The 55,383-nt window shown below is 69.9% G+C and carries 53 protein-coding genes and 2 tRNA genes (1 of these 55 only partly in view); 35 read left to right on the top strand and 20 right to left on the bottom strand.

Translation table 11 applies throughout. The features are described 5' to 3' along the window. Positions 1–241: 241 nt before the first annotated feature. On the top strand, positions 242–1,150 hold the full coding sequence (locus ACIPJY_RS17055) for a DsbA family protein (protein WP_400466741.1): 909 nt from the start codon (positions 242–244) through the stop codon (positions 1,148–1,150). A 16-nt stretch (positions 1,151–1,166) separates the two neighbouring features. Here the strand turns inward: ACIPJY_RS17055 and ACIPJY_RS17050 are convergent, their stop codons facing one another. Beyond that, positions 1,167–2,060, bottom strand: a complete 894-nt coding sequence (locus tag ACIPJY_RS17050; protein ID WP_400466744.1) for a neutral zinc metallopeptidase — start codon at positions 2,058–2,060, stop codon at positions 1,167–1,169. A gap of 101 nt (positions 2,061–2,161) precedes the next feature. Here ACIPJY_RS17050 and ACIPJY_RS17045 point away from each other — a divergent pair, with 101 nt between their 5' ends. Together ACIPJY_RS17045 and ACIPJY_RS17040 are read left to right on the top strand one after the other, a co-directional pair. Continuing rightward, positions 2,162–3,307 carry a glycerol dehydrogenase gene (locus ACIPJY_RS17045; RefSeq protein WP_400466747.1) on the top strand — a complete coding sequence of 382 codons (1,146 nt, stop codon included), beginning with the start codon at positions 2,162–2,164 and terminating at the stop codon, positions 3,305–3,307. Positions 3,308–3,331: 24 nt separating this feature from the next. Further along, positions 3,332–4,273: a 2-deoxy-5-keto-D-gluconate 6-phosphate aldolase domain-containing protein gene (locus ACIPJY_RS17040; RefSeq protein ID WP_400466750.1), complete on the top strand. Its 942-nt coding sequence runs from the start codon at positions 3,332–3,334 to the stop codon at positions 4,271–4,273. Between the two features lie 11 nt (positions 4,274–4,284). Here ACIPJY_RS17040 and ACIPJY_RS17035 read toward each other — a convergent pair whose 3' ends face one another. Beyond that, positions 4,285–4,983 (bottom strand): NAD(P)H-hydrate epimerase, encoded by a 699-nt coding sequence (locus tag ACIPJY_RS17035; protein ID WP_400466753.1) that lies wholly within the window; start codon positions 4,981–4,983, stop codon positions 4,285–4,287. A 34-nt stretch (positions 4,984–5,017) separates the two neighbouring features. Between ACIPJY_RS17035 and ACIPJY_RS17030 the strand changes: the two genes are divergently transcribed. Together ACIPJY_RS17030 and ACIPJY_RS17025 are read left to right on the top strand one after the other, a co-directional pair. After that, positions 5,018–5,797, top strand: coding sequence for an alpha/beta fold hydrolase (locus ACIPJY_RS17030; protein WP_400466755.1), 780 nt, complete (start codon positions 5,018–5,020; stop codon positions 5,795–5,797). An 88-nt stretch (positions 5,798–5,885) separates the two neighbouring features. After that, a complete protein-coding gene (locus tag ACIPJY_RS17025; protein WP_400466758.1) occupies positions 5,886–6,917 on the top strand; it encodes an aldo/keto reductase in 1,032 nt (343 codons plus the stop codon). A 277-nt stretch (positions 6,918–7,194) separates the two neighbouring features. On the opposite strand, the gene ACIPJY_RS17020 is transcribed toward ACIPJY_RS17025, so the two are convergent. From ACIPJY_RS17020 to msrB, 3 genes are all read right to left on the bottom strand, one after another. Continuing rightward, complete coding sequence (locus ACIPJY_RS17020; protein WP_400466761.1) at positions 7,195–8,709, bottom strand: ArnT family glycosyltransferase; 1,515 nt, start codon at positions 8,707–8,709, stop codon at positions 7,195–7,197. Between the two features lie 33 nt (positions 8,710–8,742). Continuing rightward, a tRNA-Thr gene (locus tag ACIPJY_RS17015) sits at positions 8,743–8,818 on the bottom strand. A gap of 36 nt (positions 8,819–8,854) precedes the next feature. After that, positions 8,855–9,259 carry a peptide-methionine (R)-S-oxide reductase MsrB gene (gene msrB / locus ACIPJY_RS17010; RefSeq protein WP_400466764.1) on the bottom strand — a complete coding sequence of 135 codons (405 nt, stop codon included), beginning with the start codon at positions 9,257–9,259 and terminating at the stop codon, positions 8,855–8,857. A gap of 55 nt (positions 9,260–9,314) precedes the next feature. Between msrB and ACIPJY_RS17005 the strand changes: the two genes are divergently transcribed. The 6 genes from ACIPJY_RS17005 (at position 9,315) to groL (ending at position 14,087) form a co-directional block, all read left to right on the top strand. Continuing rightward, positions 9,315–9,797 carry a GNAT family N-acetyltransferase gene (locus ACIPJY_RS17005; protein WP_400466767.1) on the top strand — a complete coding sequence of 161 codons (483 nt, stop codon included), beginning with the start codon at positions 9,315–9,317 and terminating at the stop codon, positions 9,795–9,797. After that, a complete protein-coding gene (locus ACIPJY_RS17000; protein ID WP_400466770.1) occupies positions 9,794–10,783 on the top strand; it encodes a DUF2332 family protein in 990 nt (329 codons plus the stop codon). The genes ACIPJY_RS17005 and ACIPJY_RS17000 overlap by 4 nt, the downstream gene beginning before the upstream one ends. A gap of 105 nt (positions 10,784–10,888) precedes the next feature. Further along, complete coding sequence (locus tag ACIPJY_RS16995) at positions 10,889–11,185, top strand: DUF3263 domain-containing protein (protein ID WP_400466773.1); 297 nt, start codon at positions 10,889–10,891, stop codon at positions 11,183–11,185. After that, entirely contained in the window at positions 11,182–11,766 is a 585-nt protein-coding gene (locus ACIPJY_RS16990; protein ID WP_400466776.1) for a LytR C-terminal domain-containing protein, read from the top strand. The genes ACIPJY_RS16995 and ACIPJY_RS16990 overlap by 4 nt, the downstream gene beginning before the upstream one ends. Before the next feature lie 271 nt (positions 11,767–12,037). After that, positions 12,038–12,241, top strand: coding sequence for a cold-shock protein (locus ACIPJY_RS16985; protein WP_056120541.1), 204 nt, complete (start codon positions 12,038–12,040; stop codon positions 12,239–12,241). Between the two features lie 223 nt (positions 12,242–12,464). Then, positions 12,465–14,087 carry a chaperonin GroEL gene (gene groL, locus ACIPJY_RS16980; RefSeq protein ID WP_400466780.1) on the top strand — a complete coding sequence of 541 codons (1,623 nt, stop codon included), beginning with the start codon at positions 12,465–12,467 and terminating at the stop codon, positions 14,085–14,087. Between the two features lie 133 nt (positions 14,088–14,220). Here the strand turns inward: groL and ACIPJY_RS16975 are convergent, their stop codons facing one another. The 6 genes from ACIPJY_RS16975 to ACIPJY_RS16950 all read right to left on the bottom strand — a co-directional run bounded on the left by ACIPJY_RS16975 (position 14,221) and on the right by ACIPJY_RS16950 (position 21,638). After that, positions 14,221–15,000: a hypothetical protein gene (locus ACIPJY_RS16975; RefSeq protein ID WP_400466783.1), complete on the bottom strand. Its 780-nt coding sequence runs from the start codon at positions 14,998–15,000 to the stop codon at positions 14,221–14,223. Between the two features lie 288 nt (positions 15,001–15,288). Further along, positions 15,289–16,983 (bottom strand): sensor histidine kinase, encoded by a 1,695-nt coding sequence (locus ACIPJY_RS16970; RefSeq protein ID WP_400466786.1) that lies wholly within the window; start codon positions 16,981–16,983, stop codon positions 15,289–15,291. Positions 16,984–17,051: 68 nt separating this feature from the next. Beyond that, positions 17,052–17,747 carry a response regulator transcription factor gene (locus ACIPJY_RS16965; RefSeq protein ID WP_110824090.1) on the bottom strand — a complete coding sequence of 232 codons (696 nt, stop codon included), beginning with the start codon at positions 17,745–17,747 and terminating at the stop codon, positions 17,052–17,054. A gap of 62 nt (positions 17,748–17,809) precedes the next feature. After that, a complete protein-coding gene (locus tag ACIPJY_RS16960) occupies positions 17,810–19,507 on the bottom strand; it encodes a DNA repair helicase XPB (protein ID WP_400466790.1) in 1,698 nt (565 codons plus the stop codon). A gap of 30 nt (positions 19,508–19,537) precedes the next feature. Further along, a complete protein-coding gene (locus ACIPJY_RS16955; RefSeq protein ID WP_400466793.1) occupies positions 19,538–21,307 on the bottom strand; it encodes a helicase-associated domain-containing protein in 1,770 nt (589 codons plus the stop codon). A gap of 28 nt (positions 21,308–21,335) precedes the next feature. Continuing rightward, positions 21,336–21,638, bottom strand: a complete 303-nt coding sequence (locus ACIPJY_RS16950; protein ID WP_400466796.1) for a hypothetical protein — start codon at positions 21,636–21,638, stop codon at positions 21,336–21,338. A 50-nt stretch (positions 21,639–21,688) separates the two neighbouring features. Between ACIPJY_RS16950 and ACIPJY_RS16945 the strand changes: the two genes are divergently transcribed. Both ACIPJY_RS16945 and ACIPJY_RS16940 read left to right on the top strand, forming a co-directional pair. Next, positions 21,689–22,066, top strand: coding sequence for a cold-shock protein (locus ACIPJY_RS16945; RefSeq protein WP_400466799.1), 378 nt, complete (start codon positions 21,689–21,691; stop codon positions 22,064–22,066). Beyond that, a complete protein-coding gene (locus tag ACIPJY_RS16940; protein WP_400466802.1) occupies positions 22,063–22,629 on the top strand; it encodes a DUF3027 domain-containing protein in 567 nt (188 codons plus the stop codon). Before ACIPJY_RS16945 ends, ACIPJY_RS16940 begins: the two co-directional genes overlap by 4 nt. Positions 22,630–22,735: 106 nt before the next feature. On the opposite strand, the gene serC is transcribed toward ACIPJY_RS16940, so the two are convergent. After that, a complete protein-coding gene (gene serC, locus ACIPJY_RS16935) occupies positions 22,736–23,854 on the bottom strand; it encodes a phosphoserine transaminase (RefSeq protein ID WP_400466805.1) in 1,119 nt (372 codons plus the stop codon). Positions 23,855–23,977: 123 nt separating this feature from the next. Here serC and ACIPJY_RS16930 point away from each other — a divergent pair, with 123 nt between their 5' ends. The 3 genes from ACIPJY_RS16930 (at position 23,978) to ACIPJY_RS16920 (ending at position 26,839) form a co-directional block, all read left to right on the top strand. Continuing rightward, complete coding sequence (locus tag ACIPJY_RS16930) at positions 23,978–24,673, top strand: metal-dependent transcriptional regulator (protein WP_400466808.1); 696 nt, start codon at positions 23,978–23,980, stop codon at positions 24,671–24,673. A 331-nt stretch (positions 24,674–25,004) separates the two neighbouring features. Beyond that, positions 25,005–26,006 carry a C40 family peptidase gene (locus ACIPJY_RS16925; protein ID WP_400466811.1) on the top strand — a complete coding sequence of 334 codons (1,002 nt, stop codon included), beginning with the start codon at positions 25,005–25,007 and terminating at the stop codon, positions 26,004–26,006. Between the two features lie 338 nt (positions 26,007–26,344). Next, positions 26,345–26,839: an HNH endonuclease gene (locus ACIPJY_RS16920; RefSeq protein WP_400466814.1), complete on the top strand. Its 495-nt coding sequence runs from the start codon at positions 26,345–26,347 to the stop codon at positions 26,837–26,839. A gap of 138 nt (positions 26,840–26,977) precedes the next feature. On the opposite strand, the gene ACIPJY_RS16915 is transcribed toward ACIPJY_RS16920, so the two are convergent. Continuing rightward, positions 26,978–27,391, bottom strand: coding sequence for a heat-shock protein HtpX (locus ACIPJY_RS16915; RefSeq protein ID WP_400467024.1), 414 nt, complete (start codon positions 27,389–27,391; stop codon positions 26,978–26,980). Between the two features lie 36 nt (positions 27,392–27,427). On the opposite strand from ACIPJY_RS16915, the gene ACIPJY_RS16910 reads away from it, so the two are divergent. The 3 genes from ACIPJY_RS16910 to ACIPJY_RS16900 all read left to right on the top strand — a co-directional run bounded on the left by ACIPJY_RS16910 (position 27,428) and on the right by ACIPJY_RS16900 (position 29,740). Then, a complete protein-coding gene (locus tag ACIPJY_RS16910) occupies positions 27,428–28,528 on the top strand; it encodes an epoxide hydrolase family protein (RefSeq protein WP_400466817.1) in 1,101 nt (366 codons plus the stop codon). A gap of 56 nt (positions 28,529–28,584) precedes the next feature. Next, positions 28,585–28,656, top strand: a tRNA-Arg gene (locus ACIPJY_RS16905). A gap of 655 nt (positions 28,657–29,311) precedes the next feature. Next, a complete protein-coding gene (locus ACIPJY_RS16900) occupies positions 29,312–29,740 on the top strand; it encodes a hypothetical protein (protein ID WP_400466820.1) in 429 nt (142 codons plus the stop codon). 163 nt (positions 29,741–29,903) lie between these two features. On the opposite strand, the gene ACIPJY_RS16895 is transcribed toward ACIPJY_RS16900, so the two are convergent. Continuing rightward, a complete protein-coding gene (locus tag ACIPJY_RS16895; RefSeq protein ID WP_400466823.1) occupies positions 29,904–30,974 on the bottom strand; it encodes a DUF3644 domain-containing protein in 1,071 nt (356 codons plus the stop codon). A gap of 63 nt (positions 30,975–31,037) precedes the next feature. Between ACIPJY_RS16895 and ACIPJY_RS16890 the strand changes: the two genes are divergently transcribed. The 5 genes from ACIPJY_RS16890 to ACIPJY_RS16870 all read left to right on the top strand — a co-directional run bounded on the left by ACIPJY_RS16890 (position 31,038) and on the right by ACIPJY_RS16870 (position 36,716). Then, a complete protein-coding gene (locus ACIPJY_RS16890; RefSeq protein WP_400466826.1) occupies positions 31,038–31,883 on the top strand; it encodes a hypothetical protein in 846 nt (281 codons plus the stop codon). A 30-nt stretch (positions 31,884–31,913) separates the two neighbouring features. After that, entirely contained in the window at positions 31,914–32,768 is an 855-nt protein-coding gene (locus ACIPJY_RS16885; protein WP_400466829.1) for a hypothetical protein, read from the top strand. Between the two features lie 433 nt (positions 32,769–33,201). Then, positions 33,202–33,678 (top strand): hypothetical protein, encoded by a 477-nt coding sequence (locus ACIPJY_RS16880; protein ID WP_400466832.1) that lies wholly within the window; start codon positions 33,202–33,204, stop codon positions 33,676–33,678. A gap of 95 nt (positions 33,679–33,773) precedes the next feature. Further along, positions 33,774–34,682, top strand: coding sequence for a polyphosphate kinase 2 (gene ppk2, locus ACIPJY_RS16875; protein WP_400466835.1), 909 nt, complete (start codon positions 33,774–33,776; stop codon positions 34,680–34,682). Positions 34,683–34,766: 84 nt separating this feature from the next. Next, positions 34,767–36,716 carry a potassium transporter Kup gene (locus tag ACIPJY_RS16870; RefSeq protein ID WP_400466837.1) on the top strand — a complete coding sequence of 650 codons (1,950 nt, stop codon included), beginning with the start codon at positions 34,767–34,769 and terminating at the stop codon, positions 36,714–36,716. Between the two features lie 24 nt (positions 36,717–36,740). Here ACIPJY_RS16870 and ACIPJY_RS16865 read toward each other — a convergent pair whose 3' ends face one another. Beyond that, on the bottom strand, positions 36,741–37,619 hold the full coding sequence (locus ACIPJY_RS16865; RefSeq protein WP_400466840.1) for a LysR family transcriptional regulator: 879 nt from the start codon (positions 37,617–37,619) through the stop codon (positions 36,741–36,743). Between the two features lie 93 nt (positions 37,620–37,712). On the opposite strand from ACIPJY_RS16865, the gene ACIPJY_RS16860 reads away from it, so the two are divergent. Next, complete coding sequence (locus ACIPJY_RS16860) at positions 37,713–38,435, top strand: SDR family oxidoreductase (RefSeq protein WP_400466843.1); 723 nt, start codon at positions 37,713–37,715, stop codon at positions 38,433–38,435. Positions 38,436–38,459: 24 nt separating this feature from the next. Here the strand turns inward: ACIPJY_RS16860 and ACIPJY_RS16855 are convergent, their stop codons facing one another. After that, positions 38,460–39,839 (bottom strand): serine hydrolase domain-containing protein, encoded by a 1,380-nt coding sequence (locus tag ACIPJY_RS16855; RefSeq protein WP_400466845.1) that lies wholly within the window; start codon positions 39,837–39,839, stop codon positions 38,460–38,462. 84 nt (positions 39,840–39,923) lie between these two features. Between ACIPJY_RS16855 and ACIPJY_RS16850 the strand changes: the two genes are divergently transcribed. Beyond that, positions 39,924–41,063 (top strand): AI-2E family transporter, encoded by a 1,140-nt coding sequence (locus tag ACIPJY_RS16850; RefSeq protein WP_400466848.1) that lies wholly within the window; start codon positions 39,924–39,926, stop codon positions 41,061–41,063. A 25-nt stretch (positions 41,064–41,088) separates the two neighbouring features. Further along, positions 41,089–41,910 carry an ammonia-dependent NAD(+) synthetase gene (gene nadE, locus ACIPJY_RS16845; protein ID WP_400466851.1) on the top strand — a complete coding sequence of 274 codons (822 nt, stop codon included), beginning with the start codon at positions 41,089–41,091 and terminating at the stop codon, positions 41,908–41,910. A gap of 87 nt (positions 41,911–41,997) precedes the next feature. On the opposite strand, the gene ACIPJY_RS16840 is transcribed toward nadE, so the two are convergent. After that, positions 41,998–42,696, bottom strand: a complete 699-nt coding sequence (locus ACIPJY_RS16840) for an SDR family oxidoreductase (RefSeq protein ID WP_400466854.1) — start codon at positions 42,694–42,696, stop codon at positions 41,998–42,000. A gap of 93 nt (positions 42,697–42,789) precedes the next feature. On the opposite strand from ACIPJY_RS16840, the gene ACIPJY_RS16835 reads away from it, so the two are divergent. Continuing rightward, the gene (locus tag ACIPJY_RS16835; protein ID WP_400466857.1) at positions 42,790–43,368 is read left to right on the top strand and encodes a TetR/AcrR family transcriptional regulator; all 579 of its coding nucleotides are present in this window, start codon (positions 42,790–42,792) and stop codon (positions 43,366–43,368) included. Between the two features lie 34 nt (positions 43,369–43,402). Here ACIPJY_RS16835 and ACIPJY_RS16830 read toward each other — a convergent pair whose 3' ends face one another. The 3 genes from ACIPJY_RS16830 to ACIPJY_RS16820 all read right to left on the bottom strand — a co-directional run bounded on the left by ACIPJY_RS16830 (position 43,403) and on the right by ACIPJY_RS16820 (position 46,291). Continuing rightward, positions 43,403–44,767: an NtaA/DmoA family FMN-dependent monooxygenase gene (locus ACIPJY_RS16830; RefSeq protein WP_400466859.1), complete on the bottom strand. Its 1,365-nt coding sequence runs from the start codon at positions 44,765–44,767 to the stop codon at positions 43,403–43,405. Positions 44,768–44,841: 74 nt separating this feature from the next. Continuing rightward, positions 44,842–45,282 carry a hypothetical protein gene (locus tag ACIPJY_RS16825; RefSeq protein ID WP_400466862.1) on the bottom strand — a complete coding sequence of 147 codons (441 nt, stop codon included), beginning with the start codon at positions 45,280–45,282 and terminating at the stop codon, positions 44,842–44,844. Between the two features lie 70 nt (positions 45,283–45,352). Then, positions 45,353–46,291: a hypothetical protein gene (locus tag ACIPJY_RS16820; protein ID WP_400466865.1), complete on the bottom strand. Its 939-nt coding sequence runs from the start codon at positions 46,289–46,291 to the stop codon at positions 45,353–45,355. Positions 46,292–46,465: 174 nt separating this feature from the next. On the opposite strand from ACIPJY_RS16820, the gene ACIPJY_RS16815 reads away from it, so the two are divergent. The 7 genes from ACIPJY_RS16815 to ACIPJY_RS16785 all read left to right on the top strand — a co-directional run. Further along, a complete protein-coding gene (locus tag ACIPJY_RS16815) occupies positions 46,466–48,628 on the top strand; it encodes an MDR family MFS transporter (protein WP_400466868.1) in 2,163 nt (720 codons plus the stop codon). Between the two features lie 58 nt (positions 48,629–48,686). After that, positions 48,687–49,283, top strand: a complete 597-nt coding sequence (locus ACIPJY_RS16810; protein WP_400466871.1) for a TetR/AcrR family transcriptional regulator — start codon at positions 48,687–48,689, stop codon at positions 49,281–49,283. Positions 49,284–49,492: 209 nt separating this feature from the next. After that, on the top strand, positions 49,493–50,833 hold the full coding sequence (locus ACIPJY_RS16805) for an enolase C-terminal domain-like protein (RefSeq protein ID WP_400466873.1): 1,341 nt from the start codon (positions 49,493–49,495) through the stop codon (positions 50,831–50,833). A gap of 109 nt (positions 50,834–50,942) precedes the next feature. Beyond that, entirely contained in the window at positions 50,943–52,178 is a 1,236-nt protein-coding gene (locus tag ACIPJY_RS16800; RefSeq protein ID WP_400466876.1) for an ABC transporter substrate-binding protein, read from the top strand. A 108-nt stretch (positions 52,179–52,286) separates the two neighbouring features. Further along, on the top strand, positions 52,287–53,261 hold the full coding sequence (locus tag ACIPJY_RS16795) for a carbohydrate ABC transporter permease (protein ID WP_400466879.1): 975 nt from the start codon (positions 52,287–52,289) through the stop codon (positions 53,259–53,261). After that, complete coding sequence (locus ACIPJY_RS16790) at positions 53,254–54,162, top strand: carbohydrate ABC transporter permease (protein ID WP_400466882.1); 909 nt, start codon at positions 53,254–53,256, stop codon at positions 54,160–54,162. The genes ACIPJY_RS16795 and ACIPJY_RS16790 overlap by 8 nt, the downstream gene beginning before the upstream one ends. Before the next feature lie 63 nt (positions 54,163–54,225). Next, on the top strand, positions 54,226–55,383 hold the 5' portion of the coding sequence (locus ACIPJY_RS16785) for an alpha-L-fucosidase (protein WP_400466885.1). It continues 168 nt past the right edge of the window; 1,158 of the gene's 1,326 nt are visible here — the first part of the coding sequence; the start codon lies at positions 54,226–54,228; the stop codon falls past the right edge of the window.

Here is a 55,383-nt window from a genome sequence, read left to right as displayed (position 1 = left end):
GACGATCCGAGTGAAGCGGTGTGCCCGTTGGGGCCCCGGATGGTCGCCGTCGACCATCGAGGTTCATACAACACGAGTTCGCCTGGGTGCGCCAGTGCCACTTTCCCGGGCGTCGGGAGCGGTCGGCGGACTCCCAGCGCTGATTGGGTGGTTCCCAGAGCCCCCCACTACGATCGTTCGGGTCCGTCCGCCGTGCGGGGGTGAGCGCGTGCGGACCCTGATCAGGAGGACCCGGAATCCCATGACGAACCGCCCCGAGGGTGAAGCCCGCGCCGAGCGGAACCAGCGCCGAGCAGCAGCACGAGAGCGCGCCCAGCGTGCCCGACTCCAGCACAAGCGCCGGCAACGCGGCCTCCGCCTGGGCCTGCAGGTCGGCCTCGGCGTCGTGCTGCTCGCGGCCGCGACCGTCGTGACGCTGGTGCTCGTCGACTCGACGAAGCCGGCCGGCCCCGGTCCCTCGTCGATGTCGCAGGGCGGCATCACGATCGGGCAGGACCTCAAGGCCGTGTCCGGTGCGTCGTCCTCGACACCGACGCCGTCGGCCACCGACGGCGCCGACCCGGTGCGGATCACCATGTACGTCGACTACCTCTGCCCGATCTGCGGCGACTTCGAGCAGACGAACAGCGACTACATCGAGGGGCTCGTCGAGTCCGGGGCCGCGACGGTGGACATCCACCCGATCGCGATCCTGTCGAACCGCTCGCAGGGCACGAAGTACTCGCTGCGTGCCGCGAACGCCGCGGCCTGCGTGGCGCAGTCGTCGCCCGACCAGTTCTGGGCCGTGAACAAGGCGCTCTTCGCGAAGCAGCCGGAGGAGGGCACGCCGGGTCTCACGGACGCGCAGCTCACGACGCTCGTCACGGGGGTGTCGGGCGTCCAGGCGAAGTCCACCATCGCGAAGTGCATCGACGAGCAGCACTACGGCAAGTGGGTCGACGAGCGCACGAGTGCGGTGACCGGTGGGGACATCCCCGGCTCGACGCTGACGGAGTTCCCCGGCACGCCGCTCGTGCTGGTGAACGGGCAGCGGTACGAGTACTCGCAGCCGTTCACCAACGACGAGTTCCGCACCTTCGTGATCACCGCAGCGGGCTCCGGCGCGGAGACCCCGACGCCCACGCCGTCCGCGTCCGCGTCCGCCAGCTGACCCGGCGACAGGCCGGCTAGAGCGACGAGCCGGGGACGCTGAAGGTGTCGCAGGACGTCGCGCCCTGCTCGTACCCGCGCTCGAACCACCGCTGCCGCTGCGCGCTCGACCCGTGGGTGAACGAGTCGGGGTCCACGTGGCCGCTCGAGCGCTGCTGGATGCTGTCGTCGCCGACGGCACTCGCAGCGGAGAGCGCGTCCGCGATCTGCGCGCGGGTGATCGGCTCGAAGAAGGTCGTGCCGTTCGCGGACTTGGTCGTCGCCGCGTCCCCGACCCAGGCGCCCGCGTAGCAGTCCGCCTGGAGCTCGACGCGGACGCTGCCCGAGGAGGCCCCGGTGCCGCTCCGGTCGGTGTCGGCGAAGGTGCCCTGGAGCTGCTGCACGTGGTGCCCCCACTCGTGCGCGACGACGTACATCTGCGCGAGCGGTCCGCCCGATGCGCCGTACTTCGACTGCAGGTCGTCGTAGAACGCGGTGTCGAGGTAGATCGCCCGGTCCGGCGGGCAGTAGAACGGGCCGGTCGCTGCCGACGCGGTCCCGCAGCCGGTGTTCGTCGAGCCGTCGAACAGGAAGAAGTCCGGCGACGAGTACCCGATCCCGAGCTGGCCGCTCTCGGTGGTCCAGTAGGCGTCGAGCGACTCCGCCGCGCCCTCCATCCGGCAGTCGATGCTGGCGTTGGCGTCCCGGCCGGTACGGCACTCGGCGACCGGCGAGGCCTCGGAGCCGGCCTCCTGGATCTGGGTCAGCCCGCCGCCGTCGCCGACGAGCCCGCTGAGGTCGACGCCAGTGAACTGCGCGATCAGGAAGACGACGACGGCCGCGACGCCGACACCGCCGCCGGCGATCGCCGTGGTGCGTCCGCGCCGCTTGACCTTGCCGCCCCGCAGCTGGGAGTCGTCGTTGAACGTCATGCACCGAACCTACGGACGGATGGCGCGTTGTGGTGCGGCGCGTAGCGTCACGCCTGACGGCACGAACCGACACCTGTCGCGCAACACGGAAGGAAGCAGCCATGCCCACCCCCATCAACACCGTGATGAGCCCCGCCCGCTACGTGCAGGGTCGTGATGCGATCACCCGGGTGGGTGAGTTCATCGCGCCGATCGGTGCGCGGCCGCTGATCGTCGCCGACGACGTCGTGTGGGGGATCGTGGAGGCGAAGGTCACCGAGAGCTTCACGGCCGCCGGACTGCCGGTCGAGCGCGTCGGCTTCGGTCGCTTCGCCACCCCCGGCGCCGTGGACGACCTCGTCGCGAAGATCCAGGAGACCGGCGCGGACGTCATCGTCGGCCTCGGTGGCGGTTCCGCGATCGACGCGGCGAAGGCCTCTGGCCACCTCGCCGGGATCCGCTGGGCCAGCGTCCCGACGGCGGCCTCGACGGACGCCCCGACCTCGGCCCTCGCGGTGATCTACTCCGAGGAGGGCGAGTTCATCGAGTACCGTCTGTTCCCGCACAACCCCGACCTGGTGCTCATCGACACCCAGCTCGTCGCCGACGCCCCCGTCCAGTTCCTGATCGCCGGCATCGGCGACGCGCTCGCCACCTGGGTGGAGGCCCGCGCCGCCAAGCGCGCGCACGCCGACACCATGGCCGGCGGGCTGCAGACCGAGACCGGCGTCGCACTCGCCGAGCTGTCCTGGACGCTGCTGCACGAGAACGCCCTGCAGGCGATCGAGGCCGTGAAGGCGAAGGTCGTCACGCCCGCGCTCGAGAAGGTCGTCGAGGCGAACACGCTGCTCTCCGGCCTCGGCTTCGAGTCCGGTGGGCTCGCCGCCGCGCACGCGATCCACAACGGCCTGACCGCGGCCCCGCAGGCGCACGGCCTGGCACACGGGCAGAAGGTCAACATCGGCACCGTCGCGCAGCTCGTCATGGAGGGTGCACCGGCCCAGGAGATCGAGGACTTCGTCGTCTTCACCACGAAGGTCGGGCTGCCGAACACCCTCACCGAGATCGGGCTGTCCGTCGACGACACCACCGAGCTCCGCGCCGTCGCCGAAGCGGCAACGGTCGAGAGCGAGACCATCCACAACATGCCGTTCCCGGTCACGCCGGACCTCGTCGTCGACGCGCTCGTCGCGATCGAGGGGCTGTCCCGGTCGATCCGCGCCGCGCACGGTCTGCCGGAGCCGGTCCGGTACGTGGCGAAGCACTGAGGCCGAGGGGAGTAGCAACGGATCATGCCCGTTCTCGATGCAGCCCACCCCCTGTTCCTGTTCGCGATGGACCAGCGTTCGTCGCTCCTCGAGCACACCTACGACGAGTCCGGCGGCGAGCCGATCGACGAGGCCGAGGCGCAGCGCGTCCGCGCCGGCAAGCAGCTCGTCTACCGCGGCGTCCTGACGGCGCTCGCCGCCGGTGCCGCCCGTGAGCACACCGGCGTCCTGGTCGACGAGCGCTACGGCGCGGACGTGGCGCGACTCGCGAAGGAGGCCGGTCTGCAGCTCGCGATGCCGATCGAGCGTTCCGGCCGGGAGTGGTTCGAGCTCGAGTACGGCGACGACTGGATGGCCCACGTCGACGCCTTCGACCCGGACTGGGTCAAGGTCCTGGTGCGCGACAACCCGGCGTTCGACGCCGATCGTCGCGCGCAGCAGGCCGCCGACCTCGCCGCCGTCGCGTCGGCGTTGCACGACGCGGGCCGTCCGTTCCTGGTCGAGCTGCTCGTGCCGGGGACCGACGAGCAGCGGTCGTCCGTCGACGACTACGACCGTGACCTCCGCCCCGACCTGGTCGTCCAGGTGCTCGAGTACCTGCAGGACCACGGCGTCGAGGCCGACGTGTGGAAGCTCGAGGGCCTCGACGAGCAGCGCGATGCCGAGCGCGTCGTCGCGACCGCGCGGCGGGACGGCCGGGACGCGGTGCAGTGCATCGTCCTCGGTCGGGACGCGCCCGAGGACCAGCTCGACCACTGGCTGCGCACCGCGGCACCGGTCGACGGGTTCGTCGGCTTCGCGATCGGTCGGAGCAACTGGGAGGAGCCGCTCGAGGACGTCGTGCGCGAGCACCTCGACACCGAGGCGGCCGAGGGACTCATCGCCGCGAACTACCGGCACTTCGTCGACACCTGGTTGGAGGCCCGCGGCGACGTCGAGCACGGGGTGGACGCCGGCGGGGTCTGACCCGCTGCCGGTCAGGTCCGGATCAGCGGTTCCACCGCCGCCAGGTCGGCGCCGATCCCGACGTCGACGAGTTCGATGCGTCCGGCGAGGGTGGCGCCCGGGCCCCGCAGGAGCCCGGCCTTCACCCCGCCGAACGTGACGGTGACGTCGGCGTGCAGGACGTGGTCGTCCGCGACCGCGCCGGTGTCGACGTCGATGCCGCTCGGCACGTCCACCGCGACGACGAACGGCGCGCGCTGGTCGCGTGCGAGCTCGCGGACGGCGTGCACGACCTCACGAGCGGGGGAGCGGAGCGCGGACGCTCCGGCGACGCCGATGCCGAGGACCGCGTCGAGCACCAGATCCGCGCGCAGCGCGGCTGCGGTCGCGATGGTCTCCGGCGGAGCCGGGTCGGACAGGAGGCCGGCACCGGCATCCAGCGCCGCTGCCAGGCCCGCCTCGTGGACACGCGAGCCGACGCGCAGGATCTCCACGTGCCTCCCGTCCGATGCGAGGTGGGCACCTGCGAACAGGGCGTCACCGCCGTTGTCGCCGCTGCCCACCAGCAGCAGGACCGATCCCGGGCCGTCGCCCGGCCGCTCGGCCGGGTCGTCGAGCAGGCGACCCACGATCGCGGCGAGTCCTGCTGCGGCACGCTGCATCAGGGGTTCCCCCGCGTCGAGGTGGGGCCGTTCCGCCGCCCGGATCTGATCGCCGCCGTAGCCGTCCATGCGGGCCACAGTGCCCCGATACCCTGGGGAGGACATGTCACTCGTCCCCGCAGCACCCCAGCCCCGCGCCGTGATGTCGCCAGACGGGCGGCGCATCGCCACGTACGACTTCGGCGACCCGGACGCGCCCGTCGTGGTGGCCGTGCACGGGTTCGCCTCCGCCGCGGTGCTGAACTGGCACGCCTCGGGCTGGACCCGTGACCTCGTCCGCGCCGGGTACCGCGTGGTCGCGCTCGACCAGCGCGGGCACGGTGCCTCGTCGAAGCCGCACGAGCCGAGCGCCTACTCGATGGACCTGCTCGTGGCGGACGTCACGACCGTCATCGACACCTACCTGCTCGACGACGTGGCGTTCCTCGGGTACTCGCTCGGTGCCCGCGTCGGCTGGCACACGGCCGAACGGATCCCGGACCGGATCACCCGCGCGGTCTTCGGCGGGATCCCGGACGCCGACCCGATGCGCCGCGTCGCGGTGGACCAGGCACGGGCGTACCTGGCGCACGGCACGCCGATCGAGGACCGCGTGACGAACGGCTACCTCACCATGGCCGGGAACGTCGAGGGGAACGACCTCGAGGCGCTCGTGGCGATGGTGGAGGGCATGCGGAACAGCATCGAGCCGACACCCGCGAACGCGCCGGCGCAGCCCATCCTGATGGCCGCCGGCAGCGAGGACGGCATCCGGGACAGCGCGGTGCGACTGGCGGCGGCGGCGCCGAACGCGTCGTTCTTCGAGATCCCGGGGCGGAACCACTTCAACGCGCCGACGTCGCGGGCGTTCCGCGAAGCGGCGATCGCGTTCCTGGGCGCGTGACGGCCTGACGGCCTGGGTGGCATGGTCGGCCTGACCGGTACCCGCAGGGCCTCTCACCTCGGACTCGGCGCGGCGTAGCGTCCGCCGCATGGAATACAGACTCCTCGGGAACAGCGGGACAGCGGTGTCCTCCCTGACCCTCGGCACCATGACGTTCGGCAGCGAAGCCGACGAACCCACCTCCCACGCCATCATCGACACGTTCGTCGAAGCCGGTGGCACCCTGGTCGACACGGCCGACGTGTACTCCGGCAACGAGTCCGAGCGCATCATCGGCCGGTGGCTCGCAGCGCACCCGACCGAGGCCCAGCAGGTCGTCCTCGCGACGAAGGGCCGCTTCCCGCAGGGCGACGGTCCGAACGACCTCGGGCTCTCCCGCCGGCACCTCCGCGTGGCGCTCGACGCGTCGCTCGAGCGGCTCGGCGTCGACCACATCGACCTCTACCAGATGCACGCGTGGGACGCCCTGACCCCGATCGAGGAGACCCTCCGCTTCCTCGACGACGCCGTCTCCGCCGGCAAGATCGGCTCGTACGGCTTCTCGAACTACCTCGGGTACCAGATCACCAAGGCCGTCTACGAGGCCCAGGCGCACCACTTCGCCCCGCCCGTGACCCTGCAGCCGCAGTACAACCTGCTCGTCCGGGACATCGAGCACGAGATCGTGCCGGCCTGCCTGGACGCCGGCATCGGACTGCTGCCGTGGTCCCCGCTCGCCGGTGGCTGGCTGTCCGGCAAGTACCAGCGCGACGAGGCCCCCACCGGTTCGACGCGCCTCGGCGAGAACCCGCAGCGCGGCATGGAGGCGTGGGAGGCCCGGAACGGCGACGAGCGCACCTGGGAGGTGCTCGACGTGCTCTCCGGCGTCGCCGAGGCGCACGACGCGTCCCGGTCGCAGGTCGCGCTGGCGTGGCTGCTCGCCCGCCCCGCCGTCACGAGCGTGATCCTCGGCGCGCGGACCGTCGAACAGCTGTCGGACAACCTCGGTGCGGCCGACCTGGTGCTCGACGACGCCGAACTGCAGGCGCTGACCGACGCGAGCGCGCCGCGGATCGACGACTACCCGTACGGGACCGCCGGCGTCGCACAGCGGGAACGCAAGATCCGCGGCGGTCGCTGAGGGTCCTTGCGGGTTCCCGCGATGTCGGCGCAGCCCCCTGGACGACCGGCTCGGTGAGGTGTCATCATCCCGGTACGGCCGGCTGGTTACCGCGCCGAGCGCCAGGAACGCCCCCTGATCCGTGTTCCACCTGCGCCGAGAGCCCCGAGCGACCACGTCGCCCGGGGCTCTCGCTCGTCCGCGACAGCCGCGACAGCCGCGACAGCCGCGACAGCCGCGACCGCGCGTCCACGACCGAGCGTCCGCGACCGCGCGTCCGCGACAGCCGCGACCGCGCTCAGCGCGGGACGACGGTCCAGCCGGCCGCGGTCTTCACGAAGCGGCCGTCCGGCACCAGCACCTCGACGTCGTCGAGGTGGAACACCCGGAACTCGTCCGGATGCGCCGCCGCGTACGCCGGGATCGCCGGGTCCAACGGGTAGCGGGCGTCCTGTCCGATCACCACCAGGTCGAACGGCCCGGCGTTCGGGTCGCGCGTCTGGTGCTCGAACACGAACGCGGCCACCGACGACGGCGACTGCCGCTGCGCCAGCACGAAGCCGTCCTGGCGGTGGGTCTCGGCGAGCACCTCCGGCAGTCGGCCGATCCCGGTCGGGTGCAGCGTCGCCGTCGCGACGGACAGCCGGACGCTCGAGAAGCCGGCGACCGCGACGATCGCCACGGCCGCCGCGAACGCGAGGGCGCGGAACCAGCCAGGTCCCCGCACGGTGGCGATCCGCCCGATGCCGATCGCGGCCAGGGCGACGAGCATCGGCATCCAGGCGATGTAGTACTCGCCGAGCGCGACGTCGCTGACACCGAGGAAGAACACGAAGTACGGCACGGCCGCGAGGGCGAGCCAGAGCACCAGCCGCGACGGCCGGATCAGGAACGCCGCGAGCACCCCGATCGCGAGGACCGCGCACTCCAGCGTGCCGGTGCCCTTCCACTGGTACCAGAGCTCCGACCACCACGGGGAGTGCCGCGTGATGATCCCGGCGACCTCGACCAGGTGCCCGTCGGCGGCGTGCTGGCGCTGGAACGCGATCATCTCGGAGATCGTCGAGACGACGCCGAACGGCAGGTACGGCACGACGACGGCGACCGCGAACCCGGCGGCGAACACGAGTCCGCCCCACAGCAGGCCCCACCAGCGTCGGTACAGCAGCGGCAGGACGAGGAACACCGGGACGACCAGCACCCCGATCTCCTTCGAGGTGACCGACAGCCCGGCCGCGAGTCCTGCGGCGAGGATCCACGGCCACGCCCCGCCACGGACCCACCGCCACCCGCACCACATCGCGATCACGCCGAACGCCACCATCGGACCGTCGAGGAGCGCCAGCCGGTCGATCCGGCTCGGGTCGTCGAGGATGCCGTGCGGCGGGAGCCACCACAGCCCGGCGGCGAGCAGGCCCGTCCACCACCCGACGTCGCGGCGCAGCCAGACGAACAGCACGAGGCCGGTGACCAGCCCGAGCACCGCGACGGCGATCCGCGCGGACGTGACGCCCTCGCCGAACGCGAGCTGTGCGAGCCCCATCAGGTACTTGGCGGTCGGCGGGTGCTGCCGGTTGTCGCTGAAGTCGCCGTGCAGGTAGTCGTAGCCGGGCTGCTGGTAGGCAGGCTCGTCGGTGGCGACGTTGCCGGAGCCGAGCCGCCAGAACTGCTGGTACACGGCCCAGAGCGCCACGACGGCGAACGCGGTCCACCGTGTCCACGGTGCGGTCGCGAGCGGGAACCAGCGTCCGGTGGACGGATCACGACGACGCCCACGCTGACGGGTGGGTGCGGGCGCGGTCTGCGTGGACATCCCGACAACCCTATTGCGGGTCCGGGGCGGAACTGGGGCCAGCAGCGGGACTTGAACCCGCAACCCCCGTATTACAAGTACGGTGCGCTACCAATTGCGCCATGCTGGCTGACCCGCTCATCCTACCGATGAGCGGGCCGGGGTCTCACTCGCTCTTCTCGGAGAAGTTCAGCGACAGCGAGTTCATGCAGTAGCGGTCTCCGGTGGGGGTGCCGAAGCCGTCCGGGAACACGTGACCGAGGTGCGAACCGCAGTTCGCGCAACGGACCTCGGTGCGGGCCATGCCGAGCGAGTTGTCCTCGATCAGCTTCACCGCGTCCGGGTTCACCGACTCGTAGAACGACGGCCAGCCGCAGCCGGAGTCGAACTTCGTGCCGCTCTTGAACAGCTCCGCGCCGCACGCCGCACACGTGTAGATGCCGGCGCGCTCCTCGTCCAGCAGCTCACCGGTCCAGGGGCGCTCGGTACCCGCCTGCCGGAGGACGGCGTACTGCTCCGGGGAGAGTTCCTCGCGCCACTCGGCGTCACTCTTCTCGACGTTGTATGCCATTGGTTCCTCCTGCTTCCGGTCGGGGTTCATCGACCACTTCAGTAAACTCGCCCGGATGTCCGAGCATTCCGTGCACCGCACTCGATGGGACCGTCTGACGACGGACGAACTGTACGGCATCGTCCGACTGCGCAACCGGGTCTTCGCACTCGAACAACACGTCTCGGACGAGGACTTCGACGGCCGGGACCGCGAGCCGGACACCGAGCACTGGTGGTTCGGAACCGACGCCGGCTCCGACGGGCCGGACGTGGTCGGGTACCTCCGGCTCATCCGTCCCGCTGCGGCAGAGGTGCACCCCGACGGCACCGCTCCGCCCTCCTGGGTGATCGGCCGCGTCGCCACCCACCCGGACCACCGCGGGCGGGGGATCGCGAGCCGTCTGGTGGGCGCCGTCCTCGAGACCCACGGGCACGAACCGATCGTCCTGCACGCCCAGGAGTACGTCGCCGCGCTGTACGAGCGCCACGGCTTCGCCCGGTTCGGCACGCCCTACGTCGAGGCCGGCATCACCCACGTCGGGATGCACCGGGCGTGACCACCCGGGCGCGGTACCTCGCCTACGCGGACCGGATCGAACCGGTCTCCCCGTCCTACGCCGCGTGGGCCCGCTCGCTCGACGACGACCTGGTCGCGCTGCTCGACGAGGTCCCGGAGTCGAAGCGGCAGCCGGAACTGCTCTTCGCGGTTGCGCGCCGGTTGGGTGCGGACCCGTCCGACCCGGCCGCGCTCCGCGCACTCGGACGGGAGGCCGGGCCCACCCTGGTGTCGGCCCTCGCGGCCGCCACGGTGCAGGCCAACGACCCGCGCCGGCTCGGCCCGCTCGTCCCGTTGTTCGCGGCGCTCGCCGCGTCCGCCCCGCGGCCGATCGGCCTCGTCGACGTCGGGGCCGCGGCCGGGCTGTGCTCGATCCCGGACCGGGTGACGCTCGACTACCGGACGCCCGACGGCACCGTCCGGATGCACACCGCCCCCACGGAGCCGTCGATCCGGCTGGTCGCGGCGGCCACGGGGACGGTCCCGGCGCCGGCCACGGCGCCGATCCGGATCGGCGCGCGCGTCGCCCTCGACCCGAACCCCGTCGACCTGACAGCGCCCCACGGGTTCGACCGCCTCGTGGAGGCGGTGCCGCCCGAGGCCCTGGACCGGACCGCCCTGATGCGGGCGGCCGCGCGCGCGACGCTCGCCGAGCCTCCCGTCAGCATCCCCGGCCGCGTGCCGGACGACCTGGACCGCGCGATCGACGCCCTGCCGGAGGGCCTGGAGCCCGTCGTCCTGACGGCCGGGACGCTCGTCTACGTGCCGGGCGCGGAGCGGCAGCGGTTCGTGGACCGGATCGCCGAGCGCGGCGTGCACTGGATCGCGCTCGAGCGCACCGGGATCCTGAGCGGGGTGGCGGCCACGCTGCCGGCGGACGTGGACGCTGCCGACCCGGCCTCGTTCGCGACCGTCTCGTTCGACGGGGTGGCCGTGGCGGTGTGCGACGCGTTCGGGACCGTGGTCCGCTGGTTCCGCGACCTGTGACGGCTCGTGGTCGAATCCGCGACAGTCCAGCGCCATGCCAGGGTCGGCATCGACCGCACCCCTACGATGTGCGAGACCCGTTACCCGAATGTGATCGGAACCGTCGTGACCACCATCCCCGCGGACGAGCTCAGTGAGCTCGCCAAGCACGTGCTCGCCTTCGAGCACGAGCGGGCACGGCACGACCGCACGAAAGAGGCGGAGATCCGCGTCGAGTTCGACATGTCGCCGGCGCGGTACTACCAGGTGCTGAACCGCGTGATCGACTCGCCCGCGGCGCTCGCGTACGACCCGCAGCTCGTGGGTCGGCTGCAGCGTCTGCGGCACTCGCGGACGAGCGCTCGTGCCGCGCGCAGCTTCGTCGCCCCCGCTCCCGCCACCGGAACCGAAGAGGAACGATGACGCGATTCCCCCATGACCGTTTCGACGACGTGACCGACGGGCCGCGTGTCGGAGCGCACCGCGGCATGCACCGTCGTGGCCGCGGCTGGATCGCGTTCGCGTGGGCCGCGCTCGCCACCGGGGTGCTCGTGGGGATCGGTGTGCTCGTCCTGGCGCTGCTGAACGGCAGCTACTCGTTCTCCGGGTCCGACGACGCCTCGGCTTCTGCTTCGGCAACGTCGTCCGCGTCCTCGTCGGCCTCGCCGTCGTCGACGCCGTCCTCGTCCGCGTCGTCCGCCGCCACCGCCGCGCAGCCCTCGGAGCAGGGGAGCACCACGCTCGTCGTCCTGAACGGGACCTCGACGGCGGGGCTCGCCGCGAAGGGCACGTCGGCGCTCACCACGGCCGGGTGGACGGTGACGTCGAGCGGCAACGCCGGCACCACCGGGACCACGTCGACGATCGTGTACTACCAGCAGGAGTCGCAGGCGGCCGTCGCCCGCGGTGTCGCCGCAGCGCTCGGAGTGACGGCGGTGCAGCAGTCCGCGGCGTTCCCGAACGCCGACGTGAGCGTCGTGCTCGGGGCCGACTACACGGGGTGATCGGGCGCTTCCCGGCGCTTCGTGTGCATTTCGCGCACCGCTTTGTAACGGCTGTGTTTCCGGCACGTTGAGTTCCGGCGGAATCAGCGTGAAATGTCCGTCACACCCCTTGCCGGATCGTCGTTCCTGATTAGAGTCACAAGTGGTCACCGGAGTGATCAGAATGTCGTCGGACCTCGGTGCGCGATGCGGAACACCCGGGCTCGGACCCGACGGCGTCACCCGACGGCCCCGTCGTTCGCAACAGCAGTACCGCAGGGAGCAACAGATCATGGCCAACGGAACCGTGAAGTGGTTCAACGCCGAGAAGGGTTTCGGCTTCATCACCGTCGATGGAGGGGGCCAGGACGTGTTCGTTCACTACTCGGCCATCGACATGAACGGCTACAAGGTCCTCGAGGAGGGCCAGGCAGTGACGTTCGACGTCGGCACGGGGTCGAAGGGCCCGCAGGCCGAGTCGGTGCGTCCGGCCTAGTCGCCGAACCACTCAGGACGCGCCGTCCCCTCCGGGGGCGGCGCGTTCGTCGTGTCCGGGCGGTGCGCTCGCGTGCGTCGATCCAGAGTGTCGGTGTGTTGCACTCTCAGGGGTCGAGTGCCAGAATCGGGCTTGGCACTCGGTCGTACTGAGTGCCAAGCGCACCGGCTCACGCTGTGTGCCAGAAGACCCCCACGACGTCCGGGAGGGACGAGAAACTCACATGGCTAAGATCATTGCTTTCGACGAGGAGGCCCGCCGTGGCCTCGAGCGCGGCCTGAACCAGCTGGCCGACGCCGTGAAGGTGACGCTCGGCCCGCGCGGCCGCAACGTCGTCCTCGAGAAGAAGTGGGGCGCCCCCACGATCACGAACGACGGTGTCTCCATCGCCAAGGAGATCGAGCTCGACGACCCGTACGAGAAGATCGGTGCCGAGCTCGTCAAGGAGGTCGCCAAGAAGACCGACGACGTCGCCGGTGACGGTACGACCACCGCGACCGTGCTCGCCCAGGCCCTCGTCCGCGAAGGCCTGCGCAACGTGGCCGCCGGTGCCGACCCCGTCTCGCTGAAGCGCGGCATCGAGAAGGCCGTCGCGGCCGTCTCCGACCAGCTGCTCGCGAACGCCAAGGAGATCGAGACCAAGGACCAGATCGCCGCCACCGCGTCGATCTCGGCCGCGGACCCGACCATCGGCGCGCTCATCGCCGAGGCCATCGACAAGGTCGGCAAGGAAGGCGTCGTCACCGTCGAGGAGTCGAACACCTTCGGCACCGAGCTCGAGCTCACCGAGGGCATGCGCTTCGACAAGGGCTACCTCTCGCAGTACTTCGTGACCGACCCCGAGCGCCAGGAAGCCGTCTTCGAGGACGCCTACATCCTGATCGTCAACTCGAAGATCTCGAACATCAAGGACCTCCTGCCGGTGGTCGACAAGGTGATCCAGGCCGGCAAGCAGCTCCTGATCATCGCCGAGGACGTCGACGGCGAGGCCCTGGCCACGCTCGTCGTGAACAAGATCCGCGGCATCTTCAAGTCCGTCGCCGTCAAGGCCCCGGGCTTCGGTGACCGTCGCAAGGCCATGCTGCAGGACATCGCGATCCTGACCGGCGGCCAGGTCATCTCCGAAGAGGTCGGCCTCAAGCTCGAGAACGCCACGCTCGACCTGCTCGGCAAGGCGCGCAAGGTCGTCATCACCAAGGACGAGACCACCATCGTCGAGGGTGCCGGCGACACCGAGCAGATCGCGGGCCGCGTCCGTCAGATCCGCTCCGAGATCGAGGCGACCGACTCCGACTACGACCGCGAGAAGCTCCAGGAGCGCCTCGCGAAGCTCGCCGGTGGCGTGGCCGTCATCAAGGCGGGTGCCGCGACCGAGGTCGAGCTCAAGGAGCGCAAGCACCGCATCGAGGACGCCGTCCGCAACGCCAAGGCCGCTGTGGAAGAGGGCATCGTCGCCGGCGGTGGCGTCGCCCTGATCCAGGCCGGCAAGGTCGCGCTCGACTCCCTCACGCTCGAGGGTGACGAGGCAACCGGCGCGAACATCGTCCGCGTCGCGATCGACGCCCCGCTCAAGCAGATCGCGCTCAACGCCGGTCTCGAGCCGGGTGTCGTGGCCGCCAAGGTCCGCGAGCTCGAAGCCGGATGGGGCCTCAACGCCGCGACCGGTGAGTACGTCGACCTGATCGCTGCCGGCATCATCGACCCCGCCAAGGTCACGCGTTCGGCGCTGCAGAACGCTGCGTCGATCGCCGGTCTGTTCCTCACGACCGAGGCCGTCGTCGCCGACAAGCCCGAGCGCGCCGCGGCCGCTCCGGCCGGCGACCCGACGGGTGGCATGGACTTCTAAGCAGTCCTTCCGCAAGGGCCCTCGCACGCTGCGCGTGCGGGGGCCCTTCCGCGTGCCCGGTGCGGGCGTGCGTGGCGGTGAGATCGCACTTCGTGTCGGTTCTGCCCCGCCACATTCGACACGAAGTGCGATCTCATCGGGGTCCGGAGCCGTGCTCGCGGAGTGCGAACGCCTGGCGAAGACGCTCCAGGAACGCGGATGGGTGGTGCGCGTCCTGCGCGGTGACGTGGATGGTCAGCCAGGAGGCCACGGTGAAGGCGTTGCCACGCGTTCGGTCGTGACTGAACGTCTCGCGGTCCGTCCGGTGGTGGTCGCCGTCGTACTCCACGGCGATCCGGAGGCCGACCCACGCCATGTCCACCCGGCCGATGAAACGCCCCGATCCGTCGAGGACGTCGACGTTCAGTTCGGGCTCCGGGAAGCCAGCTTCCATGACGATGAGTCGCACGATCGTCTCCATCGGTGACTCGGCTCCGATCCGGATCAGTTCGAGCGCGGCCCGTGCGGCGACGACGCCGCGATCCCCGGGGTGGACAGTTGCGGCCAGGCGCGCTGGCGACGTCAGCCGCCCGACCCCGACGAGGTGGTCGCCCAGGACCACCAGCGCGCGGAGCCCGAGCACCGTTCGGCATTCGTACCAGAACGCCGCTGGGGTGCTGACCCGAACGCCGAAGACCGTCGTCACGTCGGCGCGCACGGCGTCGACACGGTGGCCGACCACCCCCTGCCGGCGCTCGATGGGACCCGGTCCGATGGTCGACACGTGGAGTTCGCTCTCCTCGTCGGAGAACGCCCGCGGAAGTGGGGCGCTCCAGAGTCGCGCCGCGGTCGTGTGGCTGAAGTGCTGATCGGGCCGGAGGAGCAGTCCGAGGGCGAGCGCCCTGTCGATGAACCCGGATCGATCGGCAGGCATCCGTACACCGCGGGCCGGCGTGACCAGGTCGCTTCGGCGCAAGCGCTCCCGCCCCACGCCGTGCTCGAGCGCATCGGCGACGCGGAACGGCGTCCGGAGGAACCTGGACGGGAGTGGAGTGGGGTGCTTGGGCATGCCGTCAGCGTGCTGAGCCCCTGACACCCTGGCGCCCATCGCCGCTTTCCTGTGGAACCCGCCCGTTCCCAAGGCCCTGTGGAGGAACGGCGAGATCGCACTTGGTGTCGGACGGCCCCGTGGGGAGGCGACACCAAGTGCGATCTCAGCGGGTCAGGGCGCGGGGGCGGGCGCCAGCGCCGGCGCGTAGTCGCGGGGGAGGAGGGGGAGCCAGATGCGGAAGGTGGCGCCGCCGCCCTCGGTGTCGATGACCTCGACGGACCCGTGGTGCGCCGCGACGATGCCCGACACGATGGCGAGCCCGAGCCCCGAGCCGCCGGTGTCCCGCGCGCGCGACGTGTCGGCACGCCAGAAGCGCTGGAAGATCTTCTCGCGCAGCTGCGGCGGGATGCCCTCACCGTGGTCGATGACGTCGATGTGCGCCATTCCCCGGTCGTCGTCGACGCCGATGCCGATCTCGATGGGGTCGTCGTGCGGCGTGAACCGCATCGCGTTGCCCATCAGGTTCGTCACGACCTGCCGGATCTTGTTCTCCTCGGCGAGGACGATCGGCGGACGCTTCGGCATCACGACGGTGGGCAGCGGCGTCGTCTCGTCGGAGACCGGCGCGTCAACGTTCATCGCGCGGTTCCGCCGGGCACGCAGCCGCGCCAGGGTCTGCCGGGAGAACGCGATCGGCCCCGTGGTGTTCGCCGACGGGGACATCGGCGGGTTGTCCGACGACGACGGGGTGGCCGCCGGCCCGAACGCCGACGGTGCACGCACGGCCTGCGGCACGTCCTCGACGAGGACCTGGATCTCACGGTCGGGGTTCGACGCCATCGTGTCGAGCGCGGAGTCGCGGGCGATCGCGACGAGGTCGACCGGCCCGAGCTCGAGCGGCTTCGACTCGTCGATGCGGGCGAGCTGCAGGAGGTCCTGCACCAGGAGCCCCATCCGCTGCGCTTCCTTCTCGATGCGCTCCATCGCCTGCGCGACGTCCTCTTCCTTGCGGAGCGCACCCATGCGGTACAGCTCGGCGTACCCGCGGAGGGACACCAGCGGCGTCCGGAGCTCGTGGGAGGCGTCGCCGACGAACCGGCGCATCTGGTCGATCGTGCGCTGCCGGTCCTCGAACGCACTGTCGATCCGCTCGAGCATGGCGTTCAGGGAGCGGTTCAGACGACCGACCTCGGTGTTCGGGGTGTCGTCCTCGAGGCGCTGGTTGAAGTCGCCGGCGGCGAACCGGGCTGCGGTGTCCTCGACGTCGCGGAGCGGGTCGAACGTCGCGGTGACGAGGAGACGGGTGAGCATCGCGCCGAGCAGGATCACCGAGATGCCGAACCCGAGGAAGATGACGGTGAACCGGGCGATGGTCTGGTCGGTGTCAGCGCTCGACACCGCGACGAGCACGTAGCCCGTCTCGGTGGCGCCGGTCGACAGGTTCTGCAGGTTCGCCGGGATGACCTGCGCACGCCACTCGTGGTTGTGCTGCTTGTCGTAGAGGCTGAACGGGGTGTGCGTCTTCGTGGCCGTGGAGAAGTCGACGGTCGAGATGTCCGGCTGCGAGGTCGACTGCGTGTCGCAGATCTGCTTGCCGTCGCTGTCGTAGGCGGCGACGTACGAGCTCTTCTCGAGCACCATCGTGAGCTTGCAGTACTGCTGCCCGTCGCTGATGTTCTGTCCCTCGAGCTGCGACGTGGTCGTGGTGACCTGGGTGTCCAGCTGTTTCAGGAGGTACGTCGACAGCACCGTCATGGTGCCGAGCCCCGCGACGAGCAGGCCGAGCGCGACCAGGAGCACCGTGATCCCGGTGATCTTGGTGCGCAGGGAGATGCCGTCCCACCAGCGGTTCATTCTGGAGTGCATGCTGCCTCAACGGTAGACGGCGGCCGTCCGGTGAAACCGGACGACCGCCGAGAAAGCGGGACCCAGGGCTAGGAGGCCTTGGTCGCCTTCAGCATGTAGCCGAACCCGCGCTTGGTCTGGATGATCGGCTCGGCCGAGTACTGGTCGAGCTTCCGACGCAGGTACGAGATGTAGGACTCCACGATGCCGGCGTCGCCGTTGAAGTCGTACTCCCACACGTGGTCGAGGATCTGCGCCTTCGACAGCACGCGGTTCGGGTTGAGCATGAGGTAGCGGAGCAGCTTGAACTCGGTGGGGGAGAGCTCGATCTGCGCGTCGCCGATGGTGACCTCGTGGGTGTCCTGGTCCATCGTCAGCTCGCCGGCACGGATGATCGCGTCCTCTTCGTCGTTCATCGTGCGACGGAGGATCGCCTTGATCCGCGCGACGATCTCGTCGAGGGAGAACGGCTTGGTGACGTAGTCGTCGCCGCCGACGGTGAGGCCGGTGATCTTGTCCTCGGTGTCGTCCTTCGCGGTGAGGAACAGGATCGGCGAGGTGTACCCGGAGGAACGGAGGCGCTTGGTCACGCCGAAGCCGTTCATGTCGGGCAGCATCACGTCGAGGATGATCAGGTCCGGCTCTTCCTCGAGCACGGCGGAGATCGCCTGCGCCCCGTTGCCGACCGCGCGCACGGCGAACCCGGCGAAGCGGAGCGAGGTCGTGAGGAGATCGCGGATGTTCGGCTCGTCGTCGACGATCAGGATCTTGGGGCCATCGGTCATGCTCCTATCATCTGGCCGTTCCCTAAGTGTCACCTGGGAGCGACGCGAGAGCGTGACGGGCGTCAGCCCACCGCGGCCTGGACCTGATCGGCGTCGAGGATGGTGTACGAGTACCCCTGCTCGGCCAGGAACCGCTGCCGGTTCTGGGCGAAGTCCTGGTCGACGGTGTCCCGCGTGACGAGCGTGTAGAACGACGCGGGCAGGCCGTCCTTGTTCGGACGGAGCAGCCGGCCGAGGCGCTGGGCTTCCTCTTGTCGGGAGCCGAACGACCCGGACACCTGGATCGCCACGGTGGCGTCGGGCAGGTCGACCGAGAAGTTCGCGACCTTCGACACCACGAGCACGTCGATCGCGCCGTCGCGGAACGCCTGGTACAGCCGCTCCCGCTCGTCGATCGGAGTGGCGCCGGTGATCTTCGACGCTCCGAGGGAGTCGGAGAGCTCGTCGAGCTGGTCGATGTACTGCCCGATCACCAGGATCTGCTCGCCGCGGTGCTTCTCGATGAGCTCGCGGACGACCGGGGTCTTCGCCGGGGTCGTCGCCGCCAGCCGGTAGCGCTCGTCGTCGCTCGACGCCGCGTACTCCAGGCGGTCCTCGTGCGGCAGGTCGATGCGGACCTCGAAGCAGGACGCGGGGGAGATGTAGCCCTGGGCCTCGATCTCCTTCCACGGGGCGTCGTACCGCTTCGGGCCGATGAGGGAGAACACGTCGCCCTCCCGGCCGTCCTCGCGCACGAGGGTCGCCGTGAGGCCGAGGCGTCGTCGCGCCTGCAGGTCGGCGGTCAGCTTGAAGACCGGCGCCGGCAGCAGGTGCACCTCGTCGTAGACCACGAGGCCCCAGTCGAGGGCGTCGAGGAGCGACAGGTGGGTGTACTCGCCCTTCCGGCGGGCCGTGAGGATCTGGTAGGTCGCGATCGTGACCGGACGGATCTCCTTGACGCTGCCGGAGTACTCGCCGATCTCGTCCTCGGTGAGCGAGGTGCGGCGGAGCAGTTCGGACCGCCACTGCCGGGCGGAGACGGTGTTCGTGACCAGGATCAGCGTCGTCGCCTTGACGGTCGCCATCGCCCCGGTACCGACGAGCGTCTTGCCGGCGCCACAGGGCAGCACGACGACGCCGGACCCCTGCGCGAAGAAGCTCTGCACCGCGTCCTGCTGGTACGGCCGAAGATCCCACTCGGCGTTGTCGAGGTCGATGGCGTGCGGCTGCCCCGGCGTGTACCCCGCGAGGTCCTCGGCCGGCCAGCCGATCTTCACGAGCTCCTGCTTGACCTGCCCGCGCGCCCACTGCTGGAGCTCGATCGCGGTGTCGGAGCGCTTGTTCCCGAGGAGCGGCTTGATCCGCTTGGACCGGACGACCTCGGCGAGCACGCTCGGGTCGGTCGCGGTGAGCAGCAGCGTGGGCTGGCGCTCGAGTTCCTCGGCCGGGGAGTTCGCGATCACCGGGGCGTCGGCCGGGTCCTCACGACGGATGACGAGACGGCCGTAGCGGGCGACGGTGTCGCGGATGTCGACCGTGACGCTCTGCGGGACCGGGAACTTCGCGAAGCGCTCGAGGGTGTCGATCATGCTCTCGGCGTCGTGGCCCGCGGCGCGCGCGTTCCACAGGCCGAGGCGGGTGACCCGGTAGGTGTGCACGTGTTCCGGCGCGCGTTCGAGTTCGGCGAACACGGCGAGCTCGTGGCGTGCGTCCTCGGCGTCGGGATGCGCCACCTCGAGCAGCACGGTGCGGTCGCTCTGGACGATCAGCGGTCCGTTCATGGCCTTCCAGCCTAGCCGTCGGCGCCTGGGTCAGGCTTCGCTGTCGACGGACACGACCAGCGACAGGGGCAGCGTGCGCTCGACGTCGGCCGCGGTGTCCTTGCCCCGGATGCGTCCGGCGGCCACCGAGGTCGGCACGATCGAGAACGGCCGTTCGGAGCCGTCCGGCATCCGCACGGTCACCCGGATCGGCGTGCGACCGCGCACGGCCAGGTCGATCTGGCGACCGAGCCACTCCTGCTCCGGCTCGGCAGCACCGCGTTCGGTGGTCAGCCTGAGCCGTCCGACGACGGCCCGCGCGGCGGCTTCCGGGGTGCGCTGCGGCAGACGTCGCCGGCCTGGAGGCCCGTGGTGCGTCTCGGGGCGGGCGCCGGGTTGCAGCACGGCCGGGTAGCGCTGGTCCTCCAGCGCTGCGTGGACGACGTGCGGTGGGTAGCGGGTCACCAGGGTCGTCAGGTCGGGGCGCTCCCACGCCAGCTGGCGGAGCTCGGCGTCCACCCCGATCAGGTCGAGCTGGTCGGCGGTGCCACGGACGACCGAGCCGAGGCCGTCCTCGGCGCGGTCGACCACGATGCTGCCGTCCCGCGCGGCGACCTGGTCGACCAGGTAGGCCAGGGGTTGTGGGACGCCGGCCAGGCCGATCCGCTCGAACAGGGCGACCACCTGGTCGCGGGTGCTGCCGGCCCGGAGTGCCCGGCGCAGGGACTCCTCGGAGACGCGGTAGCGGGCGGCGAGCCCCGGTGCCTCGAGGTCGGCGACGCTCCGGAGCTCCGCGTCGGCGTCGGGCGCGAGCGGTCCGGGGGCGATGACGGTGAGGTCGTGCTGCAGGTAGACGCCGTCGACGGTGTGCGGCAGGTCGGCGGTCGCGGCGTGCTCGGCGGTGTCACGGTCGGCGCCGAGGAGCGCGCGGCCGGTCTCGGTCGCGATGCCCTCGACGGTGATGCCGAGCGCGTTCGCCGTACCGCCGACGTCGAGCAGGGTCGCGTCGAGCCACCGGGCGCCGGCGGGGTACGCCCAGCGGCCGAGGGCCGGCAGGTCGCGCCAGTCGTCACCGGCGAGGTCGAGGACCTCGCGGACGGCGTCGTCGAGCTCGTCGTGCCACCGCGCGACGAGGGTCGTCCACCGCTCGGGCCACGCGGTCGTCAGCCAGGCGCGCCCGGCGTCGGTCAGCCCCCAGGCGCCCGCGTCGGTGATCGTGAAGCGGATCCGTTCGAGCAGGTCGAGCCGTCCTGGGACCACCTCGGGGTCGGCGCCGGACCGCTCGGCGAGGGCGCGGGCGAGCGGGGAACCGATGCCGCCCTTGACGAGCTCGTGCACGCCGCCGTCGTCCACCGCGCGGAGGAGTTCGGCCAGCACCGTCATCGTCGCGAACGCGTGCTCAGCGCCCGTCGCCCGCGCAGCATCGGAGGTCCCCGATCCCGGGTCGGTGCCGGCGGGGCGGACGTCAGCCGGCCCTCCCGTCAGACCCGCGAGGTCCGGGTGGGCGGCCACGCGCAGGGCGACCGCGTCGTCGACCTGGCCGTCCGCCTCTGCCAGGCCGAGCGCGACGGCGGGGGCGAGTGCGTCACCCGCTGCACCGTCGCGGAGGGCCAGCAGGGTGCGACGGGGGAGTCGCTCGATGGCGGCGTCGACGGCGGCGTCGGCACGGAAGGCCTCGGCGAGGTCGAAGAAGTCGGTGATGCTCTGGGGGCCCGTCTCACCGAGCACCGCGGCGGGGAGTCCGCGCGCGATGATGAGCCGTTCGAGGTCGTCGTCCGGCATCGCCCGCAGCCGGGCGGCGAGGTCGGCGGTGGTCGTCATCGTCCTCCGCATGCGTCCGGAGCGGACGTCAGCGGGCCTCGTTCCGGTGTGCGCGTGCCTTGCGGATCGAGATCGTGACGACCATCGCCAGCATCAGGACGATCGCGATCGGTGGTCCGACGTAGATCACGCCGAGCGCGATCGGCCAGATGCCGTCGCCCGGGATCTTCCCGATGGTGAGCCAACCGACGATCATGATGATGAAACAGAGGATCGTGAAGAGGACGATGCCGCCGATCATGAACGCGAGGGTGCGTTCGGTACGATTGAACGTCGCCGGGGGTTCTGCGGAGTTCCGCGTGTCCTCGGTCGATCGGGTCGGCTTGGCCATCGCCCCAGGATATCCGCACCACGGCCGCACACCTATCGAGGAGTCCACGCATGCCCACCGGCAAGGTCAAGTTCTACGACGACCAGAAGGGTTTCGGGTTCATCACCGGAGACGACGGCGACCAGGTCTTCCTGCACGCCTCCTCGCTGCCCGAGGGCGTGACCACCGTGAAGGCCGGCGCACGCCTCGAGTACGGCGTGGTGCAGGGCAACAAGGGATCGCAGGCGCTGTCCGTGCACCTGCTCGACCCGAAGCCGTCGCTGTCGAAGATGTCCCGCCGCTCGGCGGACGACATGGCCGTCATCGTCGAGGACCTCGTGAAGGAGCTCGACCGGATCAGCGGGGACCTCCGCCACGGTCGCTACCCGAAGAACGGCACACGCATCGCCGCGATCCTGCGGCACGTCGCAGACCAATTGGACGCATGACCATGACGACCGACAACACCGACCTGACCGAACTCGCCCGCACGGCGCTGCTCGAGGTCACCCCGGAGTCGACCGTCGGGTCCTCCGTCGGCACCACGGACGAGGGCGACGGGGTCGTCTCGGTCCTGTTCGCGAACCGGATGCCCGGGTACCCGGGGTGGCGCTGGACCGTCAGCATCGCCCGGGTCGAGGGCGACGAGCCGACCGTGCTCGAGGTCGAGCTGATGCCCGGCGACGGGTCGCTGCTGGCGCCGGACTGGGTGCCGTGGTCGGAGCGGCTCGCCGACTACCGCGCTGCGCAGGAGGGCGAGGAGCACGGCGACGGGGCCGACTCGGACGACGACGAGTCGGACGAGGACGACGAGTCGGATGATGACGACGACGAGTCGGACGAGGACTACGAGTCGGACGACGACGACGAGTCGGACGACGAAGACGACGACGAAGACGACGACGAGTCGGACGACGACGACGACTTCGACGAGGACGAGGACGACCTCCCCGAGTCGGACGACGACGAGATCGACGGCGTCGACGTCGACGAGCTCGACGACCAGCGCTGACACGCCCCGGCCCTGCCGAGACACCGCACGAACGACGAAACGCCGCCGGATCCGGCGGCGTTTCGCGTAGCTGGGGGCGCCTCGGGCGTCCGACGGCGCTCTGGCGTCAGCCCTTGAGCGCGCCCACGACGTAGGTGATCGCGCCGACGAGCTTCTGCACGTCGTCGGGGTCGATCGCGGTGAAGGTCGCGACGCGGAGCTGGTTGCGCCCGAGCTTCCGGTACGGCTCCGTGTCGACGATGCCGTTCTCGCGGAGGGTCGCGGCGACGGCCTTCGCGTCGATCGACTCGTCGAGGTCGATCGTCGCGACGACCTGCGAGCGGTGCTCCGGGTCCGTCACGAACGGCGTCGCCCAGTCCACCGAGTCCGCCCAGTCGTAGAGCGTCGAGGAGGACGTCTTCGTGCGGGTGTCCGCCCACGCCAGACCGCCCGAGTTGTTGATCCAGGAGATCTGGTCGTCGAGGAGCAGCAGCGTCGAGATCGCCGGGGTGTTCAGCGTCTGGTTCAGCCGCGAATTGTCGACGGCGTTCTGCAGGGAGAGGAACTCCGGGATGTACCGGCCGGACGCGGCGATCCGCTCGACGCGCTCGATCGCGGCGGGGGAGAACAGCGCGAGCCAGAGCCCGCCGTCCGACGCGAAGTTCTTCTGCGGCGCGAAGTAGTAGACGTCCGTCGCGCTGACGTCGAACGCGGCGCCACCGGCGGCGCTCGTGGCGTCGACGACGGTCAGCGCGCCCGGGTCGCCCTCGGCGCGGACGACCGGCGCCATGACACCGGTCGAGGTCTCGTTGTGCGGGTAGGCGTAGACGTCGACGCCCGCGACGATCTCGAGCTCGGAGCGCGAGCCGCCCGGTGCCTCCACCACGTGCGGCGCGTCGAGCCACGGCGCGGCGGCGGCCTTCGCGAACTTCGACCCGAACTCACCGAAGGAGAGGTTCTCGGCGCGCTGCTCGATGAGCCCGAACGCGGCGGCGTCCCAGAACGCGGTCGACCCGCCGTTGCCGAGGACGACCTCGTAGCCGTCCGGCAGCTGGAACAGGTCGGCCAGGCCGGAACGCACGGAGCCGACCAGGTCCTTGACGGGCTTCTGGCGGTGCGAGGTCCCGAGGATCGTCGCCCCACGGGTGACCAGGGACTCGAGCTGTGCACCACGGATCTTGGACGGGCCGCAGCCGAAGCGTCCGTCGGTGGGGAGGAATTCGGCGGGGATGACGATGTCTGCCATGGATCGATCCTACCGAGCGCTGGTATCCCACTCGATTCCTTGCGCCGTGCAAGAGTTGGTCATTCCATGTCGGCCCGAACAAGTAGGGTGGGTCGCGCTGGGCCCAGACAGGAGAGGCGGACCGTGACCGATCTCGTCGACACCACGGAGATGTACCTGCGGACGATCCTCGACCTCGAGGAAGAGGGGATCGTGCCGCTGCGCGCGCGCATCTCCGAGCGCCTCGGGCACTCGGGTCCGACCGTCTCGCAGACGATCGCGCGGATGGAACGCGACGGACTCGTCGTCGTCTCCGGTGACCGTCACCTCGAACTCACCGGCGAGGGCCGCTCCCGGGCGACCCACGTCATGCGCAAGCACCGCCTCGCCGAGCGCCTGCTCTCCGACGTCATCGGTCTCGACTGGGCGTTCGTCCACGACGAGGCCTGCCGCTGGGAGCACGTGATGAGCGAGCAGGTGGAAGTCCGCCTGCTCGAGATGCTCGGCAACCCGACCGAGTCGCCCTACGGCAACCCGATCCCCGGTCTCGCCGAGATCGGTGGCCCGGACGCCGGTGGCTTCCTCGACGGCGTGCGCAACATCGTCGCCGCGACCGAGGGCACCGACGCCGTCGCGACCGGTGTGATCCGCCGTCTCGGCGAGCCCGTCCAGTTCGAGCCGGAGCTCCTGCACCAGCTGCGGTCGGCGGGCGTGATGCCCGGTCGCCTCGCCAGCGTGCAGCGTGCCGGCGCGTACGTCGCCGTGCGCGTCGACGGTGAGGACGCCGGGATCGAGCTCCCCACCGAGGTCGCCCAGCACGTCTACATCGACGCCGCCTAGCCCCAGAAGAGGGCCGACGGGGTACACCTCCGGGGGACGACGTCCACCGCTTGACGTGACCGCTGTCGCAAAATCGAACTCCCGCTGTGACCAGGGCTTCTTTACCGTTCTGTTACAAAGCGGCGTTTTCGTCTCGACAAGGTAACGACGCGCCCGTACACTCGACGAGTCCCCGGGCTGACAACGACCCGGGAACCCGTGGCAGGACGTCTCGAACCCGTCTCCTGCCTCGATCGGAAACGATGACGAACGGATGGGGTTGCGCACGCACGGCGATCAGCACGCGATGGTCGCTCGGGCGGGTGATGACGAGACGCCGGAGACCCAACCCTTGACGCAGACCGGTTCCGCCGCGGACACGACGCCCGCGAACCCGACGAACTCAGGCCTTCCGAACACCGGCCACACCGACGCCCCGCTCACCCGGCGGGCAGCACGCGACCTCGAGACGAAGTCGACCCGCCGCGGCGCCACCCCCGCCCGCGCGGAGTCGCCCCGCCGTCCCACCGTCGCCGGCGCGATGCGTGCGACCGGCACCCACGCCGCTCGTCCCGTCGTCGCCACCCGCACCCCGTCGGACAAGCCCACCGCCAGCTCGCGCAAGCGCAAGTTCATGGCCCCGATCGTCCTGACGGTGGCCGCTGGCATGTTCGGCACCATGGCCGTCCCCGCGGCCTTCGCGAGCACGCAGTCGACGGGTGCCTCCGACACCGCGACCGCGCAGCAGGCGATCCGCACGACCCAGAGCCAGCAGCTGTCCGTCTCCGACGCTGCCGCCCTCGCCGACACCAGCCGCGACGGCTACTCCGCGACGTCCACCGCGACGCTCGCGTCCGAGAAGCACGCCGCCGAGGTCCAGGCAGCCCGCGCCGCGACGGCCAAGCAGTACGCGTCGTACTCCGGCCCGACGGCCACCGACTACCTCGCGTCCTCGTCCGCCACGACGTCGACCACCGCCAGCACCGCGACGACGGTCGCGCCCGGCACGCCGTTCTCGTTGCCCGCCGTGGTCGCCACCGCGAAGCAGTACATCGGCACCCCGTACGTCTTCGGCGGCGCCACCCCGGCCGGCTTCGACTGCTCGGGCTACGTGATGTTCGTCTACGCGCAGTACGGCATCAACCTCGCGCACTCGGTGCCGCTGCAGGACCAGGCCGGCACCACGATCCCCGAGTCCGAGGCGCAGCCCGGCGACGTCGTGATCTTCAACAACGAGGCGCACGACGGCTTCTACATGGGCAACGGCATGATCATGGACGCCCCGAAGCCCGGCGGTTCCGTGTCGATCCGCCCGATCTGGACGAGCGACTACCACATCGTCCGGATGGGCTGACGTCCGACCGGCACCTGAACACTCCGAGAACCGGCCCAGCACACCTCGTGCTGGGCCGGTTTCTGGTTTAGCCTGAGCGCATCGGCCCGACACGGCCCGAACAGGAGACCCCATGTCATCGTCACGCACGACCCGCACCATGGGTCGGCGCGCGCACGTCGACATATGGTCGACCACGACCTGCGTGCACCTGCACGCCCCAGCGTGACGGAGAGCACTGCCCCCAGGGGTGGTGCTCTTCTTCGTTCCGGGACCGGTTCGCGGTCACTCGTTCGTCGTCGTCCGGTCCGGTGCCCCGCACCGCCTGGAAGCCGTCCAGGCTCGTCGGAAGGGAACCCATGCGCACTCTCGTCCTCAACGCCGGTTACGAGCCCCTCGCGGTCATCTCGTTCCGTCGGGCCCTCGTGCTGGTCATGAACCAGAAGGCCGCCATCGTCGCCGCCGACGTCGAACACCCGGTCACCGGGTCCACGTCGAGCTTCGACCGTCCGTCCGTCATCATCCTCACCAGGTACGTGCGCATCCCGCACTCCAGGCTCGTGCCGGTGTCCCGACGCGGGGTCCTCCGCCGGGACGCCAACCGGTGCGCGTACTGCGACCGGCACGCCACGACGATCGACCACGTCCAGCCGAAGTCGCGCGGGGGCGAGGACTCGTGGGAGAACCTCGTCGCGTGCTGCCTCGCGTGCAACAACACCAAGGGCGACCGCACCCCGCGGGAGATGGGCTGGAACCTCCGGTTCCGCCCGAAGGCACCGCACGGGTCGAGCTGGGTGGTGCGCGGGATGGAGCGGACGGAACCGGACTGGGACGAGTTCCTGGTCGCCGCGTAGCGGCGTCACCACGACCACGGACAGGAGGCTCGGTGCCAGGCCGACCCGGGCCTCCCGTCCGGCCGTGGTCGCGACCGGAGCGCGTGTCGGGCCGGGCTGGTGACGGCGGTGTGCCGGCTGCGCCGGTCGAGCCGCCCGCTACGCCCTGAGCTCGGCGACGAGCTCCTCGACCCGGCGACGGATGTCGTCGCGGATCGGGCGGACCGCGTCGGGACCGAGACCGGCGGGGTCGGCGAGTTCCCAGTCCTCGTACCGCTTCCCGGGGAAGACCGGGCACGCGTCGCCACAGCCCATCGTGATCACCACGTCGGCCTGACGGACGGCGTCGGTGGTGAGGATCGCCGGCTGCGCACCGACGATGTCGACGCCGTCCTCCGCCATCACGGCGACCGCCACGGCGTTGACCCGGTCCGCCGGTTCGGAGCCGGCGGAGAACACGTCGACGCGGTCGCCCGCGAGGTGTCGCAGGTAGCCGGCGGCCATCTGGGATCGACCGGCGTTGTGGACGCAGACGAACAGGACGGCGGGCTTCGGGTCGGTCACGACGTCCATCATCGCGTGTCGGTGGGGATGCGTAGCGTCGGGCGCATGACCGGGATGTGGATCGACGACGACACCATCGAGGACCTCCGTGCACGGCTGCGTGCGACCCGCTGGCCGGACGCGCCGGCGGGGACCGGGTGGTCGCTCGGCGTCGACGTGGACGAGCTCCGCGACCTCGTGGCGTACTGGGCGGACGGGTTCGACTTCGACGCCCACCGGAACGCCCTGGCCGCGCTGCCGAGCAGCACCGTCGAGGTCGACGGGCTCGGGATCAACGTCCTCGTCGCGGCGGCCGACGACGGTGCCGGGTTCCCGCTGCTGCTCGCGCACGGCTGGCCGGACTCCACCTGGCGGTACCGGAAGGTGCTGCCGCTCCTGACCGCGGCCGGGTTCGACGTCGTCGTCCCGGACATGCCCGGGTACGGGTTCTCCGACGCGCCGCCCTCGCCCCTGGACGCCCGCCAGGTCGCCGGACTCTGGGCGCCGCTCATGACCGGGCTCGGGTACGAGCGGTTCGCCGTCGCGGGTGGGGACATCGGCACGCACGTCGCCCGCTACCTGGCGCTCGACCACCCCGACCGGGTGGTGGCCGTGCACCGCATCGACGGCGGGCTGCCCTGGCCGGGGATCGACGTGTCCGCGCTGTCGACCGCCGAGCAGGCGTTCGTCGCCGCGACGACCGCGTGGCGGGACGCCGAGGGGGCGTACGCGATGATGCACCGCACCAAGCCGCAGACGGCGGCGGTCGGACTCACCGACTCGCCCTCCGGCCTGGCGGCCTGGATCGTCGAGAAGCTCCGCTCGTGGAGCGACTGCGACGGGGGCCTCTGGTCGGTCTACACACGCGACGAGGTCCTGGCGCTCGTCACCGAGTACTGGGCGACGCGCACGATCGGCTCGGCGATGCGGATGTACCACGCCAACGCGGCGATCCCGCCGGAGCAGTCCGCCCGTCGGGTACAGGCCCCGTCGGGGTTCTCGCTGTACCCGGGGGACCTCGTCACGGCGCCGCGGGAGTGGCTGGAGCGGACGACGAACCTGGTGTACTTCGCGGAACCGCCGCGCGGCGGGCACTTCGCGCCGTTCGAGCAGCCGGAGTCGTACGCGGCGGAGCTGACCGCCTTCCTCGAGCCCTACCGGGGCTGACGGAGCACACCCGGCGGGCGGGCCCTCGGCCGGGCCCCGCTAGAGTGGTCGGGCCGGCCTCTGTAGCTCAATGGAAGAGCAGTTCCGTCCTAAGGAAAGGGTTGGGGGTTCGAGTCCCTCCAGGGGCACTGACTTTCCCCCCAACCAGGTGTAGCAGCCTGGTTGGGGGTAACGGTCACCCGAATAGCCTGGTCAGCAGGGAAGTAGTCCAGCCGCAGTCCCAGGCGGTCGTAGAGCTTGCTCCGCTGCTGACGGGAAGCGAGTCCTACCAGACCGCCCATCTCTCGCCCTACCAGCTCAAACAGGCGCAGAGCGTCCGTAGCGTTGCTGTCGTTCATGCGCAGGGACTCAATCCGCGCCTGAATCTCCGACAGTTCCTGCTCTCGCTGAGAGAGCTGGTCCTGGATGCGCGCCGACCCCTGACGTTCCAGTGCGGTCAGCAGGTTGCGAATAAGGGTGTTCAACTCGCGTTCCTGATTTTGCAGCCGCTCAACCTCTCTCTGTACGAGCGGGCCACTCTCCTGCAACTTCTTCCTGATCTTCGGAAGATTCTTGCGGCTGAACGTCATGCCGAACCACTGGGCAACAGTGGCTTCCAACTTCGCTTCGCTGATCGTGATGGTTTGGGAGCCAGCCGTCCGATCACCTCGGAGGCGGAAGCGTACGTTCCCGCTCTTCACGATTACATCTGCTTCCATCTTCTTCTCGGAGCAGAAGACTCGTATCCGACCGTTTTCGGGACAAATAACCGATAAGGGTTGTAATCAACCGAAAGGCATCATCATGAGCATCATCACCGCAGCACCTGTCGCACCTATCACCGTTGAACGCGCCGTTCCACTCACGGAAGAGGAAGAGGATGAGTTCCTCGCACGAGTCACCGAGGAGTGGAACTTCCACCTCCGCGGCAGCTTCACCAACTACGGCCTCCTGCCCGAGCAGGTGCGCATCACATCCTTTGCTCGCAGGGAGCGGAGATTCCTGGTGCTGAGCTACTGCTGTGGGCAGCATGCAGCAGATAGCGAGAAGAGAGACGTGAACAGCCTGCTCTTCCTCCTCGCGGTCCACTGCTTGGAGCAGCTACCTACGGAAGTGGTGCTGGCGCAGGTGAAGCACCTGTTCACGGTTCTCACCCGAGTAGAAAATTGGAGTAACCATGGGCAAGGACACCCGCACGCAAGAAGCTCTTGTGGAGGTAACGGATTTCACTGATGATGACGACCTCGTTGAGGAGCCACAGCATCCGAAGAGCGAGTAGCCGAGACGCAGAAGACCCCGAGCGACCGTCCTGCTCGGGGTCTTCTGTCGCTGTCGCCGCACCTTGTGGGTGCGCTACGGGTGTCGTTGTTCAGGGGCTGGCGGCTCGTTCTCAGCCTTAGTCCTTGGCCGAAGGGAGCTTCGGCTCCGTTCCAACAGTCTTCTTGAAGCCCTCGGGTGTGCTGCACTGCTTGATGATCCATGCGGTATAGGCGGGCGTGTACGTGTAGTCCCCGTGTGGTGCGTCCCAGATGCACCATTCCTTGCGAGTCTCCGCTGGCGACTTCGTGCTGCCGTATGGCCGCACGTGCTGTCTCTTGTTGACGAGTACGAAGTGATGCTGGTTGAACACAAATGGGATGGACGCTGCGACTTCCGCGATGACCTGCTTCGGCTTACTGTTGCCAGCGTTGGAGACTGCCACTTCTTTCGCCTGCTTGATGACCATTCCGCGCTGGGCCAACTTTTCGGCCGCTTCGCGCTCCTCTTCCGTGAGGTCGTCCATGTTGAAGAATTGAATCGGCATATCGCCCTTGCGGTTGCCCTTCTCCAACAAGACGGTCAAGCGCATGCAATACTTTGGGTCACGTGTGACCGCATCGTCCAGGCTGCTGTCGTACTCCGCCAGGAACGTGCGAAGGTCTGATGGCAGGCTCTTCGTCATCCGAAGCAAGTCCGCTTTCCCCCTGTCGGTGAACCCGCCAATGAACACGGGAAACCTCAGGATGTGCGCGAGGGACTGCTCGGAGCCAGCGAGTGCTACGAGGGCTTCCTCGTAGTTCAGTAGGAGCGAGTGGCACTCGCCGCTGACAACGGATTGCAGAATCTCTTCGGCACCGCTGTGCCGATGCTCAATCTTGTTGCGTAGCTTGATGAAGAATGTGAGGTTTGCGCGAACAGGGTTGCTGTCCGCGGGGTACTCGCTCTTGACAAAGATGTCCAGCGGAAAGTTCTCATACTCGCCGTCTACCTTTTTATATCGTAGAGGCTTATCGCTCTCGCGGCGGCGATAGTCTTTGCCCTCTTTGATCCATTTTGCCTGGAACAAGTACAGCCACGCAATGTGCATATGGACAATGAAGCCCTCCAAGGACCGAGCTTCCTTGGGGTCGTTGTAGAGGCGTACCGCGAGCGTCGCTTCGTCCTTGGAAGCGTTCAGCATGCGCTGCCACTTGTACGGAGGGGCCATGGTGTGAGCGTGCCACAACTGAACCAACCTCAGGGTGTCCGCCGCGCTGTGTAGCCTGCCGACATGACTGATGACTCTTGGCAGCCTCCCGTCCCCTCTGGGATGGAGGGGACGCTCGTTGACGGGTTCCCGCGATGGCTGCGAGAGCCGACGATCATCTGGTTCCGAGAGAAGCTTCTGTCCAAGTACGAGGACCAGTTCTTCCCTGCCGCGCTGATCCGCTTCCAGCTTGTGATGCGCGCGGACTACGGGTTTAGTCCCGAAGAGATCTACTTTGATGACGACGTGCGCCCGTTCCTGCGCAGCTGCGACGACGCGACGTTCGTCAACTTCATGGACTACCTGCTGGTGTACGGGGAGGACGACCGCCCCGAGGGTCCGAACAACAGCTATCTGGAACACATCCTCAGCGAGGGCGGTAGCAAGTGGGCAGTTGCCGTAGTGGGGGATGAGTCGCGGATGGTGGAACGTGTCCCAGCAGGAGTGCTGAACGCGGTCCAGCAGGCAGCCGCAGGAATGGACACCGCAGCGCAGAAGTTGCAAGAAGCTTGGGTGGACGCATTCGGTACCAATCCGCGCGCGTCCATCGCCTACTACAACGCGGTGGTCGCGGTAGAGAGCGCCGCCTTCGCCGTCATCCCCGTTGGTACGCCCGAGCCGACCCTTGCGAACCTCTTCTCGGTGCTGGAAGCCGAAAATCCAAAGTGGAAGCTGACGCTCCGCGACTCGGAGAAGGCTCCTGGGGCGAAGAGTCTTGCCGCGATGCTCCGCACGCTCTGGCGCGGCCACGACTCCCGTCACGGTGCCAAGGAGTACGAGGACGTGAGCATTGAGCAGGCACGGGCTGCCGTGATCCTTTCAGCCACCCTCGTCTGGTGGTTCCGTAGCGGGGTTGTTGTTGCTGCCTGATGTCGCGTGCTGCTCAGTAGAGTTCCGCTCATGACGGCAGCCTGGCAACCCATCTTCCCGAACGGACGAGAACAGCTCGTCACCGAGGGCTTCCCTGCATGGCTGCGTACGCCGCTCGTGCCGTGGTTTCGCAGCCGCTTGTCGCCGCACAGCGACTACTTCCCATCTGACGCTCTCACTGATTTTCAGCTTCTGACGCACACGGACTGGGGTTTCACCAGCGCCAGCATCTCCTTCGGCTCCCAGATGATGGAGTTCCTTGAAACTGTCGGGGACGAGACGTACATCAACCTGATGGACTTCCTCCTCAGCTGGACTCCGCAGCCCGCGGGTTGGGGCATTGACCCGAAGGCCAACGAGCTGAACGAAGTGTTGAAGAAGGCCAACAGCGATTGGACTGCCGCCCGCGTCGGGGACAGGTTCACGCTGGTCAAGTCTGTCTCGGCGGGCGTACTCCGCAGCGTGGAGCAAACACTGAACCGCGACAGCCCTGCCGCAGTGGAACTGCAACTGGCGTTCACGCAAGCATTCGGCACCCACCGATCACCTTCGGACGCGTACTCCAACGCGGTGGTCGCCGTAGAGATTGCTGCGCTCACCGTCGTGAAGGTCAACAAGCAGGACGCGACCCTCGGGAACGTCATCGGCCAGTTGGAGACGCAGCCTGACAAGTGGACCCTCGCGTTCCGCGACGACCACAAGGCACCAGGGGCTGAGACGTTGGCGAAGATGCTCCGCACGCTCTGGAAGGGCCACGAGAGCCGCCATGGGCGCGAAGACTACAAGGACGCGACCGAGCAGCAGGCACAGGCCGCAGTGCTGCTTGCTTCAACTCTCGTGTGGTGGTTCAGCGAAGGAGTAGTGCGGCCAGCATCGGCGACCTGAGACAGTCGTTCGAAAGTTTGTTCGCATAGAGTGAGGCCTTCGCCAAGCAAGCAGGAGGTCATCATGGGTAGCAAGCGCCCGCCCTCACCTGCTGCGATCAACGACTTCATCACCAGGCCGCACCCCGTGAGCCTCAGCGCTCAGGAGCTTGAAGGTCGCCCCGTGGTGGAGGAGGACGTACCTGTCCCCGTCACTGCTTGGGTGCGCTATCCCGAGACGGCCATCCAGGTGGAGGGGCGCGTCATCGCGCACACCAGCAAGGCGGTCCTCGTGCAGTACACGACCCACAGTGGGGCAACGCACTCAGTCTGGGTGGGGGGGGGGGGAGTGCGGTGACGCGAAGATAGTGTCAGGCGACTTCGGACAGCAGCACCAACCCCGTCAGCCTGGTGCGGTTGGGGGTAAAGTTTTGCTCCCCCCCAGGGGCACCACGATGAACACCACGTCCACCACGCCGTACGACCCGCCGTCCGATGCGATCCTCGCAACGGTCGCCGCCGAGGTGGTCGACGCGGTGAACGCGTCCGTCGGGGAGTGGCACCACCGGGAACGCGAACCCGGGCTCGCGGATGCCCTCCCGCCGTTCGTGCGGGAGTTCGACGTCGGCTACGCCTGCGTGGACGACTGGCACGGGGGCGACCCGGGCCCCGGGGTGCGACGGGTGTTCGACGACCTCCGGGACGCCGACGCGATCCGCCCCCTCCGACCGGCGGCGGTCGCGGCGCTCCTGGAGTTCCGGACCCGGTGGGCGCAGCGGCACGGCGCAGCGGCCCCGCGACCCGACGTCGAAGCGGCGACGTGGGAGGTCGTCGACGTGGACCGGTTCGAGCGCGTCCTGTCCGGGTACACGCGGCACCCGCGGTGGGCGTCGGCGGAGGTCCGGAACGGTGTCGACCGGCACCGGGACTAGCGGGACGCGCCACGTTCCGCTGCCGTTCACCACGACCCGGTAGACACGGGGCAGCGCCGCACGGACGACCCGCGGCCGGACAGGGAGCACGCGCGATGCTGGACGCCACACCGACCGGGGACCTCCGCGAGTACATCGAGGACCTCCGCCAACGCGGGTTCACGGTCAGCAGCGCGCACACCCCCGACCCGGAGCTGATCGACCCCCAGGGCAACCCGATCCACACGTGGCGCGAGGACTACCCCTACGACGAGCGGATGGACCGCGACGAGTACGAGTTCGAGAAGTACCGGCTGCAGGTCGAGCTGCTGAAGCTCCAGTACTGGCTCGAGGACGAGGGGCGCAAGGCGATCATCCTGTTCGAGGGCCGCGACGCCGCGGGCAAGGGCGGCACGATCAAGCGGTTCACCGAGCACCTGAACCCGCGGACGTCCCGCGTCGTCGCCCTGTCGAAGCCGAGCGACCGCGAGCAGGGGCAGTGGTACTTCCAGCGGTACGTCGAGCACCTGCCGAGCGCGGGCGAGATCGTGATGTTCGACCGCTCCTGGTACAACCGGGCGGGCGTCGAACGGGTGATGGGGTTCTGCACCGACGAGCAGTACGAGACCTTCATGACCCAGGCGCCGTCGTTCGAGCGGATGCTCGTGGACGCCGGCATCCACGTGACGAAGTTCTGGTTCTCGGTGACCAGGAAGGAGCAGCGGACCCGGTTCGCGATCCGCCAGCTCGACCCGGTGCGCCGCTGGAAGCTCTCACCGATGGACGTGGCGTCCCTGCGGGTGTGGGACGACTACACCGCGGCGAAGGAGGAGATGTTCCGCCGGACCGACAAGCGGTACGCGCCGTGGACCATCGTCCGGTCGAACGACAAGAAGCGCGCGCGGGTCAACGCCATGCGCTACTTCCTCTCCCAGTTCGACTACGAGGGCAAGGACCCGGAGGTCGCGTTGCCGCCGGACCCGCTCCTGGTGATGCGCGGGAAGTCCCTGCAGCTCGAAGAGTGACCGGCCCCTGCGAGGTGCACGGGCTGACGGTGGCAGGATGAGCGCGGGCCGCTTCCCTGGCGGTCAGATCTGGAGAGATCGAGCGTGACCGAAACCTCCGCCGCGGCACCCGTCAGCGAGGACACCGCGACCCCGGAGCACGACGGGCCCAAGGGCACCACCGCGCTCGCACTCGCTGCGCTCGGCGTCGTCTTCGGGGACATCGGCACCAGCCCGCTGTACTCCCTGCGCACCGTGTTCACCATCGACGACGGCATCGTGAAGCCGATCCCCGAGGACGTCTACGGCGTCATCTCGCTGATGTTCTGGAGCATCACGATCGTCGTGTCGATCAAGTACGTCCTCGTGCTGATGCGTGCCGACAACAACGGCGAGGGCGGCGTGATGGCGCTCGCCGCACTCGCGCGGCGGCTGTACGCCAAGCGGCGTGGTGGCGCGACGATCTTCCTCATCGTCGGGATCGTCGGCGTCTCGCTGTTCTACGGCGACTCGGTGATCACCCCGGCGGTGTCGGTGCTCTCCGCGGTGGAGGGCCTCGGGACAGCGGCCCCGGCGGTGGGGCACCTGATCGTGCCGATCGCCGCGGTGATCCTCGTGGTCCTGTTCTTCGTGCAGCGGTTCGGCACCGGCAAGGTCGGCACCCTGTTCGGCCCGGTGATGCTGCTCTGGTTCGTGGTCATCGCGGTGGCCGGCATCCCGCTCATCGTCGCGCACCCCGACGTGCTGCAGGGGCTCTCGCCCACGTGGGCGATCGTCTTCGTGTTCGCGCACCCGTACATCTCCTTCGTGGCGATGGGCGCGGTGGTGCTGGTCATCACCGGTGCCGAGGCCCTGTACGCCGACATGGGCCACTTCGGGCGCGTGCCGATCCGCCGGGCGTGGTTCTTCGTGGTGTTCCCGGCGCTCGTCCTGAACTACCTCGGCCAGGCCGCACTCGTCCTCGAGCACCCGGAGGCCACGAAGGACCCGTTCTTCCTGCTGTTCCCGAACTGGGCGCAGCTGCCGGTCGTGGTCCTCGCCACGGCGGCGACGGTGATCGCGAGCCAGGCCGTCATCTCCGGCGCGTTCTCGCTCACCCGGCAGGCCGTGCAGCTCGGCCTCCTGCCGCCGCTGACGATCCGCCAGACCTCCAAGGAGGAGGGCGGCCAGATCTACCTGCCCGCCGTGAACCTGCTGCTGTTCATCGGCGTGATGGCGATCATGCTCGCGTTCCGGTCGTCGGCGAGCCTGGCGACGGCGTACGGGGTCTCGGTCACGGGCGCTCTGGTCACGGACACGCTGCTGCTGCTGCTCGTCGTGAAGCCGCTCTGGCACTGGGCCACGTGGAAGCTCGTCGTGGCCGCGGTCGTGTTCGGTGGCCTCGAGCTGACGTTCCTCGCCGGCAACCTGTCGAAGGTGGTCCACGGCGGGTGGGTGCCGCTGCTCATCGCCCTGGCCGTGATCACGGTGATGACGACGTGGCGCCGCGGCCGTCAGCTCGTGCAGGAGGAACGGAAGGAGCGGGAGGGCTCCCTCGACGACTTCATCGAGCGGGTCAACACCGCGCACATCCCCCGGGTCGAGGGCGTCGCGGTGTTCCCGCACCCGAACAAGGAGACGACGCCGCTGGCGCTCCGGGCGAACACCGAGCACAACCACGTGGTGCACCGCCGCGTGATCATCGTGTCGGTGATCACGGCCAACGTCCCGCACGTGCCACATGCGAAGGCGTTCATGCGCGACGACCTCGGCTACGCGGACGACGGCATCGACCACGTCACGGTGAAGTTCGGGTTCTCCGACGACCAGGACCTGCCACACGCCCTGCACGCGGCGTGCCTGTCCGAGGTGCTCGACCTGGACCCCGAGGAGATGGCCAACGCGTCGTACTTCATCTCACGCGGCGCGCTCCGGCCGATGCGGGGGAGCCACGGCATGGTCGCCTGGCGGAAGAAGCTCTTCGTGGCACTGGCACACAACGCCGCGGACCCGGCAGCCCGCTTCGGCCTGCCGCCGCAGCGCACGGTCACGATGGGCAGCGACGTCGAGATCTGACCAGGCACGCGCCCGGGCGCCGCGTCACGCCGAGCGGGACGCCGCGAACGCGTCGGCTGCCCTGACCGCGTTCCGCACCGCGCGGGCGACGTCCGGGGACGTCGACGCGGCCGGCCACGCGATCACGGTCGTCGCGAGCGGAGCGTCGAGCACGGGGACCGCGACGTGCTCCGGCCACTGCAGGGTGCGGCTCGACCGCGGGATCACGATCACGGTGCGCCCGAGCGCGACGAGCTGGGCGAGCTGCGACTGGGAGCGGACCTCGGGCCCCGGCCCGTCGGGGTAGGTGCCGTCGACCCGGGGCCACCGGGCCGCCGGCAGGTCGGGCAGGTCGCGCAGGTCGGCGGTGGAGAGCGCCGGTCGTGACGCGAGCGGGTGTGACCGGGGCAGGATCGCGACCTGCTGCTCGGTGCGGAGGTCCTCGGCGTCGAACCCGGTGAGGTCGTCGTACGTGCGGTGCATGAGCGCGACGTCCGCGGTCCCGTCGCGCAGGAACGCCGCCTGCTCGTGGACCTCGCCGAACACCACCTCGACCGGCAGCGCGTCGGGGTCCGCGTCCTGCACGTCGAGGAACGCCTGCAGGAGCTCGTGGTCGGCGCCCGCCTTCACGGCGAGCACGAGCCGACGCGTCGGTCGTCCGGCACGCTGCGCCCGACGGCCGGCCGCGGCCACGGCGGCGAGCGCGGGGCGGGCGTCGGCGAGCAGCACCGTCCCGGCCGCGGTCAGGGCGACCCCGCGCGGCCCCCGGACGAACAGCGCCGTGCCGATCCGCTGCTCGAGCTGGCGGATCGCGCGGGACAGCGGCGGCTGCGACATGCCGAGACGCCTGGCCGCCCGGCCGAAGTGCAGTTCCTCGGCCACGGTCACGAAGTACCGGAGTTCGCGCGTCTCGAGATCGTCCACACCGCGGAGCCTACGGCGTCGATACCCGCCGGGTATCGACGAACACCGAACGGGTCTTGGACGCGGCCAGCGGACCGGACCGAGGATCGGGACATGACAACAGCAACGACCGCCCTGGTGACCGGGGCGAACAAGGGCATCGGCTTCGCGATCGCGGGATCGCTCGGGAGGCTCGGCATGCGTGTCGTCGTCGGCGCACGTGACGAGACGGCCGGGTCCGACGCCGTGGCCCGGCTGGCAGCGGACGGGATCGACGCGTCGGCCGTGCGGCTCGACGTCAGCGACGACGCGAGCGTCGCCGCTGCGGCGCGGGAGCTCGACGACCGGTTCGGCACGCTCGACGTCCTCGTCAACAACGCCGGCATCTCCGGGTCGTTCGACCCGGTGACGTGGGGCCAGGACCCCACGACGATCGACCTCGACGAGCTGCGCACGGTCGTGGACACGAACGTGTACGGCGTGATCCGGGTGACGAACGCGATGCTGCCGCTGCTCCGGCGCTCGGGTGCTCCGCGGATCGTGAACACGTCGAGCAGCATGGGCTCGCTCGAGCGGCAGCCGGGGCCGGTGATGGCCGTCTACTCGTCCTCGAAGACGTTCCTCAACGGCATCACCGTGCAGTACGCGCGGGCGTTCGCGGACACCCCGGTGATCGTGAACGCGGCGTGCCCGGGGCTCGTCGCGACCGACTTCAACGGGTTCGCCGGCGACCGCACGCCCGAGCAGGGCGCAGCGACGGCGGTCCGGCTCGCGACGCTGCCGGACGACGGTCCCCGCGGCGGGTTCTTCGACGACGCGGGTGTCGTCCCCTGGTGACCCTTGTGCGGCGGCGCTGACCGATCAGCCGACGGCCGGGCGGTGCAGCGTGCCGATCCGGTCGTGCAGCGGCTCGGTCGCCCACGACGCCGCGAAGGTGGTCGTGCCGGGGTCGAGTCGCAGCCGGAGCAGGTGCGGGGTGTCGACGAAGCGGAGCGCCACGACGACCTGGCCGTCCTCGTCGACGGCGGCGCTCGCCGCGGTGGACCCGGACACCGCCCAGCTGTCCTCGCCGAGCGGGGCGCGCACGGCGGAGCCGTCCTGGGTCACGGTGACCGCCCACCCGGCGTCACCGGCGTGCTCGAGCTCCACGGTGTCGAGCAGGGGCACCCCGGGACCGGACCCGCGGGTGAAGGCGACCCCGGCCTCCAGACCGACCGTACCGAGCGCGGCGCCGGCGACGGGCGGCAACGCCAGCGCGGACAGGTCGACCGGACCCGCGGCACCCGGCCGGTCGATCGCCGGCAGCAGGTGCTCCCAGACCGCGTCGAGGACGGCCTGCATCTCGATGCTCTGGCCGGTCATCGCGAGGACGACGTCGTGCTCGGGCAGCACGACGCAGAACTGGCCGTAGGCGCCGTCGCCGCGGAAGCCGTGCCGCGCCATCCAGAACTGGTAGCCGTAGCCCTGCGCCCAGTCCGGGTGCTCGGGGTCCTCGTTCTCGACCTGGAGCCGGGTGGCGTCGGCAACCCAGTCCTCGTCGAGGATGCGGGTCCCGTCCCACTCCCCGCGCTGCAGGTACAGCTGCCCGAGCTTCGCGATCGCGTCGGTGGTGGCGAAGCAGCCGCTGAAGCCGAGCTCGCCGGTGGCGTCCCGCTTCCAGGAGACCTGGTCGATGCCGAGCGGCTCGAACAGCCGCGGGCGCAGGTACTCGACGAGCGAGGTCCCGCTCGCCCGGCGCACGACCTCGGCGAGCGTGTACGTACACGGCTGGTTGTACGCGAAGACGGAGCCCGGTTCCTCGTCCGGTGGGAGCAGCAGGAACCCGCGCACGATGTTCGTCGGGTCGATCTGGCGCGCCCGGTCGAGGGTCTCCTCCCGGTGGCCGCTCGCCATCGCCAGCAGGTTCCGGAGCGTCATCCGGCGGCTGCGGTCGTCGGTGACCTCGGCGTCGAGCTCGGGGAAGTGACCGAGGACCGTGCTGTCCAGGTCGACCAGGCCCTCGCGGGACGCGATGCCGACGGCGGCGGCGGTGACGCTCTTGCTCAGGGAGTAGAGCAGGTGCGGCCGGTCCGCGGAGTACGGCGCCCACCACCCCTCGGCGGCGACCTGCCCGTGCCGCAGGAGCACCAGGCTGTGCGGCTCGACGTCGGGTGTCGACTCCAGCGCGCGGACCAGGGCCTCGACCCCCGAACCGTCGATGTCGAGGGCGGACGGGGTACTGCGCGGGAACGTCGTCGTCACGAGCCTGAGCGTAGTCACCGGTTGCCTGACATCATCGGGGGAGCGCTCGACAGCAGATCGCACCACCGTCACGACAGGATCCGCATGCCGTTCTTCTCCCCGTCCCCGTCCGCGTCCCGCGACCTCCCGCCGTCCGGCGCCCGGAAGGCCTGGTCGGACTCGTTCGGCGGCCTGGCCACCCGGTGCCTGCAGGTCATCATCGTGCTGGTCATCGTGATCGGCATCGTCTACGCTGCGTCCACCCTGAGCGTCGTCACGATCCCGGTGCTCCTCGCGCTCATCATCGCCTCGGCCATGCACCCCGTCGTGTCCTGGATGCGCCGGCACCACGTGCCGTCGGTGCTCGCGACGCTCGCGGTGCTCCTCGGCGTGCTCGTGGTGCTCGGCCTCGTCGCGTGGCTGATCGTCGTCGCGGTCGAGAGCCAGTGGTCGGACCTGCAGGACTCCGCGGTCGACGGGTTCCAGCAGCTGCAGGGCTGGGTGACCTCGTTGCCGTTCTCGATCTCGGACTCGCAGATCGACGACGCGACCAAGACCGTCACCGACTTCATCACGAGCGCGCAGTTCGGTTCCGGTGCGCTCGCCGGGGCGTCCGCGACCGCGAACTTCCTCACCGGGCTGGTGCTGATGGTGGTCGTGCTGTTCTTCTTCCTCAAGGACGGCCCGAAGATCTGGGAGTTCCTCCTCCGTCCCTTCACCGGCAGCCGGTACGCACGCGCCCGCCGGGTCGGCGACCGCGTCGTCGCCACCCTGGGCGGGTACGTCCGCGGCACGGCGACGGTCGCCGCGGTCGACGCGATCGGCATCGGTGTCGGCATCGCGATCGTCGGGGTCCCGCTGGCGCTGCCGCTCGCCGTCGTCGTGTTCATCACGGCGTTCATCCCGATCGTCGGCGCCACCGCCGCGGGCATCCTCGCCGCGCTCGTGGCGCTGGTCGCGCTCGGCCCGGTGCAGGCGCTCGTCGTGGTCGGCATCGTGGTCCTGGTGAACCAGCTCGAGGGCAACCTGCTCCAGCCGGTGCTGATGGGCCGGACGCTGCGGCTGCACGGCCTGGTCATCCTGATCGGCCTGACCGCCGGCACCGTGCTCGCCGGGATCTTCGGCGCGATCATCTCGGTGCCGCTCCTCGCTGCGGCGTGGGGCGCCGTCCAGGTCTGGGACGGCCCGGACCAGCCCGCGACGATGTGGCGGCAGAAGCGCTCCGAGTCCGTCGAGGCGCGCTGACGGGTCCGCGGTGGATACTGGGCGGGTGCGTGAACTCCAAGCCGCGATCGCCGCGGACCTCAACGTCCAGCCCGTCATCGACCCGGCCACCGAGGTGGACCGGCGCGTCGGGTTCCTCCGTGACTACCTGCTGACCACCGGCGCGAAGGGGCTGCTCCTCGCGATCAGCGGCGGCCAGGACTCCTCGCTCGCCGGGCGGCTCTCGCAGCTCGCCGTCGAGTCGCTCCGCGCCGAGGGGCACGACGTCACGTTCACGACGGTCCGGATGCCCTACCGGGTGCAGGCCGACGAGGACGACGCACAGCTCGCGCTGCGGTTCATCGCCGCGGCACCCGGACTCACCGTGAACATCGAGCACGGTGTCGACGGCGTCGTGCAGGACACCACGGGTGCCGGCGTCCCGCTCAGCGACTTCGTCAAGGGCAACGTCAAGGCCCGGATGCGCATGGTCGCCCAGTACGCGGTGGCCGGGCAGCAGGGGCTCCTCGTCGTCGGCACGGACCACGCGGCCGAGGCGGTGACCGGCTTCTTCACGAAGTACGGCGACGGCGGCGTCGACATCACCCCGCTGACCGGCCTGACCAAGAGCCAGGGACGCCAGCTCCTGGAGCACCTCGGCGCACCGGCTCGCCTCTACGAGAAGGCCCCGACCGCCGACCTGCTCGACGAGACCCCCGGCCAGACGGACGAGGCGAACCTCGGCCTGAGCTACGCCGAGATCGACGCGTACCTGCAGGGCCACGACGTCCCGATCGAGGTCGCCGAGGCCATCGAGACGCGCTACCGCGCGACCGAGCACAAGCGCCAGGTCCCGGCGACCCCGTTCGACGCCTGGTGGCGTTCCTGAGACACCGGACGTCCCCACACGACGGACGGGAGGCCCGGTGCGATCTGGCACCGGGCCTCCCGTCCGTCACGTGGTGCGTCCGCGACGTCAGCCGGCCAGCGCGGCGTACCGCTCGCTGACCGGCGCCCCGAGGGATGCGCGGACGCTGCGCGTCAGCTCGTCGGCGAGCACCTCGTGCTCGCCCTGCTCGACGCCGTCGTAGACGGCGGTGACGACGTCCTCCGGGGTGTTCTTCGGGGCGTCGACGCCGTCGGTCATCGGGGTGTCGGTGTACCCGAGGTAGGCGCCGACGACCTGGACGCCGTCGCCCGCGAGCTCGAGGCGGGTCGAGTCGGTCGCCGACCAGAGTCCGGCCTTCGAGACGCCGTACGCGCCGCTGCCGCCCAGCCAGCTGAGGACCGAGGCGACGTTCACGACCGTGCCGTGCGCCGCGCGGAGTGCCGGCGCGAAGGCGCGGGTGACCAGGAGCGGACCGATCAGGTTCGTCTCGACCTGGGTGCGGATGTCCTCGAGCGGACCGTCGACCAGGCCGCCGGTGCGGAGCAGGCCGGCGTTGTTGACGACCACGGTGACGTCCGACGCGGTCGCGGCGGCGGCGGACACCGATGCCTCGTCGCTCACGTCGAGCACCAGGGGGACGATGCGGGTGTCGTCCCAGTCGCGGGGGCGCCGTGCGGCGGCGTACACCTTCGTCGCGCCGCGCTCGATGGCCTGGCGGACGAACTCGGTACCGAGTCCGCCGTTCGCGCCGGTGACGAGGACGATCTGTCCGCTGAGTTCCGTCATGGGGGTTCCTTCCGTCGGGGCGCCGATCGGTGCCGCTGGGAGATCGAGCAATATGACCGGTCGTCTTATTCCGGATGGTGCGAAGATCGTCCCATGCCCCGAGCCAGTCTCCGCGACGCGATCGTCGACGCCGCCCTCGTCGAGTTCCACCAGCACGGGTACGCCGGCACCGGCGTCGCCGCGATCACCGGAGCCGCTGGTGCGCCGAAGGGCTCGTTCTACAACCACTTCCGGTCCAAGGCCGACCTGGCGATGGAGGTCGCCGACCGCTTCGCCGCCGCATCGCCCACCGCGGTGCTCGACGACGAGTCCCTGCCGCGGGCGGTCGACCGGATCACCGCGTACTTCGACGCGATGCTCGACCGGTTGGCGGGGATCGAGTTCCGGTACGGGTGTCTGCTCGGGAACCTGGCGATCGACACCGCGACGGACGAGCCCGACGTCGCGGCCCACGTGGACGGCGTGTTCGACGAGTGGGTCGACCGCCTGGCTGCGGCCATCCGGGTCGCCCAGGAGCAGGGCGACGTGTCGGCCGGGCTCGACGCGTCGCTCGTCGGGGCGCAGCTCGTCGACCTCTGGGAGGGGGCGGCGCTGCGCGCGAAGGCGCGGCGGGACGGCGAGCTGACGCGGCGCGTGGTGACGGACGGGGTCCGGCGGCTGCTCGGGCGCTGAGCGTCGTACGACCCGCTCTGGTGGCGGCTCCGGGTCAGGCGGGGACGCTCGTCCGGCGGTGTGTCGCGGCCGGGTGCGACGCGGGGAGCCGCGCCGGTCCGCCGGTCACGCGTTCGCGCAGCGTCTCGCCGTCCGTGTAGCGCTCCGGCAGGCGCCCGCGCTCCCGGAGGAGCGGGGTGACGTACGTGCCGAAGTCCCGCACGGTGTCGAACGAGTGGTACTGCCGCAGGTTGATCCCGTCGATGCCGTCGTCGTCGAGCCAACCCTCGATCTGCTCCGTGACCGCCTCGGGAACGCCGGCCGCCCAGAACGCCCCGTGCCACGCCTCGTTGACGCGGTCGAGCAGCTCGCCGACGGTCGCGTCGAGTGCGACGCGGCCGACCAGGCGTTCGCCGCCCTCGACCCCCTCGGCCTCGAGCGCGTCCCGCACCGTGCGGTTGCGCGGGTGCGACAGTGCGTCGAAGGGGACGCTGCCGTGGACGAGCGGGCCCTCCTCGCTGGCGAAGGCCCGGTACTGCGCGACCTTGTCCTCGACCTCGCGCTGGGTCGGCGCCGTGATCACCGCGGCCTGGGTGACGAAGCGGACGTCGCCGCGGTCGCGTCCCGCGGCCTGGGCGGCGTCACGGACCGCGTTCGCGGTGCGCTCCACGCCGTGGCCGCCGGTGAAGACCACCTCGGCGTGCCGGCCGGCGCGGGCGATGCCGGCGGGGGAGCCGGTCGCCAGGAACAGGGTCGGTGTGCGCTGCAGCGACGGCTCGGACAGGTGCGGCCCGGCGACGCTGAAGTGCTCGCCGACGTGGTCGATCGCGTGCACCTTCTCCGGGTCGGTGTAGACCCCGCGCTCGGCGTCCCGGAGCACGGCGTCGTCCTCCCACGAGCCCTCCCACAGCTGGTAGAGGACGTCGAGGTACTCGTCCGCGATCTCGTACCGGGTGTCGTGCGGGATCTCCGTCGCCAGGCCGAAGTTCCGCGCGGCGTTCGGCAGGTAGCTCGTGACGACGTTCCACCCGACGCGGCCGTTCGTCAGGTGGTCGAGCGTCGACATCCGCCGGGCGAAGGCGAACGGCGGCTCGTAGCTGGTCGAGAAGGTGATGCCGAAGCCGAGGTGCTCGGTGACCGCGGCCATCGCCGGCACCACGAGCATCGGGTCGTTGTTCGGGATCTGGAGTCCCTCGCGCAGGGCCGGGGCCGCCGAGCCGCCGTACACGTCGTACGCGCCGAGGACGTCGGCGATGAAGACGGCGTCGAACTGACCGGCCTCGGCCGTGCGCGCGAGTTCGGTCCAGTACCGGATGTCGGTGTAGCGGTGTCGGTTGTTGCCCGGGATCCGCCAGAGACCGTGCGTGATGTGCCCGACACAGTTCATCTCGAAGACGTTGAGGAGGAGGCGCTTCGGCATGCACGAAGGCTACGGAGGGGTGGTCGCTCGGTGCCGGTTCGTGACCTCGTGTTGCACCGCGGGGGTCGGAGCGCCTAGGCCTGGTCGGGGTCGGATCGGTCCTCGTCGGAGTCGCCGCCGTCGGCATCGACCCGGCCGTTGCCGCTGTTGTCGGCGTCGGCCCGGTCGTTCCCGATCTCGCTCGCGTTGCCGGAGGCGAGTCGCTCCTGCCAGACGATCGCAGAGGCAGCGCCGCCCAGGACGTCCTCGACGGATCGCCCGGTCTGCGCTGCGAGTGCCCCGCTCAGGCCGGCGGTGATGGTGCCGCCCGCCGAGGCCAGGCGCTGCACCACCTCCTCCTGCCGGGGGGTCAGCGGTTCGTCGACCAGGTCGTCGATGGTCTCGCGGATGTTCTCTTCGCTCGCGTTCAGAGCCGCCTCGTCGCCGGAGTGCAGCGCTGCTGCCTCGCCGACGACGACGAGTCCGAGCCGCGCAGCGTCCGCTTCGGGACGGTGGCTTTCGTGCTCGTCGTTCATTCGGTGGACCGTACGCGCGGCCCCATCGCGGTTCCTGGACATCCGGGGGACCGATGGCCGGAGAGCTGCCCTACTCGCCCCAGCGGCGGAGGAGCCACCGCGCCGCTGCCACGCCTTCGGTGCGCTGGAAGTCGCGGATCGTCGGCATGTTCGGCGGTGCCGGCTGTGCGGCCTTCTCGAGGAACATCCCGGCGAGTCCGGCGAGCACCGCGTCGACGGACTCCGACGGCACCCCGGCGAACACCGCGTGCGTCGCGAGGTGCCGCTCCACGTCGACGTCCTCGCCGCGGACCAGTGCGTCGAGCAGGTAGGTGAGCGCGTCGAGCCAGTGCGCACCGACGCCCGCCCACGGCCAGTCCACGACCCAGACGAGCCCGTCGGCGTCGAGCAGCAGGTTGTCCGCGCGGCAGTCGAGGTGCGCGAGGTGCGCCCCGTCGACCGCTGCCGCTCCCGCGCGCGCCGCGATCGCCATCCGACCCGCGTGCGCGCCGACGTCCTCCGGGACCACCGCGGGGAGCGTGCCGGACGCGAGCATCCGGTCCCACGCGGCGAAGTCGTCCGCCAGGTCCGCGGCGATCCGCGGCAGGTCGGCGAGCGTCCCGGTCGCGACGGGCAACGTGTCGAGTGCGTCGAGCACCGCCGTGACGTCCGAGCCGTCGCGTGCGGCGCCGGGGTGCTGCCCGTCGACGTCGTCGAGCACGAGGGCGATCCAGTCGTCACCGTCGACGGACGTCGTGAGCGCTGCCCGGAGCCGGGGTGCGCGCACGGTGGGCGGCAAGGCGGAGACCACCCGGGCCTCCCGTTCGTGGAATCCGTACCCGTCCGCGTTCCGTGACCGGGACAGCGTCTTCACGAACGCCCGGGTGCCGTCCGCCGTCGTGACGCGGTCGGCGCCGCCGGGGGAGTACCCGCCCGGTTGCGAGACGGCGGCGACCACGGGGCTGCCGAGCACCGCTTCCACGCGTGTGCGCACTGCGCCAGGGACGTCGGTCCAGGTGGTTCTCCCCATGCCGGTCGACGGTATCGGACCGGCCGCGAACCACCGTCGAAGCTGAAGGTGCGTTCAACAACCTGCACGATGGGCAACTTTGCGGTGGCAGCAAGTCTTCCTGCGATGTAAACTTGCACGGTCTGCAAGGAAGCGGACCGATCACGAACCACGAATCGCCCTGAAGGACTCCCCATGTCAACTGCCACTGCACCCGTCACGGTGTCGGGCGGACGATCATCGGCACCGGCGACCGCGCCGGGCAAGCCGATCATGTCGCACCGCCAGATCCTCCTCGTCATCTACGGCCTGATGGCCGGCATGTTCCTGTCGTCCCTGGACCAGACGATCGTCGGCACGGCGATCCGCACGATCGGTGACGACCTGCACGGGCTCGACCAGCAGGCCTGGGTCACCACCGCGTACCTCATCGCGAGCACCATCACCACGCCGATCTACGGCAAGCTCTCCGACGTCTTCGGCCGCCGCCCGCTCTACATCTTCGGCATCGCGGTCTTCATCCTCGGCTCGCTGCTCTCGACGATGTCGACGTCGATGATCATGCTCGCGGCCTTCCGTGCCTTCCAGGGCATCGGTGCCGGAGCGCTGATGTCGCTGCCGCTCGCGATCATGGGCGACATCCTCGCCCCGCGTGAGCGTGCCAAGTACCAGGGCTACTTCCTCGCGGTCTTCGGCATCTCGAGCGTCATCGGCCCGCTGATCGGCGGCCTCTTCGCCGGTGCGGACCAGATCCTCTGGATCACCGGCTGGCGCTGGGTCTTCCTGGTGAACGTCCCGATCGGTGTCGGTGCGCTCCTCATGGTCATCGCCTTCCTGCACCTGCCGAAGTTCGGCGACGCCAAGGCGAAGCCGCGCATCGACTGGTGGGGTGCCACCTCGGTCATCGCGACCCTGGTGCCGCTGCTCCTCGTGGCCGAACAGGGCCGCACCTGGGGCTGGGGCTCGGCCGGCGCGATCGCCTGCTACGTGATCGGCGCGCTCGGGCTCGTCGCCTTCCTGGTGATCGAGACGCTGATGAAGGACGACGCGATCATCCCGCTGAAGCTCTTCCGTTCGAGCGTGTTCTCGATGGCGACGATCCTCGGCTTCCTGGTCGGGTTCGCGATGTTCGGCGCCATGCTGACCATCCCGCTGTACCTGCAGATCGTCACCGGGCTGACCCCGACCGAGTCGGGCTTCGCGACGCTGCCGATGATCGGTGGTCTGATGATCGCGTCGATCGCCTCGGGTCAGATCGTCGCCCGCACCGGCAAGTACCGCCAGTTCCCGATCATCGGCACGGCGCTCGTCTCACTCGGCTACGTCGTCCTGACGTTCATGACGATCGACAAGCCGCTCTGGTTCCTGATGATCGGCATGTTCCTGATCGGCCTCGGCCTCGGCCAGCTCATGCAGAGCATCACGCTCGCCTCGCAGAACTCGGTCCAGCCGCGCGACATGGGCGTGGCCACCAGCTCGGCGACGTTCTTCCGCCAGATCGGTGGAACGCTCGGCACCGCGGTGCTGCTCTCGGTCCTGTTCTCGATCATGCCGACGAACATCGTGCACGCCACGGCGGACAAGGCGAACCTGACGACTGCCCTCGACGCGGCCCTCAACCCGACCGTTGCCACGGCGAAGGCGAACCAGGGCGTCATGGAGCAGATCTGGAACCCGATCGTCACCCCGATCAAGCAGCAGGTCGCCTCGGGTCTCGCGTCCGGGACCACGGCGGCGAAGCAGGCTGCCGACCAGGCCGTCACCGAGCAGGTCACCGCTGCGGTGCAGGCCCAGGTCGCGGCGGGCACCGTCCCGGCGGCGGCAGCGCAGACGGTCATCGACCAGCAGGTCGCAGCGGCCACCCCGGCTGCCGAGGCCACCGCGCTCGCACAGGCTGCCGACAAGGCGCACGCCACGGTGTCCGACGGCGCCCTGGTGGTCGACTGGTCGGATAAGGACGACCGGACGTACTACGTGGACCAGGTCGTCCCGACGCTCGTCAAGCAGATCGACAAGGGCACCGGCTCCTCGAGCAGCTCGAGCGCGGAGACCAGTGACACGTCGTACCTCAACGGTGCGAACCCGGCGCTCACCCGTCCGTTCATGACCGGGTTCAACGCCTCGGCCGTGACCGTGTACTGGGTCGGCTTCGCGGTGATCCTGCTCGCGTTCGTGCTCAGCTTCTTCTTCAAGGCGCCGCCGCTCCGCAAGAGCTCGGCCCTGCAGGAGCAGGCAGACGCCGACGGGACGGCCGACGACCTCGAGGTCCAGGCAGTCGCCGCCGCGAACACGATGGGCTCGCCGACGGCGCCGTCCACCGGTTCGATCCCCGTCCAGCGTCCCCGGTCGGACGCGTAGACCCCTCGGGGCCTCCCGCCGTGCGGCGGGAGGCCCCGACTCGGATCAGGAGCACCACGTGAGCACCACCGAAGCGCTGGACACAGCCGTCGATCCCGAGTCGTGCGGACTCCGGGAGCGCAAGAAGCAGCGCACCCGGCAGTCCATCCACGAGGCGGCGCTCGCCCTCGTCACGGAGCGCGGGCTCGCCGGTGTCACCGTCGAGGAGATCTGCGCCGACGCCGGGGTCTCCCCGCGGACGTTCTTCAACTACTTCCCGTCGAAGGGCAACGCGGCGCTCGGACTGCCGGCGACCGCGGTCCCGACCGAGGCCACGGCGGTCTTCCTCGACTCCGACGGCCCCCTGGTCGCCGACCTCTGCCGGCTCGTCGCGCACACCGTCGACCTGCCGGCGGACCGCTCGCGGATGAAGGCGCTCGTGCAGGCCAGGCCCGAGATGGTCCCGACGATGCTGCAGTGGATGGCGGAGGCGCGGCTCGCGGTCTACCGGATCGCATGCGAGCGCACAGACGCCGAAACCGCCCGCACGGCGGTGACGCTCGTGATGGCGGCCGTGATCGAGACCGCGCACCGCGTCACGGTCGGTTCGCACGACGAACTCGCGGCTCGCGTGCGCGGTGTTGTCGCAGAGATGGGACGTCTGGCCGCGTCCTGAGCGTCCGGACTCGGTTGCCCGCAACCACCCACGCGCGCTCCCACCCACTCGCGCCCGCGTGGTGAGTCGAATCGCGCGTAGGTGGTCGGAACTTCGGACTGCCCACGCGCGATTCGACTTCCTGGGCGTGGGGAGGGCTTGACGCGGCAGACATCCGATGTTTTGATTGCCCCGTTCGGTCGACGATGACCGGACGGGCAGGAGCAACGATGAGCCGCATCACCGGTCTGCGCGTGCGTGACATCCGGTTCCCCACCTCGCGGGAACACGACGGGTCCGACGCGATGAACCCGGCTCCCGACTACTCCGCCGCGTACGTCGAGATCACGACGGACGCCCCCGACGGTCACACCGGCTCCGCGTTCGTCTTCACGATCGGCCGCGGCAACGAGGTGCAGGAGGCAGCGATCGCCGCCCTCCGCGGGCACGTCGTCGGGCGGGACGCCGAAGCGCTCCTCACGGACATGGGCGGGACGTGGCGGGCCATGGTGCACGACTCGCAGCTGCGGTGGCTCGGCCCGGAGAAGGGCGTCATGCACATGGCGATCGGCGCCGTGGTGAACGCCCTCTGGGACCTCCGGGCGAAGCGCGCCGGACAGCCGCTGTGGGCACTGCTGGCGAACATGAGCCCCCGGGAGCTCGTCGACCTGGTGGACTTCCGCTACCTCACCGACGCGCTCACCCCGGCCGACGCCCTGGCGCTCCTGGAGCTGGCGGTCCCGCTCCGTGCCGAGCGGCGCCGCACGCTCGAGCAGCTCGGCTACCCGGCCTACACGACCACGCCGGGGTGGCTCGGCTACGACGACGAGAAGCTCGCGCGCCTCTGCCGCGAGGCCGTCGACGACGGCTTCACCCAGATCAAGCTCAAGGTCGGCGGCGACGTCGACGAGGACGTCCGCCGGATGGGCATCGCCCGCGACGTGGTCGGTCCGGACATCCGGATCGCCATCGACGCGAACCAGCGCTGGGACGTCGACGAGGCCGTGGCGTGGATCGACCGACTCCGCCCGTTCGACGTCGCCTGGGTCGAGGAGCCGACGAGCCCCGACGACGTCCTGGCACACGCCGCGATCGCCCGCCGCATCGCGCCGATCCCGGTGGCGACGGGGGAGCACATGGCGAACCGCGTCATCGCGAAGCAGCTCATCCAGGCCGGGGCGATGTCCGTCCTGCAGATCGACGCGACCCGGGTCGCCGGGGTGAACGAGAACCTGGCGATCCTGCTGCTCGCCGCGAAGCACGGCGTCCGGGTCTGCCCGCACGCCGGTGGCGTCGGCCTCTGCGAGGCGGTCCAGCACCTCTCGATGTTCGACGCCGTGGCGCTCTCCGGGGCGCTCGACGACCGGTGCATCGAGTACGTCGACCACCTGCACGAGCACTTCGTGACCCCGGTCGACGTGCACGACGGCCGGTACTGGCCACCGACCGCGCCGGGCGCCGGCACGGAGATGCTCGCCGGGTCCCTCGACACGTACTCCTACCCCGACGGACCGGTCTGGGCGACCGACACAGCCGTCGACCCGATGCGCGACGCGATCCGGGTCGCCTGACACCCGACGAGCCGACGAGCCGACAAGCCGACAAGCCGACAAGCCGGCAAGCCAACAAGCAAGCACGACACCACCAACACCCGATCACCACGACGAAGTGGAGACACCCATGCAACGACGTTTCATCGCGGGGATCGCGGCAGCAGCTGCCGCGGCCCTCGTCCTCACGGGCTGTTCCGCAGGGAGCAGCGCCAGCGACGGCCAGTCGAAGGACGCCCTCACCTGGGCGATGTGGATCGGCGGGAAGGAGGACAAGGCCGCGTGGCAGAAGGTCGCCGACACCGTCGACACGAAGGACAGCGTGAAGGTCACCATCCAGGGCTCGCCGTTCAACGACTACTGGACGAAGCTCCGCACGCAGCTCTCCACCGGCACCGCACCCTGCATCGTCAGCATCCAGTCGCTGCGGGCCGCGAACTACACGGACGTCCTGGTCCCGCTCGACGACCTCGCGAAGAAGGCCGACCTGGACCTCAGCGAGTACGACCAGACCGCGCTCACCGGCATGAAGGTGGACGGGAAGCTCTACGGCCTGCCGTACGACACCGGCCCCATGCTCGTGTTCTACAACAAGGACCTGCTCGCGAAGGCCGGCGTCGACGACCCGAAGCCAGGCTGGACGACGGACGAGTTCGAGGCGGCAGCGGCGAAGCTCAAGGCCGCCGGCACCACCGCGTACGGCACGAGCATCGCGGACATCCCGCTCGAGTCCCAGATCCTCGGCTACAACGGCGGTCGGGTGATCACCGAGAGCGGCAAGCTCGACGCCACCGACGCGAAGTTCGCCGACGGACTCGACTGGCTCGCGGGCCTGGTGAAGAAGGGCTACGCCACGCAGGCGTCGTCCGACTCGTCGGCCGACGGCAACGCCTTCGTCAGCGGCGACGTCGCGATGTACAGCGACGGCCCCTGGTCGCTCATCAGCCAGAAGGCCAAGGTCAAGTTCGACCTCGGCGTCACCACCGTGCCGTCCGGCACGTCCGGGGCGTCGTCGTACGCGGCCGGCTCCGGCTTCGGTGTCTCGAAGCAGTGCAAGTACCCGGACCAGGCGTTCAAGGCCATCGAGACGATGACGAGCGAGCCCGTCCTCACCTCGCTCGCGGAGCAGGGTCGCGCCTTCCCGGCACGGACCGCGGCGCAGCAGGCCTGGTACGACAACGCCGGCATCGACGGCGCCGAGGACACGCTCAAGGCCGCGCTCGACAAGGCGACCCCGCTGCCGGGCAACAAGCAGAGCGACCAGCTGAACCAGCTGTTCACGCAGTACGCCCTGCAGGCGGTCAACGGGCAGACGAGCGGCAAGGACACGATGTCCTCGATCGCGAGCCAGCTCGGCTCGCAGTGACCGGCGTCACCCCGTGACGGACTGGAGGCCGTGCTCGCCTCGTGCGCACAGCCTCCAGTCCGCCCCATCCCTGCTCCAGGACCGCGCGAACGACGAGGAGGTCGTCGCATGACCACCATCCAGGACCCCGCGACCGAGACGGCGGTGCCCGCCGTCGCGACCGCGGTCGCTGCGGGCGCACCCCGCCGCCGAGGCGGTGGTGACCAGGCGGGCGAGGTCGGACGCCGATCGTGGTGGGGCGCCGCGTTCGCCGGGCCGCACTCGATCGGGCTCGTCGTGTTCACGGCGTTCCCGATCCTGGCGTCGCTCGTCGTCAGCTTCATGAACTGGCCGATGCTCGGCGAACGCACGTTCGCCGGCTTCGCGAACTACGAGAAGCTCTTCACCGACCCGATCTTCCGCACGGTGACGCTGAACACCGTCGTGTTCGTGGTGCTCTACGTGCCGCTCAATCTGGTCGTGTCACTCGGACTCGCAGCCTGGCTGACACCGAAGATCAAGCACCGACACGTCTTCCGGGTGCTCTTCTTCATCCCGACCGTGACGCCCATCGTCGCGAACGTCGTCGTCTGGCGGATGCTCTACCAACCCGGTGGTGCGATCGACGCGACCCTGCAGTCCACCATCGGTGTGCACGCGCCGAACTTCCTCGCCGACGACAAGTGGGCGATGCTCGCCGTCGTCGCGATGAGCGTCTGGCAGGGGTTCGGCTACAACATGCTGATCTTCTCGGCGGCCCTCGACTCGGTGCCGGAGAACCAGCTCGAGGCGGCGGAACTCGACGGGGCGAACGCGTGGCAGATGTTCTGGCGGATCAAGTTCCCGCTCATCTCGCCGTCGATCTTCTTCGCCACGATGATGACCCTGATCACGTCGTTCCAGGTGTTCGTGCAGCCGTTCGTGCTGACGAAGGGCGGGCCGGGCACCGCGACGGAGACCCTGGTGCAGTACATCTACAACACGGGCTTCCAGACGCAGCAGCTCGGACTCGCCTCGGCAGGTGCCTGGGTGCTGTTCGTCATCATCCTCGGGATCACGGCCGTCCAGTTCCTCGGGCAGAAGCGGTGGGTGCACTATGAGTGAGCTGACCAGGGTCCGTCCCACCACCTCGGCGAACCGGACCGTGAACCCCCGGTCGCTGCCGCGTCGCACCCGGCAGGTGGGCCGTGTCCGGCACGCCGTCGGGTACGTGCTGCTGTGTCTCGTCGCCCTGCTGTTCATCGCGCCGCTCGTGTACATGGTGGCGACGAGCCTGAAACCCGCATCGGAGACGTTCACGACGCCGCCGACGCTGTGGGGCTCGTCCTTCGAGTGGTCGAACTACGTGCAGGCGTTCACGTACCTGCCGTTCGCGCGGTTCATCCTGAACGGGGTGTTCGTCGCCGCCGCCGGCACGATCATCAACGTCGCCGTCGCGGCACTGTCCGGGTACGCGTTCTCGCGGCTCCGGTGGCGCGGCCGGAACGCGGTGTTCGTGCTCTTCCTCGCGACGCTGATGATCCCGCAGGACGTGCTCGTCATCCCGATGTACGTGATGATGCAGGGCTTCGGGTGGGTGGACACGTTCCAGGCGCTCATCATCCCGTGGGCCTTCACGGCACTCGGCGCGTTCCTGGTCCGGCAGTTCTTCCTCACCGTCCCGCAGGAGCTCGACGACGCCGCCCGGGTCGACGGGGCCGGTGCCGTCCGGACCTTCTTCTCGGTGATGCTCCCGCTCGCCCGGCCGACCCTGGCCGTGCTCGCGGTGTTCTCGTTCATCTCCTACTGGAACTCGTTCCTGTGGCCGCTCGTCGTCGTGAACGACGTGGAGGCGCACGGCACCATCCCGCTCGGCCTGCAGCAGTTCTTCGGACAGCAGGGCAGCGAGTGGAACCTCGTGATGGCCGCGTCGGTGATCTCGATGCTGCCGACCGTCATCCTGCTGGTGTTCCTGCAGAAGCACCTCGTCAAGGGCATCGTCACATCCGGCCTCGGCGGCCGTTGACCCGTCGCTCCTCCGCTCGTCCGCTCGTCCGCTCGTCCGCTCGTCCAGAAAGGGATCCACCGCATGACCATCACCGCACCTGCAGCGCCGCAGACCGCGACCGACGCGTCCGGACTGCCCGCGTGGTTCACCCACGACCGCTTCGGCATGTTCATCCACTGGGGCCTCTACGCCCTGCCCGCACGGCACGAGTGGGTGAAGAACCGCGAGCGGATCACCGACGCCGACTACCAGCGGTACTTCGACCACTTCGACCCGGACCTGTTCGACCCGGCCGACTGGGCGCGACGGGCACGGGAGGCCGGCATGAAGTACGCCGTCCTCACCACGAAGCACCACGAGGGCTTCGCGCTCTGGGACTCCGCGCTCACCGACTACAAGGCCACGAACACCCCGTTCGGCCGGGACATCGTGCGCGAGTTCGTGGACGCGTTCCGTGCCGAGGGGATCCGGATCGGCTTCTACCACTCGCTCATCGACTGGCACCACCCGGACTTCACCATCGACGGCGTGCACCCGCGCCGCGACGACGGCGACGCCGCGATCGCCGCGCTCAACGAGGGTCGCGACATGGCCCGCTACCGCGAGTACCTGCACGGGCAGGTGACCGAGCTGCTGACCGACTACGGGCGGATCGACTACCTGTTCTACGACTTCTCGTACCGGGACAACGACCACGAGGACATCTGGGGCGGCAAGGGCCGCGACGACTGGGGGTCGGAGGAGCTCATGGCCCTCACGCGGCGCCTGCAGCCGGGCATCATCGTGAACGACCGGCTCGACATCCCCGGCGACATCGTCACCCCGGAGCAGTACCAGCCCGACAAGCCGATGGAGGTCGACGGGGTACCGGTGCCGTGGGAGGCCTGCCAGACGTTCAACGGGTCGTGGGGCTACGACCGCGACAACCAGGACGTGAAGAGCGTCGATCTGCTCGTCCGGATGCTCAGCGACGGGGTGTCGAACAACGGGAACATGCTGCTCAACGTGGGCCCGACCGGTCGCGGGGAGTTCGACCCCGTCGCCCGTCGTGCGCTCGCCGGCATCGGGGAGTGGATGCACCAGCACGACCGCTCCGTGTACGGCGCCGGTCCCTCGACCTTCACGGCACCCTCCGGCACCGTCTTCACGCAGCGGGGCGACCGGCTCTACCTGCACCTGTACACGTGGCCCTTCGAGCACGTGCACCTGCCCGACCTCGCCGGTCGTGTGGCGTACGCG

This window comes from Curtobacterium sp. NPDC090223 (genome assembly GCF_044746585.1).
GTDB lineage: Bacteria > Actinomycetota > Actinomycetes > Actinomycetales > Microbacteriaceae > Curtobacterium.
This window is presented reverse-complemented; position numbering and strand designations above follow the sequence as displayed.

What these genes read in the sequence shown, in the direction of transcription:
- ACIPJY_RS16965 (WP_110824090.1), bottom strand. Translation starts at nt 17,747, where the DNA reads ATGACCGATGGCCCCAAGATCCTGATCGTCGACGACGAGCCGAACATC.
- ACIPJY_RS16825 (WP_400466862.1), bottom strand. Translation starts at nt 45,282, where the DNA reads ATGAACGACGAGCACGAAAGCCACCGTCCCGAAGCGGACGCTGCGCGG.
- ACIPJY_RS16840 (WP_400466854.1), bottom strand. Translation starts at nt 42,696, where the DNA reads ATGACGGAACTCAGCGGACAGATCGTCCTCGTCACCGGCGCGAACGGC.
- ACIPJY_RS16835 (WP_400466857.1), top strand. Translation starts at nt 42,790, where the DNA reads ATGCCCCGAGCCAGTCTCCGCGACGCGATCGTCGACGCCGCCCTCGTC.
- ACIPJY_RS16955 (WP_400466793.1), bottom strand. Translation starts at nt 21,307, where the DNA reads ATGACGACCACCGCCGACCTCGCCGCCCGGCTGCGGGCGATGCCGGAC.
- ACIPJY_RS16940 (WP_400466802.1), top strand. Translation starts at nt 22,063, where the DNA reads ATGACCATGACGACCGACAACACCGACCTGACCGAACTCGCCCGCACG.
- ACIPJY_RS16800 (WP_400466876.1), top strand. Translation starts at nt 50,943, where the DNA reads ATGCAACGACGTTTCATCGCGGGGATCGCGGCAGCAGCTGCCGCGGCC.
- ACIPJY_RS16910 (WP_400466817.1), top strand. Translation starts at nt 27,428, where the DNA reads ATGACCGGGATGTGGATCGACGACGACACCATCGAGGACCTCCGTGCA.
- msrB (WP_400466764.1), bottom strand. Translation starts at nt 9,259, where the DNA reads ATGGCATACAACGTCGAGAAGAGTGACGCCGAGTGGCGCGAGGAACTC.
- ACIPJY_RS17045 (WP_400466747.1), top strand. Translation starts at nt 2,162, where the DNA reads ATGCCCACCCCCATCAACACCGTGATGAGCCCCGCCCGCTACGTGCAG.
- ACIPJY_RS17040 (WP_400466750.1), top strand. Translation starts at nt 3,332, where the DNA reads ATGCCCGTTCTCGATGCAGCCCACCCCCTGTTCCTGTTCGCGATGGAC.
- ACIPJY_RS16970 (WP_400466786.1), bottom strand. Translation starts at nt 16,983, where the DNA reads ATGCACTCCAGAATGAACCGCTGGTGGGACGGCATCTCCCTGCGCACC.
- groL (WP_400466780.1), top strand. Translation starts at nt 12,465, where the DNA reads ATGGCTAAGATCATTGCTTTCGACGAGGAGGCCCGCCGTGGCCTCGAG.
- ACIPJY_RS17020 (WP_400466761.1), bottom strand. Translation starts at nt 8,709, where the DNA reads ATGTCCACGCAGACCGCGCCCGCACCCACCCGTCAGCGTGGGCGTCGT.
- ACIPJY_RS16990 (WP_400466776.1), top strand. Translation starts at nt 11,182, where the DNA reads ATGACGCGATTCCCCCATGACCGTTTCGACGACGTGACCGACGGGCCG.
- ACIPJY_RS17055 (WP_400466741.1), top strand. Translation starts at nt 242, where the DNA reads ATGACGAACCGCCCCGAGGGTGAAGCCCGCGCCGAGCGGAACCAGCGC.
- ACIPJY_RS17030 (WP_400466755.1), top strand. Translation starts at nt 5,018, where the DNA reads ATGTCACTCGTCCCCGCAGCACCCCAGCCCCGCGCCGTGATGTCGCCA.
- ACIPJY_RS16900 (WP_400466820.1), top strand. Translation starts at nt 29,312, where the DNA reads ATGAGCATCATCACCGCAGCACCTGTCGCACCTATCACCGTTGAACGC.
- ACIPJY_RS16820 (WP_400466865.1), bottom strand. Translation starts at nt 46,291, where the DNA reads ATGGGGAGAACCACCTGGACCGACGTCCCTGGCGCAGTGCGCACACGC.
- ACIPJY_RS16880 (WP_400466832.1), top strand. Translation starts at nt 33,202, where the DNA reads ATGAACACCACGTCCACCACGCCGTACGACCCGCCGTCCGATGCGATC.
- ACIPJY_RS17035 (WP_400466753.1), bottom strand. Translation starts at nt 4,983, where the DNA reads ATGGACGGCTACGGCGGCGATCAGATCCGGGCGGCGGAACGGCCCCAC.
- ACIPJY_RS17025 (WP_400466758.1), top strand. Translation starts at nt 5,886, where the DNA reads ATGGAATACAGACTCCTCGGGAACAGCGGGACAGCGGTGTCCTCCCTG.
- ACIPJY_RS16985 (WP_056120541.1), top strand. Translation starts at nt 12,038, where the DNA reads ATGGCCAACGGAACCGTGAAGTGGTTCAACGCCGAGAAGGGTTTCGGC.
- ACIPJY_RS17005 (WP_400466767.1), top strand. Translation starts at nt 9,315, where the DNA reads ATGTCCGAGCATTCCGTGCACCGCACTCGATGGGACCGTCTGACGACG.
- ppk2 (WP_400466835.1), top strand. Translation starts at nt 33,774, where the DNA reads ATGCTGGACGCCACACCGACCGGGGACCTCCGCGAGTACATCGAGGAC.
- ACIPJY_RS16950 (WP_400466796.1), bottom strand. Translation starts at nt 21,638, where the DNA reads ATGGCCAAGCCGACCCGATCGACCGAGGACACGCGGAACTCCGCAGAA.
- ACIPJY_RS16805 (WP_400466873.1), top strand. Translation starts at nt 49,493, where the DNA reads ATGAGCCGCATCACCGGTCTGCGCGTGCGTGACATCCGGTTCCCCACC.
- serC (WP_400466805.1), bottom strand. Translation starts at nt 23,854, where the DNA reads ATGGCAGACATCGTCATCCCCGCCGAATTCCTCCCCACCGACGGACGC.
- ACIPJY_RS16790 (WP_400466882.1), top strand. Translation starts at nt 53,254, where the DNA reads ATGAGTGAGCTGACCAGGGTCCGTCCCACCACCTCGGCGAACCGGACC.
- ACIPJY_RS16830 (WP_400466859.1), bottom strand. Translation starts at nt 44,767, where the DNA reads ATGCCGAAGCGCCTCCTCCTCAACGTCTTCGAGATGAACTGTGTCGGG.
- ACIPJY_RS16945 (WP_400466799.1), top strand. Translation starts at nt 21,689, where the DNA reads ATGCCCACCGGCAAGGTCAAGTTCTACGACGACCAGAAGGGTTTCGGG.
- ACIPJY_RS16895 (WP_400466823.1), bottom strand. Translation starts at nt 30,974, where the DNA reads ATGGCCCCTCCGTACAAGTGGCAGCGCATGCTGAACGCTTCCAAGGAC.
- ACIPJY_RS16885 (WP_400466829.1), top strand. Translation starts at nt 31,914, where the DNA reads ATGACGGCAGCCTGGCAACCCATCTTCCCGAACGGACGAGAACAGCTC.
- ACIPJY_RS16915 (WP_400467024.1), bottom strand. Translation starts at nt 27,391, where the DNA reads ATGGACGTCGTGACCGACCCGAAGCCCGCCGTCCTGTTCGTCTGCGTC.
- ACIPJY_RS16960 (WP_400466790.1), bottom strand. Translation starts at nt 19,507, where the DNA reads ATGAACGGACCGCTGATCGTCCAGAGCGACCGCACCGTGCTGCTCGAG.
- ACIPJY_RS16975 (WP_400466783.1), bottom strand. Translation starts at nt 15,000, where the DNA reads ATGCCTGCCGATCGATCCGGGTTCATCGACAGGGCGCTCGCCCTCGGA.
- ACIPJY_RS16860 (WP_400466843.1), top strand. Translation starts at nt 37,713, where the DNA reads ATGACAACAGCAACGACCGCCCTGGTGACCGGGGCGAACAAGGGCATC.
- ACIPJY_RS16920 (WP_400466814.1), top strand. Translation starts at nt 26,345, where the DNA reads ATGCGCACTCTCGTCCTCAACGCCGGTTACGAGCCCCTCGCGGTCATC.
- ACIPJY_RS16815 (WP_400466868.1), top strand. Translation starts at nt 46,466, where the DNA reads ATGTCAACTGCCACTGCACCCGTCACGGTGTCGGGCGGACGATCATCG.
- ACIPJY_RS16890 (WP_400466826.1), top strand. Translation starts at nt 31,038, where the DNA reads ATGACTGATGACTCTTGGCAGCCTCCCGTCCCCTCTGGGATGGAGGGG.
- ACIPJY_RS17050 (WP_400466744.1), bottom strand. Translation starts at nt 2,060, where the DNA reads ATGACGTTCAACGACGACTCCCAGCTGCGGGGCGGCAAGGTCAAGCGG.
- ACIPJY_RS16850 (WP_400466848.1), top strand. Translation starts at nt 39,924, where the DNA reads ATGCCGTTCTTCTCCCCGTCCCCGTCCGCGTCCCGCGACCTCCCGCCG.
- ACIPJY_RS16795 (WP_400466879.1), top strand. Translation starts at nt 52,287, where the DNA reads ATGACCACCATCCAGGACCCCGCGACCGAGACGGCGGTGCCCGCCGTC.